The following is a 57,671-nucleotide window of genomic DNA, read 5'->3' on the forward strand; positions in this document are numbered from 1 at the left end:
GCCACCCTGATCGGCCTCCTGGACCGGCACGGAGACGCGTTGAAGCAGATGGTCGGGGTGAACCCCCACTGCGTCCGCCTGGGTCCCTGGCCGGATGCGCTGGCGCCGCTTGCCCGCAGCCGCGCGTTCCGCGCCGCGGACTGGCCCACCGCGGCGGCGATGCTGTCGACCGTGGGGCTGTCCAAGTACTGCGACTACAATCTCAAGAACATCCTCGCCGCCGATCCTGCCAAGGATACGGTCGAGGTCCGCGTGCTCCCCGCAAGTCTCGACCCGGCACCCGTGCTGGCGGCGGCGTCTCTGTTCGAGGCGCTGCTCCACTGGTGCGTGGAGCGCGAGGCGGTGCGCCGGGTGCCGGATCGGCTCGATCGCCTGTTGGCCGCACTCGATCTGCCGCCCGAGGTTCGACAGGCATGGATCGAAACCGCCGCCGAGGCGCGGGGATAGGCGGCCGGCCCAGGCGCAAGTATGCAGGATTGAAATAAATTCCGTCGGCGCTCGTGTTTAGCCGGGGCTGGCCAGGGCAAACAGAAACAGAGAGTTAACGACTCGTTCATCCATAGCATATGTACGTGTCATACAGAAGGAATGCCGCTCCGCCGTGTTGTGGGCACTTGCCACCTTGTACCGCTTCTCACCTTCGATGTAGCATTTTAGAAATATAATACGCGATTGCGCGGTCGCACATTTTGCGCTTCGGATTGGGGGGAGACGATGGTGCGGTCGGTCAAGGGCAAATCCAAGTCGAATACAAGTAAAACCTTGATATTGGCCGCGTCCGTGCTTGCAGGCACAGGCGGCGGGTCGGCCGAGGCCGCGTTGGAATCCTATTTCCAGGCCGGCTTCAACGGCTGTGACGCCACGATGCTCGCCGCATTCTGGAACAAGCCCTTCACCGAAGCGAAGGCCGAAGCGGATCGCAAGATCGTGCAGAACGGCGAGACCGGAATCCGGAACGTGAAGGTGGCGCTCAGGGCCGCTCGGGACGCCGGTAGCGCCTGTACCTTCTTCGATACGGGCCTCAGCTTCGGCGACGCGGAGACGCTCGCCGGGTTCTGGGGCCGGTCGATCGACGACGCCAAGACCAAGGTCGGCATGCTCTTTACGGCCGGTCGCGGGGCGGAAGTCCACGCCATCCTAAGGCAGTGACGACGCCCGGCCATCGGCCCGGCGCACCAGACCCCATCCAGCTTCCCGACGGCGGTCTTCGACCATACGACCGGGGGGATGCACGTTTTCCTGCTCGCGCCCTCCGATCGGATCGCCGCGCCATGCCGTCCATTCTCCTGAGGATCGCCCGTCATCCCCGCGCCGCCGCCCTGGCGATGGCCGTGGCCGCGGCGCTTGCCGGATCCCTGCCGTCGGCCGCGGCGCCGTTCGCCGGGGCAGCCGTCACGGTCCGGGGCGGCCTGCCGGTGGTGCACGTCGCGGCCGGCGACGTCCAGGTGACGATCACCAACGCCACGGCGGGCCGGATCAGCGTCTACGCGGTCGGCGACGGCGACACCCTCACCGCGCTCGGCGGGCTGGAGGCGGCCTCGGCGGGCGTGGTCGAGGTGGCACCCGGCCTCCGGTTGGCCTTCTCGCAGAACGGCGCCTGGATCGGCGACGCCTACCGGGTGGGGCCGGAGGCTGACCAGAAGGTCGTCGTGCCGGTCGCGGCCCCGCCGGCGGACGCGCCGGCTCCGGAGGCCGGTCAGGTCCTCGTGCCGCTGACCAACGATCTGCCGACCACGGTCGACGTCTACATCCAGGACGCCGCCAAGACGGTGACGCCGCTCGGCTCCCTTGCGGCCGGTGAGAGCGCGGATCTGGAGGCGGCTCCGGGCGACATCCTGCTCTTTGCCGAGGGCGATGCCTGGATCCTGCCTGGCCATGGGGTGACCGGCGCGGCCGGAGAGGCCGTGCGGGTCCCGAATGTCGTCGCAGGCCCGCCCGGCAGCGTCGACGTCGTCATCCGCAACGGCACCGGCGCGCCGGCCGAGGTGCTTTCCGTCGATCCGGCGGGCCTCGAAGCGGTGCCGCTCGGCATCCTGCCGATCGGCGCGCGGCTCCATGCGCAGGCGTTGCCCGGTCATGCCCTCTTCTTCGTCGAACCCGGCACGGAACGCGGCGTGAGCCCCCGCTATCCCGTCGGTGCGGACGACGGCCAGACGGTCGACATCCCCTACGTGCCGCCCGACGCGGCGACGCCCGCCGGCCCGCCGCCGCCGGTGGAGGACCCGGACGGCGTTCCCGTCGCCCTCGTCAATGCCGGGGACCGGCCGATCCTCGTCGGCCGTGTGGCGCCCGACGGCCAATCGACCGAGCGGGTGAACGACCTCGCCCGCACCTCGCAAACCACCCAGGCCCTGCGCCCGGGCTCCCTCCTGCATTTCTACGACGCGGAAACCCGTGAGCCGGTGGGTGATCCCTACCGGGTGGGGCCGGACGGCGACGCGCTCCAGATCGTCCGTCTCCCCTACGACGCCGAGGCGCCGGTCCGGGCGCGGATCGCCGCCAACGGCCGGCCGCTGGTCCTCTATGCGCCGGGCGGCGCCGACCTCCTGGTCCGCGTCCCCGACCTCAACGGCGCCCTCTTCACCCTGGAGCGCATCCCGGCCGACACGCTCCGCTTCGTCCTCGCCGCCGAACCGGGCGGGACGGTCAGCTTCGCCGACGCGACGACCGGAGCGCCGATCGGCGCGCCCTACACGGTCACCGGCCAGCCGAACGTCGGCGACGGCACGGAGAGCGTGTTCGTCAGCGATTCGGCTCCGGACAGCGCCGACGCCTTCGCGCTCCAGACCGGTCCTGGAAGCGTACCGGTCGTGCTGCGCAACCGCGCCGACGTTCCGGTCGCCGTCGCCGTGGAGGCCGACGGGCAGTCGCTCGTCCTTACCATGGTTGGCGCCCTTGGCGTCGCGGAACGACGCTTCCAGCCGGGTGCGAAGCTCTGGTTCTACGCCGCCCTGCCGGACGACAGCCTGACCCAGCTCGGCTTCCCGTTCGTTGTGCCGGCCGGCGGGCGTGTCGACCCGCTCGACCTGCCGGTCCTGGAGGAAGGCGAACGGCTGGCGGAGCGCGACACCTACGTCACCGGCGACACGCGCACCGTTCGCATCGTCAACAGCAGCCCGCAGGCGGGCTACGCCGTCGCGCGCACCGCCGCCGGCCAGCGGATCCGCCTCTACGAGGTGGGAGCCGGCCAGTCGCTCGACGCGTCGATCCGCCCCGGCACCTTCGTGTGGTTCCATGCGAAGGGAACCGAGGCCTCCTTCAGCAACGACGGCGATCCGAACATCGGCGTCAAGCTGCCCTTCATCGTCGGTCCGGACGCCGTCCAGACGGTCGGCCTGCCCTACCAGGTGTCAGACGTGGACTTCGAGCGCCTGTTCCGGCTCGACCTGGAGAAGGCGACGAACGAAGCCCTGTCCGAACAGCGGGTCGCGGGCGCGACAAACGCGGCCGCCGCAGCCCTGCCGGCCGGCTGCTGGAAGAACAGCAGCCCGCGCGGTGTCGGCACCATCCCGCGGACCTGTCCGCCGGGCGAGGAGGAGGCGACGGCCGGGCTCTGCTACACCAAGTGCCGGCCGGGCTACAACGGCGCGGTGACCATGTGCATTCCCGCGTGTCCGGCCGGGTTCGACGACACGGGCCTCCACTGCACCAAGCCGGCGCCCTACGCCCGGAACGCCTACCCCTGGCAGTTCGGCGACTGGTTCGACCTCGACGGCGCCCGGGCCCGCTGCCGCCAGAAGCACGGGAACCGGTGCGAGAAGATCGGCGAGATCATCTACGAGAGCTGCCCCGCCAACACGAAGACGGCGCCGCTGTTCGTGAACCTCTGCACCCCAATCTGCCCGGCCGGCATGATCGACGTCGGCGCCGGCTGCCAGAAGAACACCTATGATCGCGGCGTCGGGCGCCTGATGAGCTGCTCGCCGGGCCAGGAGATGGACGCCGGCCTCTGCTACAACAGCTGCCAGGCGGGCTACCAGGGGGTCGGCCCGGTGTGCTGGGCGGGATGTCCGGCCAAGCTGCCGCATTCCTGCGGCGGCACCTGCACGGCCAACGCCGGGGCTTGCGCCACGCTTCTCGCCGACCAGATCTCGTCGCCGATCATGGTGGTCGGCAACGCCGCCGCCACTGTGGTCACCCTCGGTGGCGCGACCGCCGCCACCATGGCGGCGCGCCAGGCGGTCACCATCGCCCGCGCCTCCGCCAAGGCGATCGGCCGGGAGGCCGGCGAGCAGGCGGCCAAGCTGGCCGCCAAGGAGGCGGCGCGCGCCACCGCCAAGCAGACCTTCCGCAAGCAGCTGAACATTGCGCTCAGCGAGGGCCGCGCCGCCGCCGTCCGGGCCGGCAGCCGCGTGCTGGCCCGCGAGGTCGGCATCGATCTTTTCATCTCCGGCCTCCTCAGCGGCACCCTCTACGGCATCAGCGTCGACAGCGCCGCCAACGACGCGGAGCGGCTGCGCACGGAACTCGACGCCGAACTGCGCGAGCGCATTCTCCGCCGTCTCGGCACGGGCGTCAGCGAAGCGCAGATGGACAGCTACGTGGAAGCCGCGCTCGACGCCGCCGAGCAGGCCCAGCCCGGTTCGCCCTTCCCCTATTCCGCACTCGATCCCACCGGCATCGCCGACGTGGTGATCGCCTATGCGCTGCCGCTCTGCTCGGAGGTGAAATGATGATGAGGACCCCATCCGCGCCGTCCCATCCGCCGCGCCGGTCGGGGCGCCTGGGGCGCCTCCTAGCGGCCGCCGCCTTCGCCGGCCTGCTCCTCGACCTGCCGCAGGCGCTGGCGGCCGATGAACGGCTGATCCAGAGCCTTGCCGACAACGCCTTTCTGGCGGAAGCCGGGGGAAGCGCGACGACGACCCCCGATCCCGCCGCCGCCGGAACGCACTGGCTGGCCGAGCCGGCCGGCGTCGACGAGCGCACCGGGTTGGAGGCGGTCTGGCTCCAGTCCAACACGTCCGGAGGGTATCTCGCCAACATCGAGGGCCGCGCGGAAGTCCCCGCCAGCGCCCCGGAAGGCCTTGCGCCGTTGTGGCTGATCCAGCCGTCCGACACCGGGGTCCGGCTCCTCTCGGCGCTCGACCCGGCGGTCGCGCTCGTCATCACCGGCGGCGCGGTGGCGCTGGTCCCGGTCGACGGCGGAACGACCGTCTGGGCGTTCGCCGAACCGCCGGCGGCGCCGCCCGAGGCCGAGACGGCGGAGGCGCCTCTCCTCCCCGATCCGGGCCAGCCGCCGACAGAGGAGGCGCTCCTTCCCGATCCGAACCAGGTGCCCGTGGAGCAGCCTCTCCTCCCCGATCCTGCCCAGCCGCCCGCTGACGTGGCCGCCACGCCGCCCGTCGAGGAGCCGCTGCTGCCCGATCCGGCCCAGCCGCCCTTGGAGGAGCCTCTCCTCCCCGATCCGGGCCAGCCGCCCGCCGACGTGGCCGCCGCGCCGCCGGTCGAGGAATTCCTCCTGCCCGATCCGAACCAGCCGCCGATAGAGGAGCCTCTCCTTCCCGATCCGGGCCAGGCGCCGGCGGATGCCGCGGCCGGACCGGTGGAGGCGCCGGTGCTGCTGGAGGCCCCGTCTCCCGGCCTCGTCGAGGAGGAGCTGCTGCCGGCCCCGGGCGAGGCGCCGGTTGAGGCCGAGACGGCGGATCTGCTGCCTGAGCCGACGCCGTCCGCCGACGCGCTCCCTCTTCCCGAACCCGTGCCGGCGGAAACGGCTGAGACCGGTCTGGCGCCCGCCGACGCCTTCGCCGGCGTCCCCGTCGCGGCCCTGGAGGCGATCGACGGGAGCGGCCTGCCGTCCGTGCCCGAGACGGGCAACGATCCCCTCCTGCCCGCCGCCGAACCGCTTCTCCCGGATCCGGTGCCGTTGGCCGCGGAGGCCGAGCTCGCCGCCCTGCCGCCGCCGTTGGGAGAGGATGCCCTCACCCCGCTCATTCCGCCCGGACAGGTCCTCGTTGCCATCGAGAACCTGTCCGGGGCGCCGGTCGACGTCTACCTGGACCCGGAGGACGGCGGCGAACCGCAGTTCGTGCTGCAGATCGAGCCCGGATACGTCGCCTTGCAGCCGTCGCCGCCCGGCAGGATCTGGCGCTTCGCCCAAGGGGCGGACTGGCGCGACGGTTTCCAGCCGACCGAAGCACCCCGCCAACTCGTCACCTTCAACGGCAGCGTTAAGTAGTCCGCCCGCACCGCGTCCGCGCGAAGAGGAGAGACACTCCCATGGTCCGTTTGCTCCGTGCCGCCCTCGTTGCCGGTTGCGCCGGCGTGGTCGCCATCGCCCAAGTCCCGACCGCCGACGCCGGCGGCGCCGGGGTCGTGCGCAAACTCTTGAAGAAGTTCGAACCGGGAGCGGGGGGCGATGCGGCCGACGCCGCGCGGCGGGCGGCGGATCCCGCCCAGGCCCCGCCCGGCGGCACCCAGCTCCGCCGCATCAATCCGAACCCGAACGCGGCATCCAACAGCGGCGCGTCCAACCTTCCGCCGCCGCCGCCGCCGGTCACGGCGCTGCCGAGCGGCAATGCCGGCGGCGCCGGTGGGGTGAACCTGCCGCCCCCGCCGGGTGGCAATTTCGACACCCGAGCCGTCGACAACCTGCTCCCGACTCCGCCCGTCGACGACCTCGGCGCCGTCCGCCGCGCCGGTCAGGGAGGGGCCAACGACGGCACCGTCTACGTCGGTCCGGAAACCCTTCCTGGCGACTTGCGCGGGGTCGCCGCGGGCGGAGCAGCCGCCAGCGGTGCCGGTGGAGCCGCCGCGGGCGGCTTGGGCGGTGCCGCCGCCGCCCTCAACCGGGCCCTGCCGCCGACGCCCCGTCCGCAGTACGACGTGGTGCCTCCGACCCGTGGCGCCATCTTCTACGAGCGCTTTCCGCCGCTGACGGCCGCCGCCAGGGCGCCCGACCTGCCCCCCCGCCCGCAGCAGTTCGCCTCCCCGGACACCGTCCCCGGGTTGCAGAGCAATGTCAGGTCGCAATATGTCCAACTCCCCGACGCCCCCGTCCGGATCGACTGGCCCCCGTCGCCGAGGGATATCCAAAGGGTGCGGGTCGAACCGCCCCCGGGCCGCCTCGCAACGGCGGCCAAGGTGACCGGCGGGCTCATCACGCTCGGGGTGATCGGCGGCGGCGTGGCCGTCGGCTACATCTACCGGGAGCCGTTGGAGGACAGCACGCGGCAGACCTTCAATCTGGAACCGCGGGATCCGGATGATCCGACTCCGGAAAGCACCATCGTGGTCGACGCCTCGGGCACCATCACCAAGGCGGGAGCGGGCGGGTCGATCCCGATCCCGGACGGCACGACCGCCGACCAGGAGCCGGAGGTCAGCGACCGCGACCAGAGGGGCCGCCTGCCGAAGACCGTCCGCGTCGTCGTCCAGAACACCCTCGAAGTGCCGCTGGAGGTCGCCTTCGTTGCCAAGGACGGCACGAATCCGCTCATCGAACTGATGAATCCAGGCCTGGCGCGTCCCATCCACATGCCGGGCGGCGCCGCGCTCGCGCTGCGCGCCAACAACGCCGGTCCAAACGTGCCCTACACGGTCTTCGCACCGGAACACGCCGTCACGGTGCTGCGCGCCGGCTGGGTCCTCAAGCCATGACCGATCGGCGCTCGTCCGTCCGGCCGCTTCCGCGGCCCTTGCTCGCCGGCGCCCTCGGCGTGCTCGTCGCATGCGGACCGGCGGAGGCGGCGAGCGTGCGCATCTTCGACGATCTCGCGGGCGCCGGGCGGGCCACGGCGCGCTCGCTCGACGAACTCGGTGTCGTCGGCAAGTCGATCCCCGCCGCGCCGCCGCGGCCCGCCGGCTATGTGCTCCGCCGCTTCGCGCGCGAGGCCGAACCCTCGCCTGCCGCCGTTCCGCCGGCACCGCCCGCCGCACGGGCGGCCGGGACGGCCCTGGAAACCGGCGCACGGACAACCGATGTGGACTCGCCGGGAGCCGCTCTTCTGACAGTCGCCCGGCGCCAGCGTGCCAATGCCGATGCGGCAGGCCTGCCGCGACCGACGCGCGCCGGCATCCTCGGCTTCATCGACCGGGCCGCCGCGCGGCGGCGGGACGACCTCTCCACCAGGCGTCTGCCCGACCCGGAGACCGAGGCTGTGGTCGTCGCCGCCTGGCGCAAGGCCGCCGGATTCGACGAGAGCCCGGCGCCCCTGTCGCTTCTCGGGGTCAGGGCCAAGGACCTGCCGTCCCCGAAAGGGCCGAAATACACCCGGCGGTTCGGCTGGGGTGCGCAAGGGGTGGCCATTGCCGGCATCGTTTCGGCGGTGGGCTACAGCATGACGTCCGCGAAGGCCGAGGCCGACGCGGCGGAGGCGAAGGTGCGCCAACTGACGGTGGAGAATGGCGCGGCGGGACGGCCGGTGGAGGTCTGGATCACCGGCACCAACGGAACCCCCATCCTCCAGGGCGTGGTCGAACCCGGCATCACCGGCCGCTACACCTTCCTGACCGGCACGACGGTGGAGTTTCGCCGCGACGGCGCCCCGGCCGGCACGCCCGTGACCCTCACCGACGACACACCGGTCCACTTCGACTGATCACCCAGGCGCCATCCCCCCGGGAGAGCTCGACCCATGCTGCCGACGCTTCAGAGACTGATCCTCCTGGCCCTGCTCCTTCTCGGCGGAGCGGCCGGCGCCGCGGCCGCCGAGGTGCAGATCCAGGTGACGAACGATCGCACGGGACCGGTGGACGTCTACCTGACGCCGCCGGGCGCTCAGCCGCGCTACCTCCTGCGCATTCCCGAAAGAGAGGCCAAGGTGGTGAAGGCCTCGCCGGGCGACACGCTGCAGGTCGCCGTCGACCGGCGGCCGGTGGAACGCTACGTCGCCACGGCCGCGCCGCTGCAGCGGCTGATCACCCGCGCGCCCGCGTCCCTCCCGCCGGCGACGGTCGGGTCCGCGGCCGGGGTCAAGCCGGTGACGACGCCGCCGTCGACGACCACGACGACCGTCCGGACCCCGCCCGCCACCACCACGACGGCCGTCGCGCCGCCGCCGCCCCCGCCGGTCGATCCGCAACAGGGGGCTCTGCCGGAGGGCTTCGCCTGGCAGGCCAGCGGCGACAAGGACGCCAGGGGCGTGATCGTGGCGGCGCGGCTGGTGCTCGGCATACCGGAGACCGACGCCGTCCAGTTCCATGCGGACTGCGCCGTCGCATCGCCCGGCCGGGCGACCATGACGATCGCGGCCGACATGTCGGGGCGCAAGCAGGGCACGGCGACGGACATGAGGATCCTGGGGGACGGGTTCGACCGACGCTACAGGGCTCGGGTCTTGCGCGCGCCCGGAGGCGAGAGCATTGAGGGATATACGCTGTCCGCGCGGCTCGACGATCCCGTCTGGGCCTTGATGGCGGCCAAGCTGGAGATCGGCTACGGCGAGGGCGACGACCTCCTGGCCCTGCCGCTGAAGGGGAGCTCGGGGCCGGTCCGGCGCTTCATCGCCGCGTGCACGGCGCTCGGCCGCCCGGCCGTGGCGGCGGCCCCGCCGTCCGGCGGCGGTGAGCGGCGCGACAGCTGCACCCGCTTCGCCCGCGCACGGGCCGTGGCGAGCGACCGCAAGCTCCCCGTGGTCTTCGTGAACCGCTCCGGCGCCTATCGCGTGGTGCACTGGGTCGACGAGAACGGCCAGGCGGTGCAGATCACCGGCCTCAATCCCGGCGAGGCCGCCCGTGTGATGGCCTGGGCCGGCCACCCCTTCCTGATGACGGACGGCCCCGGCAATTGCGTGGAGATCGCCATCATCCGGCCGGATACGCGCCAGGTGCGGCTGACGGCGCGCAATCGGGTTCAGGACCCGGAGTGAGCCCGCCATCGGCGGCCCTCACCTGAACCGGACACGCGCAAGACGGCCTGGCAACACCGCCCGGCCGCGCCGCCTGGGCGACGGGCTCGGGGCGGTCCCGGGCGGTCGAGGGCGTCCACGCATCATACCAGGCCCGAACGGGCGCCGGCCGGTCAGGTCGAAACGCGCGTGAAGGTCCGGCGAGTCCGACCGTCACGAGCCGGGTATCGGACGCCGACACCGCCCCTCACTCGGTCGACCCATATGTTTCGTGGAATGTTTATTGCTACGCCGACGCTGCATCGGACCGGAGCGACAGGGTGGTGCCGGGCGGCGTCGCTGCGGGTGTCCGATGGTGACGACGGTCCCATGTCGATGCGTGGTCGGGGGGAAGCATGGATCAAGCCGCTGCCGAAGTCGGGCATGAGATAGATCGCGTCCTGATCGACATCCACACCCATGTGAGCCGGAACACCGAAGGCACGATCGCCGACTACATCCCGGAGATCGCCTCGGTCGATCCGGAGCCGTTCGGACTGGCCATCACCACGGCGGCGGGAACTCTGCACGAGATCGGCGACACCGAGACGACCTTCACCATCCAATCCGTCTCCAAGGCCGTCACCTACTGCATCGCGCTCGAAACGGCCGGTCGCGCGACCGTCCTGGAGCGTGTGGGCGTCGAGCCGAGCGGCGACCCTTTCAACGCCATCGAGTTGGATCCGGCGTCGCGCCGCCCGTACAATCCGATGGTCAACGCCGGGGCGATCACGGTCGCCGGCATTCTTCGCGACGTGTACGGCGCCGACGAGGCGTTCCAGGTGGTGCTCGACCGTCTCTCCGAGGCGGCGGGACGGCCGCTGGAGATGGACGAGGCCGTCTACCGATCGGAGGCGGCGACCGGCCACCGCAACCGGGCGATCGGCCATCTGCTCGTCAGCGCCGGAGCGCTCCGCGAGCCCATGGAGCCGGCGCTCGACCTCTATTTCCGCCAGTGCTCGATCCGCGTCACCGCACGGGATCTCTCCCGGATCGGCGCGACCGTGGCCAACATGGGCGAGCATCCGGTCAGCGGCCGCCAGGTGTTCGACGTCGGGCCTGTCCGCGACACGCTGGCGGTGATGTTCTCCTGCGGCATGTACGACTACTCGGGAAACTGGGCCTACGATGTGGGCGTGCCGGCAAAGAGCGGCGTCGGCGGCGGCATCATGGGTGTCGTCAACCGGCAACTGGGCGTCGGCACCTATTCGCCGCGCCTCGACCGCAACGGCAACTCGGTGCGCGGCGTCGAGGCGTTCCGGCGCCTGTCGGCCGAACTCGGCCTCCACGCCTTCGACATGACCAATCCGGGGTCCGCCTTGATAGGCTCGTTCTTCACCGGTTCCGGCCGGACATGACGCATCACCCACGAGGGATTTCGGCCTTGCAGATCGTAGAGCGCCATCACAACGCCGTCCTGGTGATCCGTCCGACCGGGCGCCTGGACAGCAGCAACGCGCCCCTTCTCGACCAGCACCTGTCGGCGACCATCGACCGCGGCGATACGATCTTCGTCATCGACCTGTCCACGCTCGACTACATCAGCAGCATCGGTCTGTCTGTTCTCCTGTCGGCGGCCAAGAAGGTGAAGCGGGCCGAGGGGCGCGTCGCGCTCGCCGCGTTGAACGAGCGGGTGCGGACGGTCATGGAGATCAGCGGCTTCATCCGCATCTTCGATATCTACCCGAGCGTGGAGGCGGCGACGGTCTCCCCATGAGGCGCCCGACGAAAGGGACTGCCCGGCCAATGAGCACGACCTGCCTGGAAATCGCGCTCGTCGCCGATCAGCCCGGCCTGGCGGCGGCCCTGGACCGGCTCGATCGGTTCGCGGGCGCGGCGGGCCTTTCCGAGGACGCCGCCTTCAGGATCCGTCTTGCCGTCGACGAACTCGTCAACAATGTCATCGACCACGGCTACGGCGAGGGGGCGCCGGGGGAGGTGCGGATCCGCCTTGAGGCCGAGGCGAGCCGGGTGACGCTGGCGCTCTCCGACAACGCCCCCCTGTTCGACCCCTTCACCCTCCAGCCCCCCGACGTGGAGGAAAGCCTGGAGACCCGCCCGCTCGGCGGCCTCGGCGTTCACCTCGTGCGCAACCTGATGACCGAGGCGCGCTATCGCGTGGTGGACGGCCGCAACCATGTCCTGCTGGTCCTCGACCGCGAGGCGTCCGGATGACCATCTTCGCCGCCCATATCCTCGTCGTGGACGACGTGGAGGACAACCGGACCATCCTGTTCCGCCGCCTGCAGCGGCTCGGCTACTTCAACCTCAGCGAGGCGGCGGACGGCGTGGCGGCGCTCGAGCACGTGCTCACCCACCGCCCCGATCTGGTGCTCCTCGACGTCATGATGCCGAAGATGAACGGCATCGAGGTCCTTGAGGCCATCCGGGCCGCCGACCTGTTGGAAGAGACCGCGGTCGTCATGATCTCCGCCGCGAGCGAGACCGAGACCGTCGTCCGCTGCCTGGACCTCGGGGCGGAGGACTATCTGCCGAAGCCGTTCAACCCGTCGGTTCTGCGCGCACGCATCGGTTCGGTTCTGGAGAAGAAGACGCTGCGGGCGGAAGTCCGCCGCCAACTGGACCGGCTGGAACGGGAGCTGGAGATCGCAAGGCGCCAGCAACTCGCCATGGTGACCTCGGATTTCGACACGGTCGGCGCCCGGTTCGACGTGTTCGCCGCCATGATCCCGGCTGAGGAGGTGGGGGGCGACCTCTACGATTTCTTCGAGGTCGAGCCGGGGATCGTCATGGTGGCGATCGGCGACGTGTCCGGCAAGGGCATCCCGGCGGCGCTCTTCATGGCGCGGGCGCGCAGCCTGCTGCGGGCCGGCGTCCTCCAGTTCCGCGATCTCGCCGGCCGCATGCCGCGGCCGTCCGAGGTGATGGCGCTCCTCAACGAGGAGCTCTGCAAGAACAACGAGTCGAGCCTTTTCCTCACGCTCCTGGTCGGCTTCGCGTCGGTCGCGGAGGATCGCTTCACCTTCGCCAACGCCGGGCATCTGCCACCGGTGCGGCTGCAGGGTGAAGGCGCCTGCGCGGTGGTCCACCCGGCCGATCCCCCCGTCGGCGTCCTCGCCGACATGGTGTTCACCGACCACGCCTTCGACTTCAAGGCCGGGGACGGCCTGGTGCTCGTCACCGACGGCGTCGTGGAGGCGGAGGACACGGCCGGCGCGATGTATGGCACCGCCCGCTTTCTCGCCGCCTGCACCGCCGGCCTCGACGACGGGTCGGCGCGCCGGATCGGCGATCGCCTGATGGCGGATGTGGTCGCCCATGTGGGCGACGCCAAGGCGTTCGACGACCTGACCCTCCTGGTCCTCTGCCGCCGGCCTTCCTGAACCGCGTCAGCGCGGCCGGGCGAGCAGGACGTCGATCTTGCCGAGAAGCCGGGGAAGGTCCACCGGCTTGGTGTCGAAGTCGTCGCAGCCCGCGTCGAGGGCGCGCTCGCGCTCGCCGAGCATCGCGTGAGCGGTGAGGGCGATGATCGGCAGGGTCCGGCCGTCCGGCGTCGCCCGGATCCGGCGCGTCGCCTCCCAGCCGTCGATCCCCGGCAGGCTGAGGTCCATCAGCACCAGGTCCGGCCTTTCCGCGGCGGTTCTGGTCACCGCCTCCAGGCCGTCGACCGCCATGGTCACCACGTGGCCGGCCCGGGTCAGGCGGCGGGACAGCATGTCCCGGTTGAGGTCGTTGTCTTCCACGAGCAGGATCGACGCCATCATCGCCTCCCCGGTTCGCCCGCGCCCTGCGCCGGGCCCGAGATCCAGTTGATGGCCCGGGTGATGTCGAGCTGCGGATCGCCCCGCTTCGTCACCACGCCCTGGGCCGCCGCGCCGAGCCGGGCGCGGTCGCTGTCCGTCAGGTCGCGCGCGGTGACGACGACCACCGGAACCGACCGCCAGTCGGGGTTGAGGCGCATCCGTTCCAGGAACTCGAACCCGTTCATCTCCGGCATGGATAGGTCCAGCACCACCACGTCCGGGGTCGGATGGGCCGCCAGGCGTTCGAGCGCCTCATGGCCGTTACCCGCCGCCTGCACGACCATGCCGAGGGCCTCGGCCTGGCGCAGCATCAGCGTGCGCGCCGCCGCGTCGTCCTCCACGATGAGGATCCGCAGCTGGTCCGACCCGTGGGTTGCCGCGATGGTGCGTTGGACGGCTTCGATCAGGTCGTCCCGGTCGAGCGGCTTGGTCAGCATGGCGGCCGCCCCGAGCGAGAAGGCGAGGGACTTCTCGTCGGTGATGGACACGATCACGACCGGAATGGCGGCAAGGTCCGGATCCTTCTTCAGCGCGACCAGCACCGACCAGCCATCCACGTGCGGCATCATGATGTCGAGCGTGATGGCGTCCGGACGGTGTTCGCGGGCAAGGTCCAGCGCTTCGGCGCCGGATCCGGCATAGAGCGGCGCGTATCCCGCCCGAACGAGGTGGCTCCCGATGATGTGGCGGGTCTGCGCGTCGTCGTCGACCACCAGCACCTTCTGGCCGCCCGTTCGCCCGGGCGGCGGTTCGGAAGCCGAGAGGTCCGGCGCTTCCGGCTGCGAGGCCGGCGGGGCGGCGGGGCGGGCGCCCACCGCCGGCAGGGTCAGCAGGAAGGTGGAGCCGACGCCGGGTGAACTCGTGGCGGTCAGGTCGCCGCCGAGCGTGCGGGCGAAGCTGCGGCTGATCGCAAGCCCCAGCCCGGTGCCGCCGAACCGGCGGGTGGTGGAGCTGTCGGCTTGGGAGAAGGCCTGGAACAGGCGACCCAACTGCTCCTCGGTCATGCCCATCCCGGTGTCGGCGATCCAGATCGACAGGGTGTGGTCGCCTCCCTTGCCGGTGATGCCGGCGGTCAGGGTGATCGTGCCGTCCTCGGTGAACTTGGCGGCATTGCTGACGAGGTTGAGCACGATCTGCTTCAGCTTGGTGTAGTCGGTCTCGATGGTGCCCATGTCGTCGGGCATGTCGATCCGGAACCGGTTCCGGTTCTTGGCCGCCAGCGGCAGCACCAGCGTCTCCACGTCCCTGACGAGGGCGCGGACATCGACCGGCTCCAGGAAGACGTCCATCCGACCGGCCTCGATCTTGGAAAGGTCCAGGATGTCGTTGATCACCCGCAGAAGGTGCTGACCCGCCCCCTCGATCCGCTTCAGGTCCGGCACCAGGTCGGTCTGACCGGCATCTTCGGCGTCCTGCAGCAGGAGCTGGCTGTAGCCGATGATCGCGTTGAGAGGGGTGCGCAGTTCATGGCTCATGTTGGCGAGGAACTCGGACTTCACCTGGGTGGCCCGAATGGCGGCCTCCCGCGCGTCCTCCAGTTCGATCTCGCGGCGGCGCGTCTCCGTCACGTCGGTGTAGACGGCCACGATGCCGCCTTCCCGGGTGCGCCGCTCCTGGACCTCCACCCATCGGCCGTTGGGAAAGAGCTCCAACAGGCTCTCCGGCCGGCCGCGGCGCTCCAGGCGGCCGTCGATCCAGGCCCGCCTCTCCTCGTCCGAGAGGCCCCGGACATCCGCCGCGGCGTTGAGGATGGCCCGGAACGGAACCCCCGGCTCCAGCACGGCTGCCAGCGCGGGCTGCAGGGCCCGGTAGTTGGAGTTGATCAGTTGCAGGCGTTCCTGAGCGTCGTAGAGCGCGAAGCCCTGGTTGATGCTCTCGATGGCATCGAGCAGCCGGTGCTGCTGGTCTTCCGCCTCCCGCGCAAGCCGCGCCCGTTCCCGCATGCTCTCCGACAAGAGCACCAGGGCGTCCCGGACCCTGCCGAGTTCGTCCCGGGAGCGCGGCGGCAGCACCACGTCGCCCGCCCCGACCGAAATGTCGCCGATGGCGGTGACCAGCCGGTTCAGCGGCTTGAGGATGGAGCCAAGGATGAGGAAGGTCAGAAGGCCGCCCGTGACCACGGCGACACCCGTGACGATCTGCGAAACCTCCGTGCCGTCGCTGAACTCGGTGAGGACGTCGAGGCGCGCCTCGGCCGCCTCGGCCTTCAAGGCGGTCTCCAAGGCGGAGATGGACGCGCGGGCCGCCACGCCGTGGGTGCGCGCCTCCGCGAAAAGGGCATTGCCGACGACGCGCTTGTCCTCCGTGTAGGCCTCCACCGCCTGCATGGCCGTGTCGTCGAACCGGACCACGCCGTCCCGGATCGCTTCGGCCTCGTCGGGCCGATCTCGGGCCAGTTCTTCGATGCCGTCGTCGAACCGCGCGCGGGCATCCTCGCCCTTCGCTTCCGACAAGGTGAGGAGGCTGACCGCAAGGTCCACCCGCCAGTAGCGCAGATCGTCGAAGGCCGTCCGCACACGGCTGACCACGTCGAGGAGCGCGGCGGTGCGCTCCGCCTCGGCGGTCGTCGCGGACGCCCGGTCGAGGGTGATGCGCAGGTAGGCGCTCGTGCCGGCCATGGCGAGGAGAAGAAGCGCCGAAAGGACGATGAGCCGGAACGCGATCGACGTGCGCCCGAGGAGCCCGAAGATGCCGGTGAGCATCGGTCAGTTCCGCGGTTCGAAGAGCGTGATGCTGATCACGCCGGCAAGGTCGTTCTCCGCCGCGCCTTCGCGCGGGTAGCCGGTGATGTCGATCGATCCCTTGGGCCCGCCGTGGCAGGAGAGACATGATGCTGCGTAATACTCCGGCACCGCCATGCGGAACGTCGGACCTTCGGCGCCGGTGGCCGTCTCGAAGAAGGGCGCGCCGCGCGTCCAGGCCGGGTCGGCGAAGCGGTCGGCGATCACGGCGGTCTCCCACGGGTCGGGGCGGGACTTCCGGTTGCGCACCAGCGGCAGGGGTGCCGTCACCCGCATCGTCGCCTCGCCGGCGACCGACTGGGTGAAGGCTTCGCTGACAAGTCGGGCGAAGGTTGCCGGAATGAAGCCCTTGAAGCCGACCCCTTCCTGGTTGATGGACGGCTGCACCTCGTCCATCACCCGGCGGATGGCGTCGATCTCCGCGGTGATCAGCTTGCCGAGCCGGGACTGTGGATCATAGGACGTCGGGTTCTCGCCGGTCTTCGTCTCGTAGGCGACGATCGCCTCCGCCACGACCCGATCGGCCGTCAGCTTCTTGTCGGCGATGGTCGGGTCGTTGATCGTCTCCTGGTTCCGCGAGATCACCGAACGTGCCGACTGCAGCATGGTGGCGAGGCGCGTGGCGATCACATCGGGCTCCGCCTCGGCCGCACGGGCGGACGGCGCGAGGGAGAGCGCCGCGCCGAGGCCGAAAAGGCCGAGCGCGCCGGCCAGGAGCACCATGGGCAGTCGCTGCGTCCGAAACCGCCGGGCGACGTCTCGTCCTCGGATCATGATCCTGCCCCTCCCCCGGCGTCCTTGTCGTCGGCCACAGGCCGCTCACGGACGCTTCGGTTTGCGACAGCATCATATGCATTATTCCGACCATGTTGAGCAGGCCCAGCGCGCGCAACACGGACGAGCTGATGCCATGGGTTTTCAGGCACGCCGCGGCAACAAAGGCCGAGGTGGACCGCCCACCCATCGCATCGCTGCAAACGAGGCAGGCAGCCCTCGCCGAAACTGCTCATGCCTTAGGCAGGCTGTGCCTCGGGGGCGCCTGGATGCCGCATGTCGCCCTCCGCAACCCCGGAGAGCACGTCCCCTGGTCGCTGGTACCGGCTCACCGGGACGCGTCCCCGCGGGCGTGGGCGACATGGTCCCAGACCCGCGAGATGACGACCGATCCCTCGCCCACGGCCGAGGCCACGCGCTTGATCGAGCCCGTCCGCACGTCGCCCACCGCAAAGATGCCGGGGCAGGACGTTGCATGGCCACCGTCGGTCAGGACGAACCCCTTGGCGTCCAGATCGACGAGACCCGCCAGCCAACCGGTGTTGGGTGCCGCACCGACCATGATGAACAGGCCCGCCGCCGGCAGCTGCCGTTCGCCGTCGGCGTCGCGCAGCGTGACGGCCTCCAGCGTGTTCTTGCCGTGCAGCGCGGTCACCTCGGCGCCGAAATGCACGGTGATGGCGTCGTTCCGGCGAATGCGCTCGATCAGGTAGTCCGACATGGATGCCGCCAGCGAGGCGCCTCGCACCACGAGGTGCACGCGCTCGGCCTTGCGGCTGAGGAACATCGCCGCCTGGCCGGCCGAATTGCCGCCGCCGATCACCACCGCCGCCCGCCCCTGCACATGCCGCGCCTCGAGCTCGGTGGCCGCATAGGACACGCCCGCGCCCTCGAAGTCCTCCAGCCGCGCGAGCGGCAGGCGGCGGTACTGCACCCCTGTCGCCACCACGACCGCGGTCGCCCGGACCCTCACCCCGTCGTCGAGGGTCAGGTCGAAGCCGTTGGCCTGTCGCGCCACCCCCGTCACCCGCCGGGGAACGGCAAAGCGGGTGCCGAACTTCAGCGCCTGGATCTCGCCCCGGGCGCAGAGATCGGCACCCGAGATGCCGGTCGGAAAGCCCATGTAGTTTTCGATCCGCGACGACGTCGCCGCCTGTCCGCCGACCGCGAGCTCGTCCACCACCAGGGCCCGCAATCCCTCGGCGCCCGCGTAGACGGCCGATGCAAGCCCCGCCGGGCCGGCGCCGACGATCACCACGTCGAAGGCGGCCCCCTCCTCCACCGCCAGGTCCAGGCCGAGGCGCCGGGCGAGGGCCTGAGGGGTCGGATCCGTCAACACGGTCCGTTCGCCGAGAATGACGGCCCCGCCGCTGGCCGGGATGCCGCACCGCCCCGCAAGGGCCAGCGCCTCGAAACTGCCGAGGGCATGGCTGCGGAAGGGAATGCGGTTCTGGGTGGCGAAGGCCTCGATCCGGCGCACGGCCCGGTCGACCTCGGCGCCGATCAGCGTCAGCCCCGCCTGCCCGCTTTCGATCAGGCGACGGCGGCGGGCGGCGAAGACCGTGATGACGATGTCGCTCATCTCGGGAATGTCGGCCATCGCCTGCAGCATCGCCGCGCGCGGCACGCGGATCGCGGTCAGAGGCGTGTCCGCCCGGTTCGTCAGCTGCGCCGTCCCGCCGGTGAGGAAACTCATCTCGCCGGTGAACTGGGTCGGCCCCAGGGTGGCGTTGCCATAGCGCTTGCCGGACACCTCGTCCCAGGCCGCGGCCTCGCCCTCGAGGATATAGAAGAAGGCCTCGTTGGCGGCGCCGAAGGCCACCAGGGTGTCACCTTGCGCGAACTGGACGATGTCGCCGATCGAGCGCAGATGGGCCACGTGGGCCTCCGAAAGAGGCGTGCGCACGTAGGTGCTGAGGTCGACTGCGGACCGTTCCATGAGGCGACTCCTTTCTGCCATGCGCAAGCGGGGCACCGCGAGACGAAAGGGAAGCTAGCACGACGATCGGGGAATGCCATGACGGCGCGAGCGCGGGCGCCTTTCCGGCGGCGCCACCGGACACCCTGACGGAGCATGGCAGACCCAAGGCGCAAGACCTCTTCGCCGCTCGGCCCCTTGCCGGCCGTCAGCGGCCCGTCGCCCGCTTCAGGATCTCGGAAAGCGCCTCGACCGAATACGGCTTGTGCAGGAGTTCGAAGCCATGGCGGCCCTCCTCGGCCAGCACATGGCTGTACCCGGACGTCAAGATCACCGGCAGACCCGGATAGCGGCGCCGGATCTCCTCCCCAAGTTCCACACCGCCCATCCCGGGCATGACCACATCGGAGAACACCACATCGAAGTCGTTCCTGCTTTTGATGTGGTCGAGTGCATCGCTTGCACTGGTCGCCCAAGTGGTGACGTAGCCGAGATCTTCCAGGATCTGCGTGGAGAATCGCCCCACGTCGATGTTGTCCTCCACCACGAGCACCCTCCGCCCCCGTCCGTCGGTCGGCGGTCCCGCGACCTTGCCGGGGCGCGGATCAGGGCTTTCCGTGGTGTCCTCGACCTGCGGAAGAAAGATGGTGAAGGTCGCCCCCTGTCCGGGCTCGCTTTCAACCGAGACGTCGCCGCCCGTCTGCTTGACGAACCCATAGACCTGCGAAAGGCCGAGACCGGTTCCCTTGCCGACTTCCTTGGTCGTGTAGAACGGCTCGAAGATCTGCGTGAGCTTGTCGGGCGTGATCCCCGCGCCGGTGTCGGCGAGGGAGACTGCCACGAACGGTCCCCGGCCGCCGGCGTGGCCCCGCAACGGCGGGAGTTCGGGGATCCGGCGCACGGTCACCGTCAGCTTGCCCTCGCCGTTCATGGCGTCGCGCGCATTCACCGCCATGTTGACCAGCGCCGTCTCGAACTGGCTGACGTCCGCCTTGGCGAAGCAATCCCGCGTCTCCACCACCACCCGTATGGTGATCCGCGAGCCCACGACGGTCTGCAGCATCTCCGTCACGGCACCCACCCGTTCGGGAACGTTGAACACCTCCGGTTTCAAGGCCTGCCTGCGGGCGAACGCGAGAAGCTGTCCGGTCAGTTTCGCCGCCCGGTCGACCGTTTCGGAGATCGCGTTCGTGTACCGCTGCCGACGCTCTTCGGCGAGGTTCGGGCGCTGCAGGAAATCCGTCGAACTCTTGATGATGGTGAGGAGGTTGTTGAAGTCGTGCGCCACGCCCCCCGTCAGCTGTCCGACCGCTTCGAGCTTCTGGGACTGGCGCAAGGCCTCCTGCGCGGCGGCGAGTTCCGTCTCCCGTTCCTTCACCGCGCTGAGGTCGCGTCCGACGGCGATGAAGTTGATGCCTTCAGCTTCGGGCGCGACGGTCCACTCGATCGGGATCCAACGCCCGTCGAGGCTCGCGATGCGGTTCTCGAACCGGGTCGGCTGACCGGTTTCGTTCATCTGGGACAAGGCCGCCAGGGTGGGGACCATGTCGTCCGGATGCATGAAGGTGGCATAGGGGCGCGCCAGCAGTTCCGCTTCGCTCCAGCCGAGGATTCGCGTCCAAGCAGGGCTGACGGCCGACATCATTCCGTTGTAGTCGGCGCGCGCCAGCATGTCCTCGGACAAGGTCCAGAGGCGGTCGAGTTCGGCTCTTCGTTCCGCAAGCTCGGCCGCCTGCTCCTTCTCCACGGACACATCGCGCCCGCTGCAGTAGAACTCCTCGCCCTCGGGGACGGCGACCCAGGAAATCCAGCGGTAGGCTCCGTCCTTGCTCCGGTAGCGGTTCTCGAACCGCAGCACGGGTTCGCCCTCGCTCAGCCTGCGGAGCGCCGCGCGGGTGGGTTCGACATCGTCCGGGTGGAGGAGGTCCAGGATGGTCGTGCGTGCAATCTCTTCCTGCGTCCAACCCAGCGTATGCTCCCAGGCCGGGTTCGCGCTTGTGAAGCGTCCCGAGGCGTCCGCGACGCCGAGGAGGTCCGGACTCACCTGCCAGGTGCGGCCGCGCTGCCGCGTCCGTTCGGCCACCTGGCGTTCCAGGTCGGCGTTGAGGGCACGAAGGCGCGCTTCGCTCTCGCGGAGCGCGAGCTCGGCCTGCCGGCGCCCGGTGAAATCCCGGAACACCACCGCCACCTGCCGACGGTTCGGGGGTTCGACCCGGAACGCGGCAAGCTCCAGGTAGCGCCGGGTGGCGACGAGTTCCCGTTCGAAGCGGGTGGGTTCGCCGGTCTCCAGAACGCGGCGGTAGAGCTCGACCCAGCTTCCTGCCTCGTCAGGCACCATGTCGCGCACCTTCTGCCCGACGACGTTGGGGATCCCCGCATGGATCGCGTAGGCGGGATTGGCCTCCACGTGGACATAGTCGCTCAGCGGCCCATGCGGCCCGTCGATGAACTCGATGATGCAGAAGCCTTCGTCGATGTTCTCAAAGAGGGTGCGATACCGCGCTTCGCTCTCGCGCAGAGCCTCCAGCTGTCCCCGCGCCTCGTACTGCCGCCGGCGGGCGCGGAGCGCCGTCCCGGCCAGGCTGACGAGTGTCGTCGGATGAAACGGCCGCTCCAGGAACGACGCGTTTCCCAGCACGTCGAGATAGCGCTTGGCGGCCGGGTTGTTCTCGATGCCACCCCCGCGCCGCGTCAGGACGATGAACGCGAAGTCCGACCAGGGGGGCTGCCCGGCCAGCCAGCGGGACAGGGACTTCAGATCGGCCGACCGCAGGATCTCCTCGGTCACCAGCGCGAAACCGCTGCCGCGCTCGATCTCCTGGACCAAGCCGGCCAGATCGGGACAGATCTCGGCGAAGATGCCGGCGGTCCGGAGGATCTGGGCGGCGAGGGAGGCATCCCGGCCGTGTGGCGCCAGAACGAGAGCCCGCTCCGAAAGAAGGCGGTGTGTGTCGCTCATCGTCAGCGACCGTCGAGCAGCTGTTTCCGATCCGCATCGACGAGCACGGGCGTGCCACGCAGGATGCCCTGGAAGCCATTCAAGGCCTCCCCGACAGCGATGCCGCTGCCGCCGATCTGGATTTCCCGGATGGTGTTCTCGTGCGTCCCGAACCGTTTCTTCATGATCGAAACCGCTCTGCGCACCTGTCCGAAGGCCTCGAAATACCGCAGCAGGATCACCGTGTCGGCCAGATAGGTCACATCGACGGACGATCTCATGTCGTCGATCAGGCCATGTTGGGCCAGCGTCAGGAAGGTCGAGGCACCTTGCCGGTTCAGGTACTGCAACAGCTCGTGGACGTGGAGAATCAGGAAGCTCTCGTCCGGCATCGACGCCTGATAGCCGTTCAGACCGTCGATGACGACCGTCCTCACGGCATTGTTTCCGATCATCGCCCGCACCCGGTAGGCGAACTCGCCGGGGGACAACTCGGCGGCGTCGACCTGCTCGACGAGGATCCGCCCGGCCGCACGCAGCGCGTCGAGATCGATGCCCAGCAGTTTGGCCCGATCGACCAGGAGCCCGAGCTCCTCGTCGAAGATGAAGAGGGCCGCCTTCTCCCCCCGGGCCGCTGCCGCGGCGGCGAACTGCACGGCCAGCAGGGACTTGCCGACCCCGGCCGGCCCCATGATCAGCGTGCTGGAGCCCTGTTCGAAGCCACCGCCCAGGAGCTGATCGAGTGCGTCGATCCCGCTCGTCATCACGCGGCGCACAAAGCTCGTCTTGTGCTCGCCGGAGACCAGGCGGGGAAAGACCTGCACCCCACCCCGGGCGATGATGAAATCGTGGAAGCCGCCCCGGAAGGACTGGCCGCGGTATTTGATCACCCGCAGGCGCCGCCGCTCGGCGCCATAGTTGGGCGTTATCCCCTCGAGCCGGATCACGCCATGCGCCAGGCTGTGGACGGTCTTGTCGTTGGAGTCGGTGGTCAGATCGTCCAGCATGAGAACTGTGGCGCCCTGCTGGGCGAAGTAGTGCTTCATGGCCAGGATCTGCCGACGGTAGCGCAAGGAGCTTTGCGCCAGGAGCCGGATTTCGGAAAGACTGTCGATGACGATCCGGACCGGCTTGCTCTGCTCGATCGCGTCGAACACGGCCTTTGTGGTTTCGCCGAGTTCAAGATCCGACGAGTAGAGCAGGCTTTGCTGGTGCGACTCGTCGAGAAGGTTTTCCGGCGGCACCAGTTCGAACACCTTGATGCCCCCATCGACGGTCCAGCCATGCGAGGCGGCCCCTTCGCGCAGCTCCCGCTCGGTCTCCGACATGGTGATGTAGAGGCCTGGCTCTCCAACCTTTGCGCCTTCCAGCAGGAACTGGAGCGCGATGGTGGTCTTGCCGGTGCCGGGGCTTCCCTCCAGAAGATAGACATGCCCGGGAGACAAGCCCCCGACGAGGACATCGTCCAGCCCTGCCACACCGGTACGCGCCTTGGAGAAGGACTGAACCGCGCCGACCATGATGGCTCCAATCTCCGTCTGGGCGGCGACTGAGAGACTGTCCGGCCGCACCAACGAATGCTGTTGCCCTTCTGACAGCCTGACGATGTCATCCGCGTTGATCTGTCCAGAACAGGAGCAGGTTCGGCTCTGTTCATGGTCAAGGTATCGCCGTGCCTGAAAACCCCGAGAGCACACTTGCGGTTCCCCACCATCGTCTGGCGGAGAACGGCGACCCGTCCCGCAGCATTTGGTGCGGACCGCGCGAAAGCCAAGCGCGGCGGTGGACCGCGGGGCGGCCGACCCTCCCTCCGGCGTCGCTGGAGACGGACGGCGTCGCCGTGGCCCCCGCCTCCGCGTCGAGCGGACGTCGTCGGCCCGCCCGTGCCGGCGCCCCTCCGTCACCCGTCCCGGAAGGTGCCGACCTGGGACAGGCCTTCCAGCCAGGTGGCTCCGTCCTGGCGGATGACCTGAAGCGGGTCGATGCCGGTCTCCTCGGCGATCGCCTTGGCAAGAATCGGCGAATGGGTCACGACCCACACCTGGCTGCGTTCGGCGGCGCGGGCGATGGCGCGGGCGAGAGCCGGCAGGAGATCCGGATGCAGGCTGGCTTCCGGCTCGTTGAGGGCGATGAAGGGCGGCGGCCGATAGGCGAGGAGCGCGCCGAGGAGCGCCATGAACTGCAAGGTGCCGTCGGAGAGTTCCGACGGGCCGAAAGGCCTTCGCGGCACGTCCGCGAAGGTCAGCGCGAAGGACGCGTCCTTTTCCGGCCGTGGGATCGAAAGCCGGGCGCCCGGGAAGGCGAGGTCGACGGCCGCATCGAGATCGACCGTGTCGCCCCGGATGTGCTTCAGCGTCGCCAGAACCGCGCCGAGGTTGGCGCCGTCCGCGTCCAGCATCGGTGCGGTGACGGCCAGCGACGGGCGGCGCAGCGGCGAGCCGTGGTCGGTGCGAAAACCGTGGTAGAAGCGCCAGCTCGAAAGCAGATGCCGGACGGCGTCGAGTTCGGGCAAGGTGCCGCGGATGGCCGACAGAGCCGTCTCGCTGGCCAGAAGCGGCTGCTCCAGTCGCCGTCTCTGCCCGGTCTCGTCACGGTACCAGGCCGCAGGCCCTTTGCGCTCCATGAGGGTGACGCCGCGGCGTCCCGAAAGGGTCAGGCTCTCCGCCTTGATCTGCGGCTCTTCGGCAAAGACGGCCTCGAAGGCGCTGTCGCCGAAGCCGATCTCCACCGCATAGCGCGGCTGAAAGGCGGCGTTCTCGGCGGCCGGCAGGATGGTTTCGAGCGCGACCTCGAAGCGGAGTCGCGGCAGGTCGGTCTTGCGGCGCTGGCCGGCCCACAGAACCGACGCAAGGCCGCCTTCCCGCGCGATCGCCATCGTCAGATCGCCGGTCGCGGCGCCTTGGACAAGTTCCAGCGCGCGATAGAGGTTCGTCTTGCCCACCCCGTTTCCGCCGACGAGCACCGTGAGGCGCCTCAGCGGAAATCGGATCGAGCGGATGGACCGGTAGCCGGCGATGTCGAGATCGGTGAGCGACATGGGGCCAATCTGCCACAGCGCCGTTTCGCGATCGACTGGGACCGGGCTCTTCGCACCAGGCCGGGCGCCGGCCGGTCGTCGGCCACCATGGGCAGGCGGGCCCGTGTCCTTGCGCCAAGGGCCGCACCGGCCGTCCCATCGCCGTCGACCACGGCGACGTGGTCGCGCGTCCGGAACGGATCTGTCTCCACGGTTGCCTCCATCGCGGGTCCGCCGTCGGACTGTGACGGCGTTGCATTCCGCGCCTTCCGACCTGACGGACGCGTCAGGTCGACGGCCGCAATCGGCCGCTTGCCGGTCGGAGAGGGCCGACCCGCGGCAAGCGTCACCGCCCGCGAGAAAAGCTCGACGGCCGGGCCGCGATGTGCCGTCCGCTGTCGGCTTGGCAGCCGTCCGTTCGTCCTTGCGGGGTCGGCGGCATGCGGCCGTCGCCGGGTCGAGCATGGCGGCCGGCCGCAGGCCGCGGCCTTCCGCTTTCGCCGCCTGTTCTTCCCCTGTTCGTCCAAGGAGACCGCCATGACCCAGCCGAAGACCACCCTCTGCCTCTGGTACGACCACGACGCCGAGGCCGCCGCCCGCTTCTACGCGGCGACCTTCCCGGACAGCGCGGTCCAGGCGGTGTTCCGGGCGCCCAGCGACTATCCCTCCGGGAAGGCGGGCGATGTTTTGACCGTCCAGTTCACGGTGCTCGGCCTTCCTTGCATCGGCCTCAACGGTGGGCCGACATTCCCCCAGTCCGAGGCCTTTTCCTTCCAGATCGCCACGGACGACCAGGAGGAGACCGATCGCTACTGGAACGCGATCGTCGGCAACGGCGGCAAGGAGAGCGCTTGCGGCTGGTGCAAGGACCGCTGGGGCGTCTCGTGGCAGATCACCCCGCGGGTGCTGACCGACGCGCTGGCGGCCGGCGGCGAGGAGGCGAGGCGCGCCTTCGACGCCATGATGCGAATGGGCAAGATCGACGTCGCCGCGATCGAGGCCGCGCGGCGCGGCTGACGCCGCGGGTGAAGACGCGTGCGGCCCGGCGCCCTCAGTCGCCGAGGCTCACGCCCTCCCGGCGCGGGTCGGACCCTCCGGTGAGCCCGTCCGGCGACACCGCGATGACCTGCAGGCCGGAGGTGAGGTCCTTTTCCTCCGTCTTGTAGCCGAGGGCGGCAAGGTCGTCCGCAAGGGCGGTCGCCGCCGTGCCCTTCTCCAGTTCGTAGGTGCCGAAGCGGTTGACGAGGTGCGGCGCCGCGACCACCGCCTGGACGTCGAGGCCCCAGTCCAGGTGCCCGACGATCGCCTGGACCACATAGGGGATGATGGCACTGCCCCCTGGCGACCCCACCACCATGCGGGGCTTGCCGTTCTCCAAGACGATCGTCGGCGCCATGGACGAACGCGGCCGCTTGCCGGGCTCCACCCGGTTGGCGACCGGGATCCCGTTCTTGTGGCTGCTGAAGGAGAAGTCGGTCAACTGGTTGTTCAACAGGAACCCGCGCACCATCAGGCGCGCGCCGAAGCCGTTCTCGATGCTCGTGGTGAGGGCGAGCGCGTTGCCGTAGGGGTCGACGATGGAGACGTGGCTGGTGGAGGGCCGCTCGGGCGCGTCGCCGTCGGCGAAATGCAGCGCGTGATCCCACGTCGGCGCGCCGGCGGGCGTCTCGGCGAGCGCTTTGTCGGTCTTCAGGCGCGCGGCGCGGTCCGCCAGATAGGCCCGGTCCGTGAGCCCCCCGAGCGGCAGGGGCACGAAGTCGACGTCCGCCACATAGCGCTCCCGGTCCGCGAAGGCGAGCCGGGTGGCGTCGCCGATCAGCCGCCACGACACCGGATCGTCCGGACCGAGACCGGCGAGATCGAACCCTTCCAGCATCCCGAGGATCTGCCCGACCGCGATGCCGCCGGAGGACGGCGGGCCCATGCCGCAGACCTCCACCTGGCGATAGGGCACGCAGACGGCCGGCCGTTCGACCACCCGATAGGCGGCGAGATCGTCGAGAGAGAGCCGCCCCGGGGTCTTGGCGCCCCGCACCGCGGCCACCAGGTCGAGCGCGATCGGCCCCTCGTAGAAGGCCTCCGCGCCGTCCCGTGCCAGGGCTTCCAGGGTCTGCGCGTAGGCCGGGTTGGCGAGGATGGCCCCGGCCTGCAGCGGCTTGCCGCCGGGCAGGAAGTAGGCGGCCGTTTCCGGGGAGGACGCGAGCCGTCCGGCATCGTCGGCGACGAGACCGGCAAGGCGCGGCGACACGGCGAAGCCGTCCCGCGCCGTCCGGATCGCCGGCGCGAGCAGGTCCGGGAAGGGCAGCCGGCCCCAGCGCCGATGCGCGTCCGCCAGAAGCCGCGGCGTTCCCGGCACGCCGACCGACAAGCCTCCGACGACCGCGTCGAAGAAGGCCAGAGGCTCTCCCGCGTCGGTCTGGAACAGGGTCGGCGTTGCCGCCCGCGGCGCCGTCTCACGGGCGTCCAGCGTGACGACGCGGTTCCCGGCCGCCTCGAAATAGACCAGGAAGGCGCCGCCGCCGAGGCCGGACGACTGGGGCTCCACAAGGCCGAGCATGGCCTGGACGGCGATCATCGCGTCGACCGCCGTGCCGCCCTTGGCGAGGGCGTCGGCGCCCGCGCGGGCCGCCAGAGGATTGGCGGCCGACACCATCCAGGTCCTCGCCTCGGCGGGCGCGACCGGCGCGCGCACGGCGACCGGGGCTTCGGGCGCCTGCGCGTCCGCCGCCTGCTGGGCGCGAAGGAGCGTCGGCTGGAGGAGGACTGCGACCACGACGGCCAAGGCTGAGAGCTTCATCCGCCGACCTCCGATCCGGAAACCGCGCCAGAGTAGCCCTGCGCGGGGCGGTGGACCAGGGGGGCGATCCACCGGGGCGGCGCGGACGATGCGCACCCGCAGGACGGACGGATGCTGCCCCGACAAAACGTGTCGTGCAGCTGCCGAAACCGCCAATGCTTGCCGCAGGACGTCCAGGACGGCTCAGACCCGCGGCCCGCAGGTCATCCCCCGATCCCGAGGGCTCCCGTCCGACAGGGGCTTGACGGGCCGCGCGCATGCTGGAAAGCTAGCAGATGTCAGACCAATTTTGGGCGTGATCAGAGCGGGCGCTCAAGCCCGCCCGCCGGGTCGGGAGGCAGGGGGAGGGAGATCATGGCCGATGGACATGCCATCATGACGCCTTTGCCCCGGCCCGACCGGGCGGCGGCGGTAATGAAGGCGGTGGCCGATTTCGTCCACCGGGCGGGCCTGAAGCCCGGCGACAAGCTGCCGACCGAGCGGGAGCTCTGCGCCGCCCTCGACGTCGGCCGGTCCACCGTCCGCGAGGTCATCCGCCAGCTCCAGGCTCTCGGCATCGTGGAGTCCCGCAAGGGCAGCGGCACCTATCTCCTGCGCATGGTGTCGGCCGGCACCATCCACGTGCCCCTCACCTTCGATACGACCCATCTCCGCGACGTCCTTCTCCAGACCCTCGACGTCCGCCGGGGCGTGGAGGCGGAGGCGAGCGTCATCGCGGCGCGCCGGCGGACGCCGGAGGATCTCCGCGTCATCGAGGAGAAGCTCGACCAGATGGAACGGGTGCACCTGGAAAAGGGCACCGCCGGCCGCGAGGACCTCGCCTTCCACCTGGCGATCTACGACGCTACCCACAACCCCTTGTTCCGCCAGCTCCTGGAGCAGATGCGCGAGGCGTTCGAGCGCTTCTGGGACAAGCCCTTCGACCGGCCGGACTTCGCCCGCCGGTCGTTTCCGTTCCACCGCCAGCTGTTCGAGGCCATCCGCGACGGCGACGAGGCGGCGGCGCGGGCCACCACCATCGCCATCCTCGACATCGTGGAAGAGGACATCAAGGACATGTCTCGATGATCCCGGACGATCCCTTCGACCTCGCCCGGCTGACCGTCGCCCACGACGAGGCCCACGCCTTCGACGCGGTGGTGCCGCCGATCGTCCAGACCTCGCTGTTCACCTTCTCCTCCTACGCGGAGATGGAGGAGACCTACCGCGGCCTGAAGATCCGCCCGACCTACACCCGCGGCCTCAATCCGACCGTGCGCCTCTTCGAGGAGATGATCGCCCGCCTGGAAGGCGCCGAGGACGCCATCGGCTTTGCCAGCGGCATGGCCGGCATCTCGTCCACCGTGCTGACCTTCCTGAAGCCCGGCGACCGCATGGTCTCAGTGAAGCACTGCTACCCGGACGCCTACCGGCTGTTCCAGACGCTGCTCGCCGGCCTCGACATCCAAGTGGACTATGTGGACGGCCTCGACGAGGCGGCGGTCGCGGATGCGCTGCCCGGCGCCAGGCTCCTCTACCTGGAAAGCCCGACCAGCTGGACCATGGAGGCCCACGATGTCGGCGCCCTCGCGGCGCTCGCGACGCGTCACGGCGCCCTCAGCGTCATCGACAACTCCTGGGCGACGCCGGTCTTCCAGCGACCGCTCTCCCTCGGCGTCGACATCGTGCTCCACTCCGCGTCCAAGTACATCGGCGGCCATTCCGACGTGGTGGCCGGCGTGGTCGCCGGGTCGGCGGAGCTGATCCGGCGGATCCGCCAGACGACCTACCCCTATCTCGGCGGCAAGCTGTCGCCGTTCGACGCCTGGCTGTTGATCCGGGGCCTCCGGACCCTGCCGATCCGCATGAAGGCGCACGAGGCGGACGCGCTCGCCGTCGCCCGGTGGCTGCGCGAGCACCCTCGGGTGGAGGCGGTCCTGCACCCGGGCCTTGCCAACGGCCTCCCGCCGGGACTGACCGGCACGTCGGGCCTCTTCAGCTTCCGCTTCCGCGAGGGCGTCGACATCCCGGCCTTCGCGGACGCCCTCGCCCTCTTCAAGCTCGGCGTCAGCTGGGGCGGCCACGAGAGCCTCGTGGTCCCGGCCGAGGTCGTGCGCAAGCAGGCGGCCGGACCCAATTCGGCGATCGACTTCGGCATCGACGCCCGGGTCGTCCGCCTCCACGTCGGCCTGGAGGGCGCGGGCGCCCTCATCGCCGATCTCTCCGCGGCGATCGAGGTCGCCTCGGCTTGAGCGCCCCTCGGTCCGACGGACCCCGTCAGGCCGATGGGAAAAACGCTCCAGAACCTGACCCACACAAAAAGCATCTCTAAGGGACCAAGGGGACAAGCCATGATCAAGTCGCTGATCGCCGCCTCCATGGCGGCCGTGCTGATGACCGGCACGGCGCTGGCGGACACCACGCTGAAGCTCGTCGAGGTGATCACCAGCCCGGAGCGCACCGAGACGCTGCGCGGCATCGTCAAGACCTTCGAGGAGGCCAATCCGGGCACCACGGTGGAGATCATCTCGCTGCCGTGGAACGAGGCGTTCGAGAAGTTCGCCACCATGTATTCCGCCGGCGAGATCCCGGACGTCATGGAGATGCCGGACACCTGGCTCGCCCTCTACGGCACCAACGGCGCGCTGGAGGACCTGGAGCCCTTCCTGAAGGACTGGGAGCACACCGCGGACCTCTCCGACCGCGCGCTGGAGTTCGGCCGCCAGGTGGGCGGCAAGACCTACATGCTGCCCTACGGCTTCTATCTCCGGGCCATGTTCTACAACAAGAAACTCCTGGAGGAGGCCGGCGTCGCCGAGCCGCCGAAGACGCTCGATGACTTTGAGGAGGCGTCCCGCAAGGTCTCCGCGCTCCCCGGCAAGTATGGCTATTGTCTTCGCGGCGGCCCGGGCGGCCTCAACGGCTGGATGATGTTCGGCGCCTCGATGGCCGGCACCGACCAGATGTTCAAGGAGGACGGCACCTCCACCTTCGCCGATCCGGGCTGGGTGAAGGGCTTTGCCTACCTGATCGACCTCTACAGGAACGGCTATGCCCCGAAGGACAGCGTCAACTGGGGCTTCAACGACATCGTCGCCGGCTTCTATTCGGGCACCTGCGCCTTCCTCGACCAGGACCCGGATGCGCTGATCGCCATCGCCGAACGCATGAGCCCGGACGACTACGGCGTCACCACCATGCCCAAGGGCCCGGACGGCAAGACCTTCCCGACCATCGGCTTCGCCGGCTGGTCGATGATGGCCAACCCCGCCGACAAGGAGCTCGCCTGGAAGCTGATCGCCACGCTTCAGGGTCCGGAGGGCAACATCGCCTGGAACAAGCGCACCGGCGCGCTGCCCGCCCTCACCTCCGCGTCCAACGACCCGCACTTCGCGACGCCGCAGTTCGAAGGCTGGTTCAACGAACTGGCGGACCCGGACGCCAAGCCGCTCTCCATGCCGACCTACCTGGAGGAGTTCGCCTTCTTCAAGGACAGCCTCGTCATCAAGACGAGCCAGCAGGCCCTCCTCGGCGAGATCACGCCGGAAGACCTCGCCAAGCAGTGGGCGGACTACATGACCGCCGCCCAGCAGAAGTGGCTCGCCAACAAGAAGTGAGGTGACTGTCGATCCCTCTTCTCTCCCGCGAAGTGAGTGATCGACAAGCACTGAAGCGAGTGTCCGTGCGGATGATCCTTCCCCTCAGGGGAAGGTGGCCCGAAGGGCCGGAAGGGGTCGTCTTTGTCTTCGTCATACTCTGTCGCGAAGTCATAAGGTCGACGGAAAAAATACGACCCCTTCCGCCTCGCTCCGCTCGGCACCTTCCCCTTAGGGGAAGGCTATTCCAGCGATCCCATAACCCGGACCCCCTCCATGACCGCCCCCGTGGCCGCGCGCCGCCGCCCCTTCCTCAGCCGCCTCGCGGATGCCAGCGAGCCGTGGCTCTACACCGCGCCCGCGCTGATCCTGATCGTGGCCGTCATGCTGGTGCCCCTGGTGCTCGGCATCTCCTACGCCTTCCGGGACATCAAGCTCCTCAACCCCTTCGGCGGCGGCTTCGTCGGGCTGAGGCACTTCGAGGCGCTGGCGACCGACGAGGCCTTCCGCACCGCGCTCGTCAACACCCTCTGGTGGACCGGCGCGTCCGTCGTGTTCCAGTTCGTGTTCGGCCTCATCCTCGCCCTCCTCCTCAACCAGCCGTTCCGCGGCCGCGCGGTGGCGCAGGCGCTCTGCTTCCTGCCCTGGGCGGTGCCGAGCTTCCTCACCGGCCTCGACTGGGCGTGGCTGTTCAACCCGGTGATCGGCCCGCTGCCGCACTGGTTCGTCGCCCTCGGGCTGATGGACACGCCGCAGAGCATCCTTTCCGACCCGGATCTTGCCATGTGGGGGCCGATCATCGCCAACGTCTGGTGGGGCATCCCCTTCTTCGCCATCACGCTGCTCGCCGCCCTGCAGGCGATCCCGAAGGACCTCTACGAGGCCGCCGCCATCGACGGCGCCGGCCCGATCGAGCGCTTCCGCTCGATCACGCTGCCCTTCCTCGCCCCGACCATCGCGATCACCATCCTCCTTCGCACCGTGTGGATCTCCAACTTCGCCGACCTCATCGTGGTGATGACCAACGGCGGACCGGCGGACCGCACCCAGATCGTGGCGAGCTACATCTTCACCACGGCCTTCCGGCGGCTCGACTTCGGCTACGCCTCGGCGATCGCCCTCGTCCTCCTCGTCCTCTTGCTCGCCTATTCCATGCTGATCGTGCTGCTGCGGCAGTCGCTGCTGAAGCGAGGCTGAACCGCCATGCGCCGCAATCCCGTCCTCACCGTCCTGCACCGCCTGGCGATCGGCCTCTACATCGCCTTCGCGCTCTTCCCGCTCTACTGGCTCCTGAAGGTCAGCGTGACGCCCAACGACCTCCTCTATTCGGAGGGCGTGCGGATGTGGCCATCGCGCACGAGCCTGGAGCACTACGCCTTCGTCATCGCCAACAGCGACTTCCCGCGCTTCTTCCTCAACAGCGTCATCGTCTCCGGCTCCACCGCCGTCATCGTCACGCTGGTCGCGGCGATCGCCGGCTACGCCCTGTCGCGCTTCGCCTTTCGCGGCAAGTACTGGATCACGGCCCTGATGCTCCTGACCCAGATGTTCCCGCTGGTGATGCTGATCGCGCCGATGTTCAAGATCCTGTCGCCGCTCGGCCTCACCAACAGCCTGACCGGCCTCATCGTCGTCTACACGGCCTTCAACGTGCCGTTTGCGACCTTCCTGATGCAGTCCTTCTTCGACGGCATCCCGCGCGACCTCGAGGAGGCCGCCATGATCGACGGGGCGACCCGCTTCGTGGCCTTCCGGCAGATCATCCTGCCGCTGACGCTGCCCGGCATCGCGGCGACGCTCGGCTTCGTGTTCACCGCCGCCTGGAGCGAGCTGCTGTTCGCCCTGATGCTGATCTCCGGCAACGCGGCGGCCACCTTCCCGGTCGGGCTCCTGACGTTCGTGTCCAAGTTCTCGGTGGACTTCGGGCAGATGATGGCCGCCGGCATCCTGGCGCTCATCCCCGCCGCCCTCTTCTTCCTCTTGATCCAGCGCTATCTCGTGCAGGGCCTGACGGCCGGCGCGGTGAAGGGCTGAGGAGACCCGCATGGCCGCCATCGACATCACCGCCGCCCGCAAGAGCTATGGATCCGTCGACGTGCTCCACGGCGTCGATCTGGCGATCGGCGACGGCGAGTTCGTCGTCCTCGTCGGTCCGTCCGGCTGCGGCAAGTCCACCCTTCTGCGCATGATCGCCGGCCTGGAGGAGATCTCCTCCGGCGAGATCGCCATCGGGGGCCGCCGGGTGAACGACCTGCCGCCGAAGGACCGGGACATCGCCATGGTGTTCCAGTCCTACGCGCTCTATCCGCACATGACCGTGGCGCAGAACATGAGCTACAGCCTGAAGCTCCGCCGCACGCCGAAGGAGCGGATCACCGCCGCCATCACGGCGGCGGCCGGCAAGCTCGGCCTCGACGAGCTGACGGAGCGTCGCCCGAAGGCCCTTTCCGGCGGCCAGCGCCAGCGCGTCGCCATGGGACGGGCGATCGTGCGCAGCCCCAAGGCCTTCCTCTTCGACGAGCCGCTCTCCAACCTCGACGCGCGCCTGCGCGAGCAGATGCGCGTGGAGATCAAGCGGCTGCACAAGGACCTCGGCGCGACCTCGATCTACGTCACCCACGACCAGATCGAGGCGATGACGCTCGCCGACCGCATCGTCGCCATGAACGGCGGCGTGGTGCAGCAGGTCGGCAGCCCGCTCGATCTCTACGACCGGCCTGCCAATCTCTTCGTCGCCGGCTTCATCGGCTCGCCCGCCATGAACATGATCCCGGCCGTCTACCGGTTCGCCGACGGCGCCGCCGTCGCGGAGGTCGAAGGCGGCCACCGCCTCCCGCTCGCGGGGCCGTTTCCGGTGCCCGACGGGACCACCGTGGTGATCGGCGTCCGGCCCGAGCACGTCACCGTCGCCGCCCCAGGTGCCGGCGGACGGCGCGCCGACGTCAGCCTGGTGGAGCCGACCGGTTTCGGCTCCATCCTGCACCTTGCCCCGTTCGGCCCGCCCATCAAGGCCTTCACCCTCGACCGCGGGCTAGGGCGGGACGGCGCCGCGGTGGACGTCACCTTCGATCCCGCCCGGCTCCACGTGTTCGCCGCGGCGGACGGCCGGCGGATGGATCCGGCCCCCTGAGGGTCCGGCCCCGATCCTCGACCCTCGATCCCGCCGTGTCATACCGAGCCCGCATAGTTTCGACCTGTCGAAACTATGCGGGCGAAGGCAAGCCCGAACGGGCGTCGGCCGGTCAGGCCGTAACCTCGTCAAGGTCCGACGTGTCGGACCTTGACGAGAGAGGTATCAGACCCCCAGAGGCAGGCGGAGCGCGTGCCGCCCGCCGTCCAGCGGCAGGCGGATGCCATCGCCGCGGCTGCCGCCGGCCGCGCCTTCGCCGGACCCGCCCGGCATCGGCGCGCCCAGCTCGAAGACCAGGTCGTAGCGGGTGGACCCGCTGACGACCCGCGCCTCGAAACGGTCCCAGGAGGCCGGGACCTTGGGGGCGACGACGAGGTGGTCGCCTTCCCGCCGGATCCCGAGAATGCCTTCGACGCCGGCCCGGTACATCCAGCCGGCCGCCCCGGTGTACCAGGTCCACCCGCCGCGACCGACATGCGGCGCGACGGAATAGACGTCCGCCGCCACCGCGTAGGGCTCCACCTTGTAGCGATGGACCTCGGCCGGCGTCCGGGCGTGGTTGATCGGGTTGAGCAGCTGGAAGAGCGCCGCCGCGCGGTCGCCGTCGCCGAGGCGAGCGAAGGCGAGGATCGCCCACATGGCGGCATGGCTGTACTGGCCGCCGTTTTCCCGCAGGCCCGGCGGATAGCCCTTGATGTAGCCGGGATCCCGCTCGGTGCGGTCGAACGGCGGCGTGAACAGGAGGGCGATGCCGTCGTCGCGGCGGACCAGATGGGTCTCCACGGCCGCCATCGCGGCGGCGGCGCGGACCGGGTCGGCGGCGCCGGAGAGCACCGCCCAGGATTGGGCGATGCTGTCGATCGTGCATTCCCCGCTCGTCGCCGAGCCCAGCCAGGCGCCGTCGTCGAAGGTCGCCCGCCGGTACCAGGCGCCGTCCCAGCCGTCGCGTTCGATGGCCGCCGCGACGGCGGCCGCGTGGGCGCGCCACCGGGCCGCCCGGGCGGGATCGCGTCCCTCGGCGATCGGGCCGAGAAGCGCGATCGTCCGCACCAGGAGCCAGCCGAGCCAGACGCTCTCGCCTCGGCCCCCCTCGCCGACCCGGTTCATGCCGTCGTTCCAGTCGCCGGTCCCGATCAGCGGCAGGCCATGGGCGCCGGTGAGCGCGATGCACTGGTCGATGCCGCGGGCGCAGTGCTCGAACAGGGTGGCGGTCTCCTCCGACACCGTCGGCTGGAAGAAGGCGTCGTGCTCGCCCGGCCGGAGGTCGGGGCCCTCCAGGAAGGGCACCCGCTCGTCGAGCACACCGGCATCGCCGGACGTGGTCACATAGGTCGCGGCGGCGTAGCCGAGCCAGACCCGATCGTCGGAGATGCGGGTGCGAACCCCCTGGCCGGAGTGCGGCAGCCACCAATGCTGGACGTCGCCCTCCGGAAACTGCCGTCCGGCGACCCGCAGCAAGTGGCGGCGCGTCTCCTCGGGCCGAGCAAAGGTCAGCGCCATGGTGTCCTGCAACTGGTCGCGGAAGCCGTAGGCGCCGCTCGCCTGGTAGAAGGCCGACCGCGCCGTGATCCGGCAGGCGAGGGTCTGGTAGAGCAGCCAGCCGTTCAGCATCACGTCCATCGCCCGGTCGGGCGTCCGGACCTGCACCGCCCCGAGGAGTTCGGCCCAGTGCGTCCGGATCGCGGCGAGCATGGCGTCCGGATCGGCGTTTCTGAGGTCGAGGACCAGCGCGCTGGCCTCCTCGGCCGAGGCCGCCTGGCCGATGGTCCACGTCAGCGTCGTGCTCTCGCCGGGGGCGAGACCGATGACCGTCTGCAACGCCGCGCAGGGGTCGAGGCCGGCACCGACCGCGCCCGACAACGGGGCGGTGCCGTCCAGTCCGGCGGGGCGGTCCGGTCCGCCGCGGCCGAGGAATTCCGTCCGGTCCGCGGTCCAGGCGGTCTGCCGGCCGCCGAGGTCGGCAAAGGCGACCCGGCCGCCGAAGGCGTTGCTCCACGGGTTGCGCGCCATCATCGCCCCGCTCGGCGCGTCGATCCAGGTGGCGATGAAGGGCGCCGACGCCCCGCGCGCGGTGCCGAGCACCCACTCCGCAAGACCCGTCACCGACAGGCGCCGGGCCGTGGACCCGGTGTTGCGGATCGACAGCCGGGAGATCTTCGCCGTCTTGTCCAGCGGCACGAACTGGACGAGGTCGAGCGCGATGCCCTCCGCCTCGTGCTCGAAGCGGCTGTAGCCGAAGCCGTGGCGCGCCACATAGACCCCGCCGTCCCGCAGGGCGTGGGCGGTGGGGCCGAACAGGGCGCCGGTTTCCTCGTCGCGCAGGAGAAGCGCCTCGCCGGAGGGGTCGAGCACCGGATCGTTGGACCACGCCGTCAACTGGTTCTCGCGGCTGCTGGCGGCCCATGTGGTGCCGCTGCCCTCCGCCGACACGTGGAAGCCGAAATGGGCGTTGGCGATCACGTTGATCCAGGGCGCGGGTGTGACCTGGCCCGGCCCGAGCACGGTGACATACTCCCGCCCGTCCTCGGCAAAGCCGCCGAGCCCGTTGAAGAACTCCAGCCCCGCGGCCGCCGTGGCGGCGGCCTCGCGCGGCAGCGGACGTCGAACGACGCCGGGTACGATCGGCGCCGGTGCGGCCGCCGCAGTCGGCGTGCGCAGGCGCATCAGCTGGTCGGCGATCGAGCCGAGGCGCGCCACCAGCACCAGCCGCGCCGAGGACAGCAGGAGCGCGCGCGCCTCGGCGCTCATCAGGTCGGTGCGCAGGCTGGTCACCGTGCCTTGCGTCGGCGCCGTTCCCAGTCTCGGCCGCGCCTGACTGCTGCGGACCGCCGTCTCCACCGCCGTCTGCAGGTCCTGGATGTAGGACGAGGTCCGCTCGTTGAGGATGACCACGTCCACACGCAGCTGCTTGGAGCGCCAGTATTCGTGGGCGCGCAGCACCTGGCGGACGTGCCGCATGTCCTCCACGTCGTCGATGCGCAGCACGACGATCGGGATGTCGCCCGAAAGCGCGAGCGGCCACAGCCCGCTCTGCGCGCCCAGTCCGCGCGAAAGGGCCTCTGGCGCCGGCCGGAAGCGGCGGTCCGCATAGAGGATGGGCGCCGCGGCCCGCTGGAAGTCGGCGGCCTCGTCGGCCGTCACGCCCAGATGGCGCAATTCCACCTGCGCCTGCGTCCACGCAAGGGTCTTCGCCCGGTCGAAGGCATTGCGGTCGTGGTGGGTGTCGACGAGGTCAAGGAGGCCTTCGCGCGTGTCGGCCACCACGGTCCAGAAGGCCACCCGGACGACCCGGCCCGGCGGCACCCGGACGCGGCGCCGGATCGAGAAGATCGGATCGAGCACGGTGCCGACCGTGCCGGACAGCGGCGCGCCCGCGCGCACCGCCGGCGCCGTCGCGGTCGACCGGGCCCCGCCGTGGAAGCGCGCCCGGTCGGTCTCATGGGTGGGATCGGCGATGATCTCGCCTTCGACCACCGCGAAATGGGCGGCCCACATGCGGGGCTCGTCCGGGGAGCGGGGCCGGCGCGTGGCGATCACCGCGCCGAAGTCCGGCAGGGCGGCAGTCTCCACGAACATCTTGGCGAAGGCCGGATGGACGGCGTCGGCCGTCGGCGTGGTCAGCACGAGTTCGGCGTAGGTGGTCAGTTCGATGTCGCGCGCCTTGCGCCCGTGGTTGGCGAGCGACACGCGCCGGACTTCGCCGTCGTTCTCGCCGGAGACGAGGACGTCCATCGTGGTGACGAGCGTGCCGCGATGGCTGGTGAATTCGGCATGGTCCTCGCGGAAGGTCACGGTCGCCGCGTCGGCGCCGGAAGGGCCGGCGCGGTCGGCCGCCGACCAGACGTCTCCGCTCGCCACGTCCCGGAGGAAGATCAGCGATCCGCCGGTCTCGCGGGTGGCGTCCTCCTGCCAGCGCGTCACGGCGAGATCCCCCCAGCGGCTGTAGCCGGCCCCGGCGGCCGTCAGCATCACGCTGTAGCGCCCGTTGGAGAGGAGATGGGTCACCGGCGGGCCGGCCATCGGCAGGGCGTGGCGGCGCATCGAGGTCGGCTCGGCGCCGTCGGCGCGCTCGGAGGCCCGCACCTCCTCGGCCTTCGGCCTGAGAACCGGCACGTCGCGCGGCATGCGCTCCTGGAGCAGGAGTTCGCTCGCCTGGATCATCGGCTCGCGATGGAAGCAGGCCCGCATGCGCCCGTCCTCAAGCGCGTTGGCGATCGCCACGATCGTCATGCCCTGGTGGTGGGCCATGAAGTTGCGCACCAGCACCACCGTGCCCCCGACCGGCAGCCGCGACGGCGTGTAGTCGAGCGCCTCGATGAAGCCGAAGCGGGCCTTGGCGCCGAGGGTCTCCAGCCGGCGGAAGTTGGCGAGCGCCGCGACCGGATCGACCATGGCGGCAAGGCCGGTCGCATAGGGCGCGATCACGGTGTTGTCGGCCAGACCGCGCTTCAGCCCGAGCCCGGGCACGCCGAAGTTGGAATACTGGTAGGTGAGCTCCAGGTCGCGGGCGCTGAAGGCGGACTCCGAAATGCCCCACGGCACGCCGAGCCGGCGCGCATGGTCCTGCTGGCGCGCCACCACAAGCCGGTTGGTCTGTTCCAGGAGGCTGCCGGCCGGGGCCCGCATCACCAGGGAGGGCATCAGGTATTCGAACATGGAGCCGGACCAGGAGATCAGCGCCGAGGCGGCGCCGAGCGGCGTGGCGGCCCGGCCGAGGCGGAACCAGTGCCGGGTCGGCACGTCGCCCTTGGCGATCGCGAACAGGCTGGCGAGCCGGGCCTCCGAGGCGAGGAGGTCGTAGCAATTGGCGTCGAGCCCGTTGTCCGGGACCGAATAGCCGATCGACAGCAGATTTCGGTCCGGGTCGAGCAGGAAGGCGAAGTCCATCGCCAGCGCGAAGCGTCTCGCTTCAGCCGCCAGCCCGGTCAGGCGGCCGGCAAGCGCCGCGCGCTCGGCCGGCGTCGAGGCGCGGTCGCGCGCCTCCTCCCCCACCAGACGGCCAAGGGCCGCGGTCCAGAACACCACGTCGGCGGGCTCGTCGGGGTCCTCGCCGGAGACGAGGAGGACCGCCGCCCGCGACGCCTTGTCGGTCAGGCGCCGCAGCACCGGGGAGAGGCTTTCCAGGGCCAAGGGGTCGGCGAGCCGTTCGGCAAGCTCGTCGAGCACCGTGCGGAGCTCCGCGCGCGCCTTCGGGCTGCCGCCGGCCTCGTCGAGCGCTTCCAGGGCGAGCGCGAGCGTGTCCGACATCCCGGCGCGCATGTCGGGTCCGCCCGCACCGGCGGCCCACTCGTCGCAGGCGTTCGCGAAGGCGATCAGGTGTCCGGCGAGATTGCCGCTGTCCACCGACGAGACGTACTGCGGATCGAGGACCCTCAGATCCGTCGTCTCGTACCAGTTGAAGAAGTGCCCCTTGAAGCGGCGCATCCGCCGCAGCGACGCGAAGGTCGCGTCCAGCCGATCGGCGGTCTCGTTCGCACCGGTCCAGCCGAAATCCCGCGCCACCACCGCCGACAGGAGATAGAGCCCGATGTTCGTCGGCGATGTCCGGTGGGCGACCACCGGCGACGGAGTTTCCTGGAAGTTGTCCGGCGGGAGCATGGAGTCGGCCGGCGTGACGAAGGTCTCGAAATAGCGCCATGTCCGCCGCGCGATCAGCCGCAGGGGTCGCGGGTCCGCGGCCGCGGCCGCCAGCGCGGCCGACTGGTGGGGTGCCCGGCTGATCACGAAGGCGACGGCGGGCGCCGCGATCCAAAGGCCCGCGAAGGCGAGCGCCAGGGGCCAGGCGCCGGGCGCGAGCACGACCGGGACCCCGGCGGTGACGACCCCGAGCGCCATGCCGGGCGCCATGCGGCGGGCAAAGCCGGCAAGCCCCGTGCGCGGGGCGGCCGACGAGGACGCCGCGGTCGTCCATTCCAGGAGGTTGCGGCGCGTGACGACGAGCCGGACCAGCGTCCGGGTGATCGCGTCGAGGCTCTCGGCGGCATGGTCGGCCAGGAACACCACGTCGAGCGCGACGCGCTGAGCCGCGGCGCGAACGTCGCCTGAAAGACGCGCCAGATGGCTGCGCAGCCGGATGCCCGAGCGGCTCGGAACGAGGGAGAAGGCGATCGGCAGGAAGGCCGGTATGGCAAGCGTCGCCAGCACCAGCAGCGCGGCGCCGACCGCCGCCGGCAGCGGCATCAGGAAGGCGAGGGCAAGGGCCGCCATCCGGGTCGGCGCCAGCAGCGAGCGCCGCAGGTTGTCGAGCATCTTCACCCGGCCCACGGCCGGCATCGGCCGGGCGCTCTTGCCGAGGCCGAGGATCCACGGCAGGAGCTGCCAGTCGCCGCGCATCCAGCGGTGCTGGCGCTTGGCCGAAACGTCGTAGCGGGCGGGGAAATCCTCCACCACCTCCACGTCGGAGGCGAGCCCCGCCCGGGCGTAGACCCCTTCGAAGAGGTCGTGGCTAAGCATGGTGTCGTCGGGGACGCGGCCGGCGAGGGCCGCCTCGAAGATGTCGACCTCGTAGATGCCCTTGCCCGTGTAGGAGCCCTCGCCGAAAAGGTCCTGGTAGACGTCCGAGACGGCGGCCGCATAGGGGTCCATGCCGCCCGGGGCGGAATAGACGCGCTGGAAGGCGGAGCCCTCCGATCCCACCGGCAGCGACGGCGTGACGCGCGGCTGCAGGATCCCGTAGCCGCCGACCACGCGCTGGCGGGCGGCGTCGAACACGGGCCGGTTCAGCGGATGGGCCATCTTGCCGACCAGCCGGCCGGCGGTGTCGCGCGGCAGGCGGGTGTCGGCGTCGAGCGTCACCACATAGCGCACGTCGGCCGGCACGACGGGGTGCCTGCCGTTCGACCCGAGGAAGCTGGTGTCCGTGGCGCCGCGCAGGAGACGGTTCAACTCGTGCAGCTTGCCGCGCTTGCGCTCCCACCCCATCCAGGTCCCCTCGCCGGCGTCGAAGAGGCGGCGGCGAATGAGGAAGAGAAAGCGCGGCCCGCCCGGCGCCGGCCCGTGGCGGGCGTTGAGCCGATCGATCGCCGCATGGGCGGCGTCGATGAGGCCCACGTCCTCGTGCCGGGTCTCGGTGGCCCAGTCGATGCCGTCGGCCACAAGGGCGAAGCTGATGTCGCCGCCGTTCCCGGACAGGAAGTGCACCTCGAGACGCTCGATCTGCTCCAGGAGGTCCGCCTCTCCGGTCATCAGCGTCGGCACCACGACGAGGGTGCGCAACCCCTCGGGGATGCCCTCGGTCAAGGCCAGCGCCGGCAGGGCGTTCGCGCCGAAGTTCCAGGCGACGAGCCGGTTCACCACCGTCGCCGCCACCTCGGTCGCCGGGAGATAGAGGGCCGCCGCAAAGAGGGCGAGGAGCAGGGGCGGAACCGCCGCGCCGCCGATCGCCATCACGGCGCCGAGGACCAGGACCACGGCGGTCAGCTGGATCGCCAGGAGATAGCCGCCGATGCCCATCCGGCGCTGAAACCGGTTCAGCCGCAGACCGACCGGCTGACGAAACCCGATGGCGTGTTCCAGCGCCGCACGGCCGTCCGAGATCAGGTGGTAGCCGGGATCGCGCACGCGCTCGCGGTCGTCCGCGTCGGCCGTAGCCCCCGCCGCTTCCGCCAGGGCGAGCGCCCGGTCGGTCACCTCCAGCTCGGAAAGCCGGGATCCCCGGGCGAGCAGTTCGATCGCGCTGCGGTACTGGTTGCGGGTGGCGAAATCCATCGCCGCGAAGCCGCTCGACTGAACGAGCCGGGCATCCACCAGGCTGACGCTCTCGAACATCTCGGTCCAGTCGAGATCGGAGATCAGCCGCATGCTGGTGATGATGTTGCGCACCGTGACGTTGGAGGCGCCCTGGCGCTGCTGGGCGTTGTGCACGACCTCCTCCACGGAGCGCCCCTGCTTGCGCAACTGGCCCTCCAGCCAGCCGAGCGCGGGCGTGGTCTGCGGGTCCTGGTCCCGCAGCCGCTTGGCGATCTGCGCGGCGAAGCGCTCCGACAGGGCCTCGGCGGGCAACGCCGGCAGGACGGCGGTCCCGCCGGGCGACTCGGCCGCCGCCTTGAGGATGGCGTCGGCCAGGGTATCGGCCTCCGCGCGCAGCCTGCGGCCGATCGAGATCTGGTCGGACAGGCGCCGGAGGTTCTCCACCAGCACGATGCGCAAGGTGATCGCCACCGCCCAGAGTTCGCCGATCTCCAGCGGCTGGACGCTTTGGTAGGCCATCAGGAAGCGCCGCAGCGTCGCCTGGTCGAAATGGCTGTCGGTGTGGGCGACGAAGGCCCAGGCGAGGCCGAAGACGCGCGGGTAGCCGACAAAGGGCCCGTCGGCGAGCTTCGGCAGCTGGCGATAGAACCCCGCCGGGAGGTCGTCGCGGATCTCGCGGATCTGCGCTTCCACCAGATGGTAGTTGTCGAGCAGCCATTCGGCGGCCGGAACGACCGTGTGGCTGGTCTCCATCTCGGCCGCGCTGGACCGGTAGGCGGCGAGCAGCACCGCGGCGTTGGCGTCGAGCCGGGCCCGGAGCGGCGGCACGGCGGGAGGCCGGCGGGTCACGCGCTGGGCGGCGGCGAGGCTCTCGGCGTGCTGCTCGAGCCGTTCGACCCCGAACAGCTCCTCGCGCACGGGCGCGCTGTCCGACAGGAAGGGCACTGGCGCCGATCGCCGGAACACCGTGTGGGGAAGAGGGATCATCGATCGCCTTTCAGGCCGACAAGGGCTCGCGACAGGCGACGAGACGATGAGAACCGAGGGATGGGAGAATGCATGCCCGGATGCCGGGGCCACCCGTCGTCCCGGCGGTCGGTTCGGCGGCATGTCGAGGGCGGTCCGGGAGGCGCCCGGCCGGTCCGGGTGCCGAGCCCGACCGACAGGCGTCGGACACGGACACCCGACCACCGCGAGACGCCGCAGACCGGCAGTTTCGAGGCACCCGCGATGTCCATATCCTTCATACATGGGAATGCAGGGTCCAAATTCAAGATCAGCGCCAGCACTTTCCCGCCGTTCGACACCGCGACCGCAAGAAAAAATCCCCGATGCCGGTCCTCTCAAGGGCAAGGCGACTATCGATCAACATCCGGCTGAAAGAAAAAGACGATCCCGATACGCGAAGCGCCCGCTCGATTCGGTCGCCGGACGCCGGCTGGACGACCGCACTGCCCGGCGTTCCGCGGCCGGACGGCCGACGGGGTGACGCCTCCACGCCGCCCGCAACCCACGGCGACAGCGCTCTCGCCGACCGCCTCCGCCGCGCGTCCATCACCGCGGCCCCGCCGTTCGGTGCCTTCGACCGCCCCCAACCGCCCTCCACTATCCGGGCCGCCTGGCATGCCACTTGCATGATCTGCAACTTGACTTGCATCCAATGCAAACGTGGAGGTTGGGATGGCGTACCGCATCGCGGTTGACATCGGCGGCACCTTTTCGGACATCGCCGTGGAGTGTCCGGATGGATCCGTCGTCCTTGAGAAGGCGCCGTCCACGCCCGGCGATCCGGTCGCCGGCGTGCTCGCCGCCCTCGACGAGGCCGCGTCGGCGGCCGGGGCCACGCGGCGCGCCATCCTGGAGGCCGCCGAGGTCTTCATCTATACGAGCACCAAGGCGATCAACGCGGTCGTCACCGGCGCCACCGCCCGCACCGGCTTCGTCACCACCGCCGGCCACCCGGACATCCTGCTCCTGCGCGAAGGCGGGCGCACCGACCCGTTCGACTACACCGTGCCCTTCCCGAACCCGCTGGTGCCGCGCCGCTTCACCTACGAGGTCGCGGAGCGCGTCGATCCGGCCGGGCGGGTGCTCGATCCCCTCGACCCCGCCAGCCTGGAGCGGCTCGCCGCGGCCATCGCCCGCGACGGCGTCGAGGCGGTGGCGGTCTGCCTCCTCTGGTCGATCGTCAACCCGGCCCACGAGCGTGCCGTGGGCGATTTCCTCGCCGAACGCTTCCCCGACCTGCCGGTCACCCTCTCCCACCAGCTGAACCCGTGCCTGCGCGAATACCGCCGCGCCTCGTCCGCCTGCCTGGACGCCGCGCTGAAGCCGCTGATGTCGGTGCACCTCTCGGCGTTCGAGGCCCGGTTGAGGGCGGAGGGCTTCGCCGGCACCGCGCTCGCGGTCACGTCGAAGGGGGGCGTGATCCCGATGGCCGCCATGGCGCGCGCGCCCATCCACGCGCTCAACTCCGGCCCCGCCATGGCGCCGGTGGCCGGCCAGGTGCTGGCCCGGGCGGACGCCGGCACGGACACCGCCATCGTCATCGACACCGGCGGCACGACCTTCGACGTCAGCCTCGTCCGCGAGGGCACGCTGCCGGTGACCGCCGAACTCTGGATCGGCGGCCGCTACCGCGGCCACATCACCGGCTTTCCGTCGGTGGACGTGGCGAGCGTCGGGGCCGGCGGCGGCAGCATCGCGCGCGTGGACGACGGCGGGCTCCTCCACGTGGGGCCGGCGAGCGCCGGCGCGGTGCCGGGCCCGGCCTGCTACGGGCGGGGCGGCACGGCGCCGACCGTCACGGACGCGGCGCTCGTCCTCGGCTACATCGACCCGGCCACCTTCCTCGGCGGCCGCATGCCGCTCGACCCGGCGCTCGCCCGCGACGCGCTCGAACCGCTCGCCGCCGCGCTGGAGATCTCGGTGGACGAGACCGCCGCCGCCATCCTGGAGGTCGCCGGCGAACAGATGGTCCAGGCCATCGAGGAGGTGACCATCCGGCGCGGCATCGACCCGGCGACCGCGGTGCTCGTCGCCGGCGGCGGCGCGGCCGGCCTGCAGGCGGTGGACCTCGGCCGGCGGCTCGATTGCCGGGCCGTGCTCTTCCCCGCCATCGCCCCGGTGATGAGCGCGGTCGGCGCCCTCCTCTCCGACATGCTGCGGGAGGTGCGGGTCACCCGCTTCGCCCGGCTGGAGGACCTGACGGAGGCGGACCTTGCCGCCATCGGCACGGCGCTTCAGGACAGGATCGCTGCCGAAATGGACGGCGACCCCGGAACGCCGACCCTGGAGTACTTCCTGGAAGGCCGCTACCAGCGCCAGATCTGGGAGATCGAGATCCCGCTCGGGAGCCGTCTGCCGGCCGTGGCGGACCTTGGCGCCGTGCGCGCCGCCTTCGACCGCATGCACGCGCGGCTCTACGGCATCGGCGACGAACGGTCCGCGGTGGAGGTCGTCTCCTGGGGGCTGCGCGCCCGCACGGTTCAGCGGACGGGCCGGGGCCTTCCCGAGGCCCCCGCCGCCCGGATGGCGGACGGCACGCCGCCCCGGCGACGCAGGGCCATCTTCCCCGGCATCGGCGCCGTGGAGGTGCCGGTGCTCGACCCGTCGGAGATCGGCGCGCGGGTGCCCGGCCCCGTCATCGTGGAGTCCGCCTACACCACCATCGTGATTCCGCCCGGCGCGGACATCGCCGCCACCCGCCACGGCCTGATGGCCACCCTCCGCGCCACCGTCGGCGAACACGGCTCCAGGGAGAACGCCGCATGACCGTCACGTCTCTCTTCCGTCGCACCGAGCGCGACCCGGTCGCCCTCGCCATCCTGAAGAACCGGTTCGAGGCGATCGCCCGCAAGATGGCGCACACGCTGTTGAAGACCGGCCGGTCCGGGGTGCTGAACACCGCCCGCGACTTCTCCTGCGGCATCCTCACCGCCGACGGGGAGCTTGTCACCGGGGCGGAATGCTACCCGATCCACGTGCTGCGCGGGCCGGACCTGATGCACGCCACCATGAAGGCGCACCATCCGGATCTGAGGCCCGGCGACGCCGTCCTCCACAACTCGCCCTACCACGGCAACACCCACGCGGCCGACCACGCCATCCTGATCCCGGTGTTCGACGGCGACGGGCGCCACCGCTTCACCACGCTGGTGAAGGCCCACCAGGCCGACTGCGGCAACTCCATCCCGACCACCTACGTGGGCACCGCCCGCGACGTCTACGAGGAGGGCGCGGTCATCTTCCCGGCCGTGCTGGTGCAGCGGGACTACAAGGACATCGACGACATCATCCGCATGTGCGAGATGCGCATCCGGGTGCCGGACCAGTGGCGCGGCGACTATCTGGCCGCCCTCGGCGCCGCCCGCATCGGCGAGCAGGAGCTTCTGAAGCTCGGCGGCGAGCGGGGCTGGGACGCGCTCGCCGGCCACACCCGCGCCTGGTTCGACTATTCGGAACGCCGGATGGTGGCCGCCCTCGGCAAGCTGAAATCCGGCCGCGCCGTCGCGCACGGCACCCACGACGCCATCCCGGGCACCCCGCCGGACGGCGTCCGCGTCCAGGCGGACGTGACCATCGACGCGGACGCCGGGCGGGTCTCCATCGACCTCACCGACAACCCGGACTGCATGCCGAACGGCCTCAACCTGTCGGAGGGCTGCGCCCTTTCGGCTGCCATCGTGGGCATTTTCAACTGCATCGACCACACGGTGCCGCCGAACGCCGGCAGCCTGCGGCGGATCGACGTCAAGCTCCGCGAGAACTGCTGCGTCGGCATCCCGCGCCATCCGACCAGCGTGTCGGTGGCGACGACCAACCTCTCCGACCGGCTGAGCTGCGCCGTGCAGCGGGCGGTCGCCCAGATCGACCCCCGGTTCGGCATGGCCGACGGCGGGCCGCCCTTCCCGCCGGTCGCGGGCGTGCTCTCCGGCTTCGAGCCGGACACCGGGGCGGCCTACTGCAACGGCATCCTGTTCGCCGGCAGCGGCGGCCCCGGCAACCCCTACACGGACGGCTGGGTGACGCTCCTCTCCATGGGCAACGCCGGCATGCCGCAGATGCACTCCATCGAGGTGGCGGAGATCCAGCACCCCATCCTCATCCGCGAACGGTCCATCGTGCCGGACAGCGAGGGCGCTGGCCGGCGGCGCGGGGCGCCCGGCACGCTCACGCGCTTCTCCCCGACGGCGGCGCCGGTGGAGATCGGCTACGTGAGCGACGGCACGGTGCACCCGGCCGAGGGCGTCGGCGGCGGCCTTCCGGGCGGACCGTCGCGCCAGTGGCGCGTCGCGGCCGACGGGTCCGAGCACGTGCTGCCCACTTACGGGCAGGTGGTGCTTGAGCCAGGCGAGAGCCTCGTCTCCATCACGGCCGCCGGCGGCGGCTTCGGCGATCCGCTCGACCGGGAGATCGAGCGCGTGGCCGAGGACGTGGCCGAGGGCTGGGTCGGCCGCCAGCGGGCCGAGGCGGTCTACGGCGTGGTGTTTTCCGCCGACGGCGGCATGGACCGGGACGCCACCCTGGCGCTCCGTGCATCGAGGAGGACGGCGGCATGAGCGGGCGACTTCAAGGCAGGCGGGCCCTCATCACCGGGGCGAGCCGCGGCATCGGCGCGGCCACCGCCCGGGCCTTCGCCCGCGAGGGCGCCGACGTCGCCTTCTGCCACGACGACGACGACGAGGGCGCCGCGGCGGTGCTCGCCGACATCGCGGCCGCCGGCCGGCGCGGCTTCGCCTGGCGCATCGACGTCGGGTCGGAAGCCGGCTGCCGCGACCTCTTCGCCAAGGCGGAGAGCGCGCTCGGCGGCATCGACGTGATGATGAACAACGCCGGCGTCAGCGAGGAGGCGCTGGTGGAGGACACCACCATGGATGCGCTGCGCTGGATGCTGCGGGTCCACCTGGAGGCGACCTTCCTCCTCTCCCAGCTCGCCTATCGGGCGATGAAGCCGCGCGGCTTCGGGCGGATCATCAACGTCACGTCGCAGCTTGCCTACAAGGGCGCGCCCGGGCTTGCCCACTACAGCGCCGCCAAGGCGGGCATCGTGGGCTTCACCCGCGCCTTCGCGCAGGAAGCGGCGCCGCACGGGGTGCTCGTCAACGCCATCGCGCCCGGGCCGATCGACACGCGCCTCAACGACACCCTGTCGCCGGAATGGAAGGCCTGGAAGATCGGCGGCCTGCCGCTTCGCCGCTTCGGCCGGCCGGAGGAGATCGCCCCGACCGCCGTCATGCTGGCGAGCGCCGACGGCGACTTCTACGTGGGGCAGACCCTCTCGCCGAACGGCGGCGACGTCTTCCTCTGACCGGCCCTACTCGGCCGCCTCGCCTTGCGAAAGGTCGAGGCGGTCCGGCACCGCCGGCCGGGGCGACAGGGCGAGCGCCGCGTCGGCGAGCGCCGTGGCGGCGGACCAGTCGTAGGTGCGGTTGACGTTGGCGTGGTTCACGTAGGAGGCGCCGGCATAGAACATCTCGTACTGCACGTGGCGCGACGCGAACTCCGAACCGAGGGCGTCCCAGGCGAGCTTCATCACGCCGACGCGGCCGAGCGCGTCGGTGGCGGACGAGACCTGCGTCGCCTCCACGTGCCGGCGGATCTCCGGATCCTCCAGGTCCCGCACCGACGACGGCAGCATGATGACGCCGCCCCCGGCCAGATCCCGGATGGTGTTGACGAAGCGCGGATAGAGATCCTGCGTATAGGTCTGCGCCGCGTAGAGGAGGTGCGCCGAGGGCACGAAATAGGGCCCGAATCGCCGCCCCGCCGCCTCCATGCCGGCCACCATCCCCTCCACGATCGCCGCCTCCGTGGCGAGCCGGGCGAGCACCGCCTCCACCTGCGGCATGCCGGCGGTGCCGTTCACCTCGGCGATCCGGCGGGCGAGGCCGAGGAGGAAGCGCAGCTTCACCTTCAGGCGGATCTGCGACTGGTAGTTCTGGTAGACGTGGGTCGGCGTCTCGTGCCACTGGGCGCGCGCCGCCGCCACGTCGCCGTGCACGAACACCCGCTCCCACGGCACTTTCACGCCCTCGAACACCACGACCGCGTCGTTCTCGTCGAACCGGCTGGAGAGCGGGTAGTCGAACGCGCTTGTGACCCCCGCCTCGTAGGACCGGCGCGAGAGGAGCACGATCCCCGGCGTCGACACCGGCAGCGCGAAGCTCAGCGCATAGGCGCCCTCCCCCGGCTTCAGCGGCTGGATGTTGCCGACGAACACCTCGTCGGCCATCACCGTGCTGGTGCCGAGCATCTTGGCGCCGGACACCGTGATGCCCGCCGCGTCCTCGTCGACCACGTGAAGCACCACGTCGCGCGCCTGCGCCGACGGGGAGCGCGACTTGTCGGCCTGCGGGTTCTGGATCACGTAGGTGACGAAGAGGTCCCGGTCGCGGGCGTAGGTGAAGTAGTCCCGGAAGGCCGCGGCGCGGGCCGGGTCGTGGGCCGCCATGACGGCATCGCCCATCATCAGCCCGCCGAGCGCGGTGGCGAGATGGTCCGGCGAGCGGCCGAGCCAGCCGAAGGTGAGGGCCGACCAGGCCTCGATCGCCTGGCGCCGCTCCACGAGATCCTGGAGCGAGGTCGGCAGCTGCCAGGCCCGGTTGACCCGGTGACCGGTGTCCGTCTCGAACGTCATGAGGTCGCGGTTCCCGGGCGCCGCCTGCATGTCGTAGAGCCCGGCGAAGGACGCCACCGTGCCCCGGAAGGCCGGATCGGTGGTGACGTCCGCGACCGTGCGCCCGTCGAGAACGACACGGCGGCGGTCCCGGAGGGCGTTGACATAGGCGGCGCCAGTGCGGATCGGCATGAAGCGGTGTCCCGGTGTTGCATCCCGATCAAAGCTAGCGCCGATTGCGCTTCACGCAAGTCACTTTCGCGCCTGAATTCAAGTCACTTGGCGTATCCTTGAGCACGCAAACCGGACCAACGGCGTGCGGCTCGAAATGCCCCTCAAGACACTTGCACGGAGCGCAACAGCCCCTAAGCTCTCGTCCGACATCCTGCGACGGAGCCCTCCACCATGATCGACGACCGGGACTATGTCGGCTACGCGGATCGGCCGCCGCATCCGCAATGGCCGGGCGGCGCGCGGATCGCGGTCAACATCAACCTCAACTACGAGGGCGGCGGCGAGCGCTCCATCCTGGACGGCGACGGCGTGTCGGAGGGCATCCTCAACGACATCGGCCAGCCCTCGCTCACGGGCCTGCGCAGCCCGCTGGTGGAATCGGTGTTCGCCTACGGCTCCCGCGTCGGCGCCTGGCGGCTCCTGGACGTGTTCCGCCGCTTCGACGTGAAGGTCTGCCTGCTCGCGGTCGCCCAGGCGGCGGAGCGCAACCCGCGCCTGGTGCGCGCCTATGTGGCCGAGGGCCACGAGCTCGTCAGCCACCACTACCGCTGGCTCGACTACCAGACCATGGGCGAGGACGAGGAGCGCGCGCACATCCGGATGGCGTTCGAGACGCTGGAGCGCGTCGCCGGCGTGGCGCCCGTCGGCTGGATGACCGGCCGGCCGAGCGGCAACACCCGCCGCCTGCTGGCGGAGACCGGCCGGCTCCTCTACGACCGGGACAGCCTCGCCGACGAGCTGCCCTACTGGCTGACTGTCGCGGACCGGCCGCACCTCGTCATCCCCTACTCGTTCGAGACCAACGACAACCGGTTCGACCAGAACCTCGGCTTCTCCACCGGCGACGACTTCGCGCGCTACATGATCGACTGCTTCGAGACGCTCTACGCGGAAGGCGCCGACCGGCCGAAGATGATGTCGCTCGCCCTCCACGACCGCCTGATCGGCCGGCCCGGCCGCATCACCGGCCTCGTGCGCTTCCTCGACCATGTGCGCAGCCGCGACAAGGTGTGGGTGGCGACCGGCCAGGAGATCGCCGAGCACTGGATGCGGGTGCACCCGGCGTGAGCACCCCCGCCCTCAGCATCCTCCTCACCGGCGCCGCCGGCTTCGTCGGCCGCCATCTTCACACCCGCCTTGCGGCGGACGGCCACGCCGTGACGGCCACCGATCTCAACGCCGACCCGGACGGCCGCTCGGCGGCCCTCGACCTTCGCGACCGGCCGGCCGTGATCGCCGCCGTCGCCGCCGCCAACCCCGATCTGGTGGTGCACGCGGGGGCGATCTCCGGGCCGATGCTCGCCCGCGACGATCCGGCGCTGATGTTCGACGTCAACGTCAACGGCACGCTCTCGGTGGTGGAGGCCATGCGCCGGGCCGGCGTCCGCCGCCTCGTCCACTTCTCCTCCAACGCCGTCTACCGCGACCGGCCGGACCGGGCGCCGGTCACGGAGGAGAGCCCGCTCGGCAAGGACGACCCTTACGGCGCCAGCAAGGTCGCCGCCGAGGCAATCGTCGGCGCCTACGCGGCCGGCGGGGACCTCGACGCCTGGATGCTGCGGATCTCCTCCATCTACGGACCGGGCCGCACCTCGCCCTATCTCGTCTCCGCCCTCATCGCGGCCGGCCGGACCGGCGGGACCGTGACGGTCACCGACGACCGCTCCAACATGCGCCAGTTCGTGGCGGTGGAGGACGTGGTCGACGCCGCCGCCGCCGCCGTGGCGACCCCGGCCGGCGGCTGCGTTCCCGTGAACGTCACCGGCGGCGAATACCTCTCGGAGGCGGCGATCGGCGCGCTCGTCCAGGCCCGCCTTCCCGCCCTCCGGCTCGACGTCGTCGCCGACCGCGGGGAAAACGGCGACGGCGCCATCGGCCCGCTCGATCTCACGCGCGCCCGCGACCGCCTCGGCTACCGCCCGACGGTGGCGATCGCCGACGGGATCGCGCGGCTGATCGGGGCCGCGTGAGACTGCCCCGTCAGATCGCGCCGCTCCAGTTCTCCCGCCGGAAGTCGGAGACCGCGTAGGGTGCGCCGTCCTGAAGGCCGGCCGCCACCACGCCGCCGCCGCGGATGTCGCCGTAGGGCATCTCCACCACCTGGTGGCCGAGGGCGCCGAGCGCTTCCGCCGCCGGGTGACCGGCTTCCACCAGCAGCTTGCCGTTCTCCGAGCGCCAGCGCGGCCGGTCGACAGCCGCCGGCAGGTCGAGGCCCTGGAGCACGGTGGCGCAGAGGATCTGCAGCAGCGTCTGCACCTGGCCGTCGGCGCCCGGCGTCGCCAGCGCCAGCACCCCGTCGTCGGCCTCCATCAGCATGGGCGCCAGCGTGTGCACCGGCAGCTTGCCGGGCTCGATCGCGTTCGGCGCTTGGGTGAAGCCGCCGGCGCGGTTGTTCAGCACGAAGCCGCCTTCCGGCACGTAGATGGCCGAGCCGAAATTGTCGAACACCGAGAAGAGCGAGGAGATCACCAGGCCGTCCGCGTCCGCCACGGCGACGCCGGCCGTGTGCAGGTAGCCGCGCGGGCCGCCCCGGCCGGACGCGCGGTCGAGATCCACCGGCAGGTCCACCTCGAGAAGCGCGGCGCCCTCCCCGCAGCGGTCGCGGTAGGCGAAGGCCGCCTCGGTCAGTTCCACGGCCGCGTGGTCGACCCGGTCGGGCGGAACGGCGCCCAGCCGCTCCAGGCCGTTCAGCGCCATGGCGAGCAGCACGCCCTGGGACATGGGCGGCTGCACATGCACGGTGCGGCCGGCCCAGCGGACCGACAGCGGCACGGTCACCACGGTCTTGTGGCTGGCGATGTCGCCCACGGTCATCAGGCCGCCCCGGTCAGCCACCGCGCCGGCGACCGCGTCGGCGAGCGGGCCGCCGTAGAACCAGTCGGCGCCGCCGTCCGCGATCCCGGCGAGCGCGGCGGCGAGCGCCGGCTGGCGGACGAGGGCATGGGGCTTGGCCGTGAGGAAGACCGAGGCCTCGGCGCCGCCGCGCACCAGCCGCTCCCGCTGCTGGGCGACGGTGGCGACCAGGCGCGGGCGCACCCGCATGCCGTCACGGGCGATGCGGATGGCGGGCGCGAGGCTTTCGGCGAGCGGCAGCCGCCCGAACCGGCCGGCAAGCGCCGCCCAGCCGCCGACGAGGCCGGGCACGTTGACCGACGTGCCGTCGTCCCGGACCGCATCCGGGGTGCCCGCGCGCGGCGACGCGCCGGCCGCGTTGATGGCGGTCACCTGACCCGGCCCGCTGCGCACCAGGAAGAAGCCGTCGCCGCCGATGCCGCCGGCCTCCGGCACCAGCACGCTGACGACCGCCTGGGCGGCCACCACCGCGTCGGCCGCGTTGCCGCCCCGCTCGATCACCCCTTGCGCCACGGCCGTGGCCAGCGGATGGGCGGCCGAGATGGCGGCGCGGATGCCGAAGACGGCCGGCCGCGGCTTGGAGGAGAACGGGTCCGGAAGCAGCATGAAGGCGATTTCCTCGAAGGATCGTTTGATGGGGCGCCGCAAGGCCGTCCCGGCGGTCCCGGAGCACCGGGCATGAGACCGGCCATCCTGCCACCCGCCCGGCATGACCTCCTGGCAGACCCGGCCTTCGGGTGCCGTGGCGGACAAACGGTATCCGAAACTCACTTGCGCGGTAAAGAAGTCTCTTGCATCAACCTTCAGCCGGCGGCGCGCGGCCCGTCGCCGGATCTGCCGTGGCCGATCCGCGCCGCCCGGACCCCGGTCTCCAAGGCGTGTCCACACCCGCTGAATCGCCGGAAACCGAAGAACAACCGCCTGTCGTCCATGCAAAGAAAGCAGGCAACCGTGCACCGATCTGCTCAATCCACGACCGTGTGAAGCCCCATCGTCGGCGGTCGGCGGCCTGCTGTGGGCGGAACCGTTCGTGGCACGCAGCTTGCAAATTGCTGTTCATGCAAGCGACTTGAGCGCAATGCACCCGGTTGTATGCACGTTTCAAGGATCGTCGCCACGCACCGCCCGCCCTTTGCAAATCCCACCCGCCTTGTTCAGCGCCCTTAAGGAGAATGCCATGACGGCCCGAGTTTGGACTTCCGCAGTCGCCTTCGCCCTCGCGTTCGGAACCGCCAGCGCGGCGTTGGCCCAGGCGCCGGCTTGCGAGCCCGACAAGCTGGCCGAGAAGTATCCCGGCCTCGTCGGCAAGACGGTCAAGTTCGGGGCCGACCCGCAGACCCCGCCCTACACCATGCGCGACGGCACCGACTTCGACAAGATCATCGGCGCCGACACCGACCTCGCCAAGGCGGTGTTCGACTGTCACGGCATTCCCTACGAGATCTTCCTCGGCGGCTGGTCCGGCCTACTGCCTGCGACCATCTCCGGCCAGATCGACGTGTTCTGGAACAACCTCTACTACACCGCCGAGCGCGCCAAGCAGGTCGACTACGTGCTCTACATGCAGGCCGGCACCGGCGCGCTGACCCAGGCGGGCAACCCGAAGTCCATCGACAGCATCGAGGCCATGTGCGGCGCCACCGCCGCGGCCGGCCTCGGCACGGTGGAGGAAGCCGCCCTCAAGGACCAGGACGGCAAGTGCACCGCCGCCGGCAAGCCGGGCGTGACCGTGATGACCTATCCGGATCTCGCCGCCGGCATCCGCCTCGTCCAGACCGGCCGCGCCGACATCATGATGAGCGACCTCGCCCTGGTGCAGTCGCTCGCCATCGACAACCCGGACACCTACGCGGTGGCGTTCAAGATCCTGACCGGCTTCACCATCGGGGCGGCGGTCAAGAACGGCAACGACGAGCTGCTGCAGGCGATCTACGACGGCATCGTCGCCGTCCAGGCCGCCGGCACCCAGAAGGCGATCTTCGAGACCTACAAGATCGATCCGGACCTGGTGGTGGCCGCCGAGATCCGCAAGGACTGAGGCCCGCGCGAACGGGATCGCCGGCCCGTCAGCGGGTTCCGGTTCTTCCCGTATGCGGCGCACCCGCTCCGGACCCGGCTCGCCGGGCCCGGACCAGACCCGCGTTCCAGTGACGGCCGATGGCGGCCGGGTGAGGCTCATGCAGACTTGGCTCCGTCGGATCGCCACTCTCTTCGGACTGGCCTTCATCGTGGCGCTGGTGCTGACGGGCTGCGGCCCGGACGCGGCGACGCAGAACACCTCCACCCTGGAGAACCTCGCCTCGGGCGGGGCGATGACGAAGGGCGGCCCGCCGCCCTTCGTCGTGGAGATGTGGAGCTACTTCCTGTCCCCCTTCCTGTGGGAGGGGGCGTGGATCGCCGTCAAGATCACCACCGCCGCCATGACGATCGGCCTCCTGCTCGGCCTTGGTCTCGCCCTGATGCGCCTCTCCGGTCTCTGGGTGGTACGGTCGTCCGCCTGGTTCTACATCTGGGTGGTCCGCGGCACGCCGCAGCTCCTGCAGTTGGTCTTCCTGTTCGACGCCCTGCCGGAACTCGGCATCCGCCTCAGCCCCATCACCACCGCCATCATCGGCTTCGCCCTCAACGAGGCGGCCTTCAGCGCCGAGATCATCCGCGGCGGCATCCTGTCGGTGAACCGCAACCAGTCGATCGCGGCCGACAGCCTCGGCATGGGCAAGTTCCTCACCTTGCGCCGGATCATCCTGCCCCAGGCCATGCGCGCCATCCTGCCCGGCGTCTTCAACGACACCATCGGCATGCTGAAGCTGACGTCGATCGCCTCGATCATCTTCGTCAACGAGCTGACCTTCCGGGCGCAGCAGATCGTCGGCCAGAACTTCCGCTTCTTCACGGTCTTCATCGCCGCCGGCCTGATCTACCTGGTGATGACGAGCGCCATCTCGGTGCTGCAGTCCTGGCTGGAGAAGCGCTACGACCTGGAGGCCGACCGGACCCGGCGCAAGGGTGCGAGCCCGCTCGCCCGCCTGACCGGCGGCTTCCTCTTCGCCGCATCGAAGCCCGACGAGACCGGTCCCGCCGCGGCCACCCCCAAGAACGCGGCGCCCGCGCAGCCGGCGATCGTTCCCCGCCGCCAGCTCGACGAAGCCTGGCTCAAGCGGATCGCCACGGCGCCCGACATCGCGGCGCCGGTCGGCGAGCCCTTCGTGGTCGCCCGCAACGTGCAGAAGAGCTACGGCGACCGGGAGGTGCTGTCCGGCATCGACCTCACGGTCAACCGCGGCGAGTGCGTGGTGATCCTCGGGCCGTCCGGTTCGGGCAAGAGCACGTTCCTGCGCATGATCAACCACCTGGAGGGCCTCGACTGGGGCGAGATCCGGGTCGACGGCCTGACCGTCGGCTACGACTACACCGGCGGCAAGCCGCGTCCGGTGTCCAACCTCGCCGCCGCCAAGGCGAAGGCGCGCATCGGCATGGTGTTCCAGTCCTTCAATCTCTTCGGCCACCTGACGGCCCTGGAGAACGTGGTGGAAGCGCCTGTGCGGGTGCACGGCGTGTCGGCCGGCGACGCGGAGACGCTCGCCATGGAACTCCTGGCGAGCGTCGGCCTCGGCAACCACACCCAGCACCTGCCGCACCGGCTCTCCGGCGGCCAGCAGCAGCGCGTCGCCATCGCCCGGGCGCTCGCCATCAAGCCGCGCCTGATGCTGTTCGACGAGCCGACCTCCGCCCTCGACCCGGAACTGGTCGGCGAGGTGCTGACCGTGATGCGGCGCCTCGCCGCCGCCGGCATGACCATGATCGTGGTCACCCACGAGATCCGCTTCGCCCGCGACGTGGCCGACCGGGTGATTTTCATGGACGAGGGCAAGATCGTCGAGCAGGGCCCGCCCGAACAGGTGATCGACGCGCCGCAGCACGAACGCACCCGCCGGTTCTTGAGGATGGTCGAGCAGGACGTGACGGAAGGCGAACTCGGGTGAGGCGGAGTGTCGGATGCGGGCCGCCGACCCCCGTCAGAAGGTCGGCGGGGTGTTGATCCAGAGCACGCGGGCGGTCGCCGGCCCAAACGCCCGGTAGCTGTGCGGGCGGTCGGACTCGAAGAAGAAGGTGGAGCCCGCCGGAACGATGAAGATCTCCCCCTCCACCGTCAGCTCCACCGCGCCCTCGATCACGTAGCCGACCTCCTCGCCCGCGTGGCGGAACGGCCCGCAGAGCGGACCGCCGGCCGGCAGCGTGATCATCAGCCCTTCCAGGCGGCGGTTCTCGTCGACCGGGATGATGCTGTCCGCGGTCGAGCCGTCGCCCTCGGCCTCGTCGCCGCGCAGGAGCCGCGGCCGGTCGTTCGGCCCGTAGACCGTGCAGATCTTCTCCTCCACCGGCTCCAGCAGGGTGGAGACGTTGATGCCGAGCGCCTGGCTGAGACGGTGGAGCGTGGTCAGCGACGGCGTCACGAGCCCGTTCTCGATCCGCGAGAGCAGGCTTTCCGAGCAGCCGGCCTTGATGGCGAGATCCTTCAGCCGGAGACGGCGGATCCGCCGCTGCAGGCGAAGGCGCGGGCCGACGGCCGGCAGGCCGGTGGTCTTGGTGGGAGCGCCCGCATCCGCCGATTCGGCGGCAACGGCGGCGGGAGAGGCGTCGTTGGTCATGGAGAACTAACGATACGGTTCCGTCGCGGTCGTCAAGTCGGCAGCGCCGCGGACAAGGTGCAGGGCGGGAGGGCGGCACGACCTTCGATCCGGCGCCCGGACCGGCGGATCGCCCGCATCCGGTCAGGGCTGGGTGAAGGCGATCGCCTCG

Annotated in this window: 38 protein-coding genes (2 of these 38 running past the window's edge); 25 read left to right on the forward strand and 13 right to left on the reverse strand. The window is 70.7% G+C overall.

The genetic code is table 11. The annotated features are described in order from the left end of the window. The 11 genes from BUQ68_RS00455 to BUQ68_RS00505 form a co-directional block, all read left to right on the forward strand. Nucleotides 1–447: the end of an amidoligase family protein gene (locus tag BUQ68_RS00455; RefSeq protein ID WP_075213970.1), read on the forward strand. The gene continues 681 nt to the left of window position 1, outside the view; the window shows 447 of its 1,128 coding nt (coding positions 682–1,128); its start codon lies off the left edge, out of view; its stop codon occupies nt 445–447. A gap of 225 nt (nt 448–672) precedes the next feature. Further along, the gene (locus tag BUQ68_RS00460) at nt 673–1,149 is read left to right on the forward strand and encodes a hypothetical protein (RefSeq protein WP_139315112.1); all 477 of its coding nucleotides are present in this window, start codon (nt 673–675) and stop codon (nt 1,147–1,149) included. A 122-nt stretch (nt 1,150–1,271) separates the two neighbouring features. Next, nucleotides 1,272–4,673, forward strand: a complete 3,402-nt coding sequence (locus BUQ68_RS00465) for a hypothetical protein (RefSeq protein ID WP_075213972.1) — start codon at nt 1,272–1,274, stop codon at nt 4,671–4,673. A 2-nt stretch (nt 4,674–4,675) separates the two neighbouring features. Beyond that, on the forward strand, nt 4,676–6,175 hold the full coding sequence (locus BUQ68_RS00470; RefSeq protein WP_139315113.1) for a hypothetical protein: 1,500 nt from the start codon (nt 4,676–4,678) through the stop codon (nt 6,173–6,175). 86 nt (nt 6,176–6,261) lie between these two features. Continuing rightward, nucleotides 6,262–7,596: a hypothetical protein gene (locus BUQ68_RS23525; protein WP_175577698.1), complete on the forward strand. Its 1,335-nt coding sequence runs from the start codon at nt 6,262–6,264 to the stop codon at nt 7,594–7,596. Continuing rightward, nucleotides 7,593–8,537: a hypothetical protein gene (locus tag BUQ68_RS00480; protein ID WP_139315115.1), complete on the forward strand. Its 945-nt coding sequence runs from the start codon at nt 7,593–7,595 to the stop codon at nt 8,535–8,537. Before BUQ68_RS23525 ends, BUQ68_RS00480 begins: the two co-directional genes overlap by 4 nt. Before the next feature lie 36 nt (nt 8,538–8,573). Further along, nucleotides 8,574–9,806, forward strand: coding sequence for a hypothetical protein (locus BUQ68_RS00485; RefSeq protein WP_075213976.1), 1,233 nt, complete (start codon nt 8,574–8,576; stop codon nt 9,804–9,806). 374 nt (nt 9,807–10,180) lie between these two features. Continuing rightward, nucleotides 10,181–11,182, forward strand: coding sequence for a glutaminase A (gene glsA, locus BUQ68_RS00490; RefSeq protein ID WP_075213977.1), 1,002 nt, complete (start codon nt 10,181–10,183; stop codon nt 11,180–11,182). A 26-nt stretch (nt 11,183–11,208) separates the two neighbouring features. Then, nucleotides 11,209–11,541 carry an STAS domain-containing protein gene (locus BUQ68_RS00495; RefSeq protein WP_210215568.1) on the forward strand — a complete coding sequence of 111 codons (333 nt, stop codon included), beginning with the start codon at nt 11,209–11,211 and terminating at the stop codon, nt 11,539–11,541. Nucleotides 11,542–11,570: 29 nt separating this feature from the next. Continuing rightward, nucleotides 11,571–11,999, forward strand: a complete 429-nt coding sequence (locus tag BUQ68_RS00500; protein WP_175577699.1) for an ATP-binding protein — start codon at nt 11,571–11,573, stop codon at nt 11,997–11,999. After that, the gene (locus BUQ68_RS00505; RefSeq protein ID WP_075213979.1) at nt 11,996–13,168 is read left to right on the forward strand and encodes a PP2C family protein-serine/threonine phosphatase; all 1,173 of its coding nucleotides are present in this window, start codon (nt 11,996–11,998) and stop codon (nt 13,166–13,168) included. Before BUQ68_RS00500 ends, BUQ68_RS00505 begins: the two co-directional genes overlap by 4 nt. 6 nt (nt 13,169–13,174) lie before the next feature. On the opposite strand, the gene BUQ68_RS00510 is transcribed toward BUQ68_RS00505, so the two are convergent. The 7 genes from BUQ68_RS00510 to BUQ68_RS00540 all read right to left on the reverse strand — a co-directional run bounded on the left by BUQ68_RS00510 (nt 13,175) and on the right by BUQ68_RS00540 (nt 24,996). Next, on the reverse strand, nt 13,175–13,546 hold the full coding sequence (locus BUQ68_RS00510) for a response regulator (protein ID WP_075213980.1): 372 nt from the start codon (nt 13,544–13,546) through the stop codon (nt 13,175–13,177). Then, complete coding sequence (locus BUQ68_RS00515; protein WP_075213981.1) at nt 13,546–16,290, reverse strand: response regulator; 2,745 nt, start codon at nt 16,288–16,290, stop codon at nt 13,546–13,548. The genes BUQ68_RS00510 and BUQ68_RS00515 overlap by 1 nt, the downstream gene beginning before the upstream one ends. Before the next feature lie 3 nt (nt 16,291–16,293). Beyond that, a complete protein-coding gene (locus BUQ68_RS00520; RefSeq protein WP_075213982.1) occupies nt 16,294–17,052 on the reverse strand; it encodes a Tll0287-like domain-containing protein in 759 nt (252 codons plus the stop codon). A gap of 379 nt (nt 17,053–17,431) precedes the next feature. Next, nucleotides 17,432–19,042: an FAD-dependent oxidoreductase gene (locus tag BUQ68_RS00525; RefSeq protein WP_075213983.1), complete on the reverse strand. Its 1,611-nt coding sequence runs from the start codon at nt 19,040–19,042 to the stop codon at nt 17,432–17,434. A 187-nt stretch (nt 19,043–19,229) separates the two neighbouring features. Then, on the reverse strand, nt 19,230–21,848 hold the full coding sequence (locus tag BUQ68_RS00530) for a PAS domain S-box protein (RefSeq protein ID WP_175577700.1): 2,619 nt from the start codon (nt 21,846–21,848) through the stop codon (nt 19,230–19,232). Nucleotides 21,849–21,982: 134 nt separating this feature from the next. After that, nucleotides 21,983–23,479 carry an ATPase domain-containing protein gene (locus BUQ68_RS00535; protein ID WP_075213985.1) on the reverse strand — a complete coding sequence of 499 codons (1,497 nt, stop codon included), beginning with the start codon at nt 23,477–23,479 and terminating at the stop codon, nt 21,983–21,985. A 380-nt stretch (nt 23,480–23,859) separates the two neighbouring features. Next, nucleotides 23,860–24,996 (reverse strand): AAA family ATPase, encoded by a 1,137-nt coding sequence (locus BUQ68_RS00540; RefSeq protein WP_075213986.1) that lies wholly within the window; start codon nt 24,994–24,996, stop codon nt 23,860–23,862. A 516-nt stretch (nt 24,997–25,512) separates the two neighbouring features. On the opposite strand from BUQ68_RS00540, the gene BUQ68_RS00545 reads away from it, so the two are divergent. Continuing rightward, on the forward strand, nt 25,513–25,992 hold the full coding sequence (locus tag BUQ68_RS00545) for a VOC family protein (RefSeq protein ID WP_075213987.1): 480 nt from the start codon (nt 25,513–25,515) through the stop codon (nt 25,990–25,992). Nucleotides 25,993–26,026: 34 nt separating this feature from the next. Here BUQ68_RS00545 and ggt read toward each other — a convergent pair whose 3' ends face one another. Next, entirely contained in the window at nt 26,027–27,772 is a 1,746-nt protein-coding gene (ggt, locus tag BUQ68_RS00550; RefSeq protein ID WP_075213988.1) for a gamma-glutamyltransferase, read from the reverse strand. A gap of 354 nt (nt 27,773–28,126) precedes the next feature. Here ggt and BUQ68_RS00555 point away from each other — a divergent pair, with 354 nt between their 5' ends. From BUQ68_RS00555 to BUQ68_RS00580, 6 genes are all read left to right on the forward strand, one after another. Continuing rightward, on the forward strand, nt 28,127–28,840 hold the full coding sequence (locus tag BUQ68_RS00555; protein ID WP_075213989.1) for a FadR/GntR family transcriptional regulator: 714 nt from the start codon (nt 28,127–28,129) through the stop codon (nt 28,838–28,840). Then, the gene (locus BUQ68_RS00560) at nt 28,837–30,003 is read left to right on the forward strand and encodes a PLP-dependent transferase (RefSeq protein WP_075213990.1); all 1,167 of its coding nucleotides are present in this window, start codon (nt 28,837–28,839) and stop codon (nt 30,001–30,003) included. The genes BUQ68_RS00555 and BUQ68_RS00560 overlap by 4 nt, the downstream gene beginning before the upstream one ends. Before the next feature lie 102 nt (nt 30,004–30,105). After that, nucleotides 30,106–31,368, forward strand: coding sequence for an ABC transporter substrate-binding protein (locus tag BUQ68_RS00565; protein ID WP_075214327.1), 1,263 nt, complete (start codon nt 30,106–30,108; stop codon nt 31,366–31,368). A gap of 255 nt (nt 31,369–31,623) precedes the next feature. Then, a complete protein-coding gene (locus BUQ68_RS00570; protein ID WP_075213991.1) occupies nt 31,624–32,544 on the forward strand; it encodes a carbohydrate ABC transporter permease in 921 nt (306 codons plus the stop codon). 6 nt (nt 32,545–32,550) lie between these two features. Further along, a complete protein-coding gene (locus BUQ68_RS00575) occupies nt 32,551–33,381 on the forward strand; it encodes a carbohydrate ABC transporter permease (protein WP_075213992.1) in 831 nt (276 codons plus the stop codon). Nucleotides 33,382–33,391: 10 nt separating this feature from the next. Continuing rightward, on the forward strand, nt 33,392–34,477 hold the full coding sequence (locus BUQ68_RS00580) for an ABC transporter ATP-binding protein (protein ID WP_075213993.1): 1,086 nt from the start codon (nt 33,392–33,394) through the stop codon (nt 34,475–34,477). Nucleotides 34,478–34,642: 165 nt separating this feature from the next. On the opposite strand, the gene BUQ68_RS00585 is transcribed toward BUQ68_RS00580, so the two are convergent. Beyond that, nucleotides 34,643–43,153 (reverse strand): glycoside hydrolase family 94 protein, encoded by an 8,511-nt coding sequence (locus tag BUQ68_RS00585; protein ID WP_075213994.1) that lies wholly within the window; start codon nt 43,151–43,153, stop codon nt 34,643–34,645. A 693-nt stretch (nt 43,154–43,846) separates the two neighbouring features. On the opposite strand from BUQ68_RS00585, the gene BUQ68_RS00590 reads away from it, so the two are divergent. Genes BUQ68_RS00590 through BUQ68_RS00600 form a run of 3 tightly spaced genes read left to right on the forward strand, consistent with a single transcriptional unit; the run spans nt 43,847 to nt 48,476 of the window. Then, a complete protein-coding gene (locus BUQ68_RS00590) occupies nt 43,847–45,940 on the forward strand; it encodes a hydantoinase/oxoprolinase family protein (protein WP_075213995.1) in 2,094 nt (697 codons plus the stop codon). Continuing rightward, nucleotides 45,937–47,727: a hydantoinase B/oxoprolinase family protein gene (locus tag BUQ68_RS00595; RefSeq protein WP_075213996.1), complete on the forward strand. Its 1,791-nt coding sequence runs from the start codon at nt 45,937–45,939 to the stop codon at nt 47,725–47,727. The genes BUQ68_RS00590 and BUQ68_RS00595 overlap by 4 nt, the downstream gene beginning before the upstream one ends. Further along, on the forward strand, nt 47,724–48,476 hold the full coding sequence (locus BUQ68_RS00600; RefSeq protein WP_075213997.1) for an SDR family NAD(P)-dependent oxidoreductase: 753 nt from the start codon (nt 47,724–47,726) through the stop codon (nt 48,474–48,476). Before BUQ68_RS00595 ends, BUQ68_RS00600 begins: the two co-directional genes overlap by 4 nt. A gap of 6 nt (nt 48,477–48,482) precedes the next feature. Here BUQ68_RS00600 and BUQ68_RS00605 read toward each other — a convergent pair whose 3' ends face one another. After that, nucleotides 48,483–49,976 (reverse strand): 4-hydroxyphenylacetate 3-hydroxylase family protein, encoded by a 1,494-nt coding sequence (locus tag BUQ68_RS00605; protein WP_075213998.1) that lies wholly within the window; start codon nt 49,974–49,976, stop codon nt 48,483–48,485. A 213-nt stretch (nt 49,977–50,189) separates the two neighbouring features. On the opposite strand from BUQ68_RS00605, the gene BUQ68_RS22995 reads away from it, so the two are divergent. Further along, nucleotides 50,190–51,086, forward strand: a complete 897-nt coding sequence (locus BUQ68_RS22995; RefSeq protein WP_075213999.1) for a polysaccharide deacetylase family protein — start codon at nt 50,190–50,192, stop codon at nt 51,084–51,086. Next, entirely contained in the window at nt 51,083–51,988 is a 906-nt protein-coding gene (locus tag BUQ68_RS23000; protein ID WP_075214000.1) for an NAD-dependent epimerase/dehydratase family protein, read from the forward strand. Before BUQ68_RS22995 ends, BUQ68_RS23000 begins: the two co-directional genes overlap by 4 nt. Before the next feature lie 10 nt (nt 51,989–51,998). Here the strand turns inward: BUQ68_RS23000 and BUQ68_RS00620 are convergent, their stop codons facing one another. After that, on the reverse strand, nt 51,999–53,477 hold the full coding sequence (locus BUQ68_RS00620) for a gamma-glutamyltransferase (protein ID WP_075214001.1): 1,479 nt from the start codon (nt 53,475–53,477) through the stop codon (nt 51,999–52,001). Nucleotides 53,478–54,048: 571 nt separating this feature from the next. On the opposite strand from BUQ68_RS00620, the gene BUQ68_RS00625 reads away from it, so the two are divergent. Both BUQ68_RS00625 and BUQ68_RS24395 read left to right on the forward strand, forming a co-directional pair. Beyond that, the gene (locus BUQ68_RS00625) at nt 54,049–54,909 is read left to right on the forward strand and encodes an ABC transporter substrate-binding protein (protein WP_083656045.1); all 861 of its coding nucleotides are present in this window, start codon (nt 54,049–54,051) and stop codon (nt 54,907–54,909) included. 139 nt (nt 54,910–55,048) lie between these two features. Further along, the gene (locus BUQ68_RS24395; RefSeq protein WP_280949689.1) at nt 55,049–56,854 is read left to right on the forward strand and encodes an amino acid ABC transporter permease/ATP-binding protein; all 1,806 of its coding nucleotides are present in this window, start codon (nt 55,049–55,051) and stop codon (nt 56,852–56,854) included. A 33-nt stretch (nt 56,855–56,887) separates the two neighbouring features. On the opposite strand, the gene BUQ68_RS00635 is transcribed toward BUQ68_RS24395, so the two are convergent. Together BUQ68_RS00635 and BUQ68_RS00640 are read right to left on the reverse strand one after the other, a co-directional pair. Next, nucleotides 56,888–57,520, reverse strand: a complete 633-nt coding sequence (locus BUQ68_RS00635; protein ID WP_075214002.1) for a helix-turn-helix domain-containing protein — start codon at nt 57,518–57,520, stop codon at nt 56,888–56,890. A gap of 123 nt (nt 57,521–57,643) precedes the next feature. Further along, nucleotides 57,644–57,671, reverse strand: the end of a protein-coding gene (locus BUQ68_RS00640) for a RidA family protein (RefSeq protein ID WP_075214003.1). Its footprint extends 368 nt past the window's final position; the window shows 28 of its 396 coding nt (coding positions 369–396); the start codon falls outside the window, past its right edge — the gene reads right to left on this strand; the stop codon is at nt 57,644–57,646.

Source organism: Mongoliimonas terrestris, from assembly GCF_001927285.1.
Classification (GTDB): domain Bacteria; phylum Pseudomonadota; class Alphaproteobacteria; order Rhizobiales; family Pleomorphomonadaceae; genus Chthonobacter; species Chthonobacter terrestris.

Coding starts and splice junctions, on each gene's coding strand:
- BUQ68_RS00465 (WP_075213972.1), top strand. CDS start 1,272: ATGCCGTCCATTCTCCTGAGGATCGCCCGTCATCCCCGCGCCGCCGCC.
- BUQ68_RS00470 (WP_139315113.1), top strand. CDS start 4,676: ATGAGGACCCCATCCGCGCCGTCCCATCCGCCGCGCCGGTCGGGGCGC.
- BUQ68_RS00480 (WP_139315115.1), top strand. CDS start 7,593: ATGACCGATCGGCGCTCGTCCGTCCGGCCGCTTCCGCGGCCCTTGCTC.
- BUQ68_RS00485 (WP_075213976.1), top strand. CDS start 8,574: ATGCTGCCGACGCTTCAGAGACTGATCCTCCTGGCCCTGCTCCTTCTC.
- glsA (WP_075213977.1), top strand. CDS start 10,181: ATGGATCAAGCCGCTGCCGAAGTCGGGCATGAGATAGATCGCGTCCTG.
- BUQ68_RS00500 (WP_175577699.1), top strand. CDS start 11,571: ATGAGCACGACCTGCCTGGAAATCGCGCTCGTCGCCGATCAGCCCGGC.
- BUQ68_RS00505 (WP_075213979.1), top strand. CDS start 11,996: ATGACCATCTTCGCCGCCCATATCCTCGTCGTGGACGACGTGGAGGAC.
- BUQ68_RS00510 (WP_075213980.1), bottom strand. CDS start 13,546: ATGGCGTCGATCCTGCTCGTGGAAGACAACGACCTCAACCGGGACATG.
- BUQ68_RS00515 (WP_075213981.1), bottom strand. CDS start 16,290: ATGCTCACCGGCATCTTCGGGCTCCTCGGGCGCACGTCGATCGCGTTC.
- BUQ68_RS00520 (WP_075213982.1), bottom strand. CDS start 17,052: ATGGTGCTCCTGGCCGGCGCGCTCGGCCTTTTCGGCCTCGGCGCGGCG.
- BUQ68_RS00525 (WP_075213983.1), bottom strand. CDS start 19,042: ATGGAACGGTCCGCAGTCGACCTCAGCACCTACGTGCGCACGCCTCTT.
- BUQ68_RS00535 (WP_075213985.1), bottom strand. CDS start 23,479: ATGGTCGGCGCGGTTCAGTCCTTCTCCAAGGCGCGTACCGGTGTGGCA.
- BUQ68_RS00540 (WP_075213986.1), bottom strand. CDS start 24,996: ATGTCGCTCACCGATCTCGACATCGCCGGCTACCGGTCCATCCGCTCG.
- BUQ68_RS00545 (WP_075213987.1), top strand. CDS start 25,513: ATGACCCAGCCGAAGACCACCCTCTGCCTCTGGTACGACCACGACGCC.
- ggt (WP_075213988.1), bottom strand. CDS start 27,772: ATGAAGCTCTCAGCCTTGGCCGTCGTGGTCGCAGTCCTCCTCCAGCCG.
- BUQ68_RS00555 (WP_075213989.1), top strand. CDS start 28,127: ATGGCCGATGGACATGCCATCATGACGCCTTTGCCCCGGCCCGACCGG.
- BUQ68_RS00560 (WP_075213990.1), top strand. CDS start 28,837: ATGATCCCGGACGATCCCTTCGACCTCGCCCGGCTGACCGTCGCCCAC.
- BUQ68_RS00570 (WP_075213991.1), top strand. CDS start 31,624: ATGACCGCCCCCGTGGCCGCGCGCCGCCGCCCCTTCCTCAGCCGCCTC.
- BUQ68_RS00575 (WP_075213992.1), top strand. CDS start 32,551: ATGCGCCGCAATCCCGTCCTCACCGTCCTGCACCGCCTGGCGATCGGC.
- BUQ68_RS00580 (WP_075213993.1), top strand. CDS start 33,392: ATGGCCGCCATCGACATCACCGCCGCCCGCAAGAGCTATGGATCCGTC.
- BUQ68_RS00585 (WP_075213994.1), bottom strand. CDS start 43,153: ATGATCCCTCTTCCCCACACGGTGTTCCGGCGATCGGCGCCAGTGCCC.
- BUQ68_RS00590 (WP_075213995.1), top strand. CDS start 43,847: ATGGCGTACCGCATCGCGGTTGACATCGGCGGCACCTTTTCGGACATC.
- BUQ68_RS00595 (WP_075213996.1), top strand. CDS start 45,937: ATGACCGTCACGTCTCTCTTCCGTCGCACCGAGCGCGACCCGGTCGCC.
- BUQ68_RS00600 (WP_075213997.1), top strand. CDS start 47,724: ATGAGCGGGCGACTTCAAGGCAGGCGGGCCCTCATCACCGGGGCGAGC.
- BUQ68_RS00605 (WP_075213998.1), bottom strand. CDS start 49,976: ATGCCGATCCGCACTGGCGCCGCCTATGTCAACGCCCTCCGGGACCGC.
- BUQ68_RS22995 (WP_075213999.1), top strand. CDS start 50,190: ATGATCGACGACCGGGACTATGTCGGCTACGCGGATCGGCCGCCGCAT.
- BUQ68_RS00620 (WP_075214001.1), bottom strand. CDS start 53,477: ATGCTGCTTCCGGACCCGTTCTCCTCCAAGCCGCGGCCGGCCGTCTTC.
- BUQ68_RS00625 (WP_083656045.1), top strand. CDS start 54,049: ATGACGGCCCGAGTTTGGACTTCCGCAGTCGCCTTCGCCCTCGCGTTC.
- BUQ68_RS24395 (WP_280949689.1), top strand. CDS start 55,049: ATGCAGACTTGGCTCCGTCGGATCGCCACTCTCTTCGGACTGGCCTTC.
- BUQ68_RS00635 (WP_075214002.1), bottom strand. CDS start 57,520: ATGACCAACGACGCCTCTCCCGCCGCCGTTGCCGCCGAATCGGCGGAT.